53 protein-coding genes, 1 pseudogene, 1 riboswitch and 1 other annotated feature (2 of these 56 running past the window's edge) are annotated in these 57671 nt (G+C 44.6%); of the genes and pseudogenes, 23 read left to right on the top strand and 31 right to left on the bottom strand.

Annotated features, from left to right (window positions below; genetic code table 11):
* The 5 genes from ITG10_RS14035 to pspA all read right to left on the bottom strand — a co-directional run.
* Positions 1–963, bottom strand: partial view of an efflux RND transporter periplasmic adaptor subunit gene (locus ITG10_RS14035; RefSeq protein WP_017630450.1) — the 5' portion only. It extends 123 nt beyond the left edge of the window; the window shows 963 of its 1086 coding nt (coding positions 1–963); it begins with the start codon at positions 961–963; its stop codon lies off the left edge, out of view.
* Position 964: 1 nt separating this feature from the next.
* Positions 965–1999 (bottom strand): efflux RND transporter periplasmic adaptor subunit, encoded by a 1035-nt coding sequence (locus tag ITG10_RS14030; RefSeq protein WP_026084202.1) that lies wholly within the window; start codon positions 1997–1999, stop codon positions 965–967.
* A 158-nt stretch (positions 2000–2157) separates the two neighbouring features.
* A complete protein-coding gene (gene pspC / locus ITG10_RS14025; RefSeq protein ID WP_026084203.1) occupies positions 2158–2544 on the bottom strand; it encodes an envelope stress response membrane protein PspC in 387 nt (128 codons plus the stop codon).
* Positions 2537–2770 carry an envelope stress response membrane protein PspB gene (gene pspB / locus ITG10_RS14020; RefSeq protein ID WP_004734605.1) on the bottom strand — a complete coding sequence of 78 codons (234 nt, stop codon included), beginning with the start codon at positions 2768–2770 and terminating at the stop codon, positions 2537–2539. The genes pspC and pspB overlap by 8 nt, the downstream gene beginning before the upstream one ends.
* 14 nt (positions 2771–2784) lie before the next feature.
* The gene (gene pspA, locus ITG10_RS14015) at positions 2785–3456 is read right to left on the bottom strand and encodes a phage shock protein PspA (protein ID WP_017630453.1); all 672 of its coding nucleotides are present in this window, start codon (positions 3454–3456) and stop codon (positions 2785–2787) included.
* A 272-nt stretch (positions 3457–3728) separates the two neighbouring features.
* Between pspA and pspF the strand changes: the two genes are divergently transcribed.
* The 7 genes from pspF to ITG10_RS13980 all read left to right on the top strand — a co-directional run bounded on the left by pspF (position 3729) and on the right by ITG10_RS13980 (position 10912).
* A complete protein-coding gene (gene pspF / locus ITG10_RS14010) occupies positions 3729–4751 on the top strand; it encodes a phage shock protein operon transcriptional activator (protein WP_017630454.1) in 1023 nt (340 codons plus the stop codon).
* A 102-nt stretch (positions 4752–4853) separates the two neighbouring features.
* Positions 4854–6476, top strand: coding sequence for an ABC transporter substrate-binding protein SapA (gene sapA / locus ITG10_RS14005; RefSeq protein WP_017630455.1), 1623 nt, complete (start codon positions 4854–4856; stop codon positions 6474–6476).
* On the top strand, positions 6476–7438 hold the full coding sequence (locus tag ITG10_RS14000) for an ABC transporter permease subunit (RefSeq protein WP_017630456.1): 963 nt from the start codon (positions 6476–6478) through the stop codon (positions 7436–7438). Before sapA ends, ITG10_RS14000 begins: the two co-directional genes overlap by 1 nt.
* Complete coding sequence (locus ITG10_RS13995; RefSeq protein ID WP_017630457.1) at positions 7425–8312, top strand: ABC transporter permease subunit; 888 nt, start codon at positions 7425–7427, stop codon at positions 8310–8312. Before ITG10_RS14000 ends, ITG10_RS13995 begins: the two co-directional genes overlap by 14 nt.
* Positions 8312–9313, top strand: coding sequence for an oligopeptide/dipeptide ABC transporter ATP-binding protein (locus ITG10_RS13990; RefSeq protein WP_017630458.1), 1002 nt, complete (start codon positions 8312–8314; stop codon positions 9311–9313). The genes ITG10_RS13995 and ITG10_RS13990 overlap by 1 nt, the downstream gene beginning before the upstream one ends.
* Positions 9310–10092 carry an ATP-binding cassette domain-containing protein gene (locus tag ITG10_RS13985; RefSeq protein WP_017060304.1) on the top strand — a complete coding sequence of 261 codons (783 nt, stop codon included), beginning with the start codon at positions 9310–9312 and terminating at the stop codon, positions 10090–10092. Before ITG10_RS13990 ends, ITG10_RS13985 begins: the two co-directional genes overlap by 4 nt.
* Positions 10093–10132: 40 nt before the next feature.
* Positions 10133–10912 carry a DUF2927 domain-containing protein gene (locus ITG10_RS13980; RefSeq protein ID WP_017630459.1) on the top strand — a complete coding sequence of 260 codons (780 nt, stop codon included), beginning with the start codon at positions 10133–10135 and terminating at the stop codon, positions 10910–10912.
* A 127-nt stretch (positions 10913–11039) separates the two neighbouring features.
* Here the strand turns inward: ITG10_RS13980 and ITG10_RS13975 are convergent, their stop codons facing one another.
* Together ITG10_RS13975 and ITG10_RS13970 are read right to left on the bottom strand one after the other, a co-directional pair.
* On the bottom strand, positions 11040–11429 hold the full coding sequence (locus ITG10_RS13975; RefSeq protein WP_017630460.1) for a DUF2750 domain-containing protein: 390 nt from the start codon (positions 11427–11429) through the stop codon (positions 11040–11042).
* 141 nt (positions 11430–11570) lie between these two features.
* Positions 11571–12476, bottom strand: coding sequence for a manganese-dependent inorganic pyrophosphatase (locus ITG10_RS13970; RefSeq protein WP_017630461.1), 906 nt, complete (start codon positions 12474–12476; stop codon positions 11571–11573).
* A gap of 201 nt (positions 12477–12677) precedes the next feature.
* Between ITG10_RS13970 and ITG10_RS13965 the strand changes: the two genes are divergently transcribed.
* Positions 12678–13898 (top strand): putative manganese transporter, encoded by a 1221-nt coding sequence (locus ITG10_RS13965; RefSeq protein ID WP_017630462.1) that lies wholly within the window; start codon positions 12678–12680, stop codon positions 13896–13898.
* 346 nt (positions 13899–14244) lie between these two features.
* On the opposite strand, the gene torA is transcribed toward ITG10_RS13965, so the two are convergent.
* Genes torA through torE form a run of 3 tightly spaced genes read right to left on the bottom strand, consistent with a single transcriptional unit; the run spans position 14245 to position 18146 of the window.
* Positions 14245–16707, bottom strand: coding sequence for a trimethylamine-N-oxide reductase TorA (gene torA / locus ITG10_RS13960; protein ID WP_017630463.1), 2463 nt, complete (start codon positions 16705–16707; stop codon positions 14245–14247).
* Positions 16708–16731: 24 nt separating this feature from the next.
* Positions 16732–17913, bottom strand: a complete 1182-nt coding sequence (gene torC / locus ITG10_RS13955; RefSeq protein WP_017060299.1) for a pentaheme c-type cytochrome TorC — start codon at positions 17911–17913, stop codon at positions 16732–16734.
* 50 nt (positions 17914–17963) lie between these two features.
* Positions 17964–18146 carry a trimethylamine N-oxide reductase system protein TorE gene (gene torE / locus ITG10_RS13950; protein ID WP_017630464.1) on the bottom strand — a complete coding sequence of 61 codons (183 nt, stop codon included), beginning with the start codon at positions 18144–18146 and terminating at the stop codon, positions 17964–17966.
* A 437-nt stretch (positions 18147–18583) separates the two neighbouring features.
* Between torE and ITG10_RS13945 the strand changes: the two genes are divergently transcribed.
* Complete coding sequence (locus ITG10_RS13945) at positions 18584–19378, top strand: ABC transporter permease (RefSeq protein ID WP_017630465.1); 795 nt, start codon at positions 18584–18586, stop codon at positions 19376–19378.
* 354 nt (positions 19379–19732) lie between these two features.
* Here ITG10_RS13945 and focA read toward each other — a convergent pair whose 3' ends face one another.
* Together focA and ITG10_RS13935 are read right to left on the bottom strand one after the other, a co-directional pair.
* Positions 19733–20575 (bottom strand): formate transporter FocA, encoded by an 843-nt coding sequence (gene focA / locus ITG10_RS13940; protein ID WP_017630466.1) that lies wholly within the window; start codon positions 20573–20575, stop codon positions 19733–19735.
* A 362-nt stretch (positions 20576–20937) separates the two neighbouring features.
* Positions 20938–22242 (bottom strand): hypothetical protein, encoded by a 1305-nt coding sequence (locus ITG10_RS13935; protein WP_017630467.1) that lies wholly within the window; start codon positions 22240–22242, stop codon positions 20938–20940.
* A 260-nt stretch (positions 22243–22502) separates the two neighbouring features.
* Here ITG10_RS13935 and ITG10_RS13930 point away from each other — a divergent pair, with 260 nt between their 5' ends.
* The 3 genes from ITG10_RS13930 (at position 22503) to ITG10_RS13920 (ending at position 24360) form a co-directional block, all read left to right on the top strand.
* Positions 22503–22733: a TIGR02647 family protein gene (locus ITG10_RS13930; RefSeq protein ID WP_017630468.1), complete on the top strand. Its 231-nt coding sequence runs from the start codon at positions 22503–22505 to the stop codon at positions 22731–22733.
* 114 nt (positions 22734–22847) lie between these two features.
* On the top strand, positions 22848–23702 hold the full coding sequence (locus ITG10_RS13925) for an NAD-dependent epimerase/dehydratase family protein (protein WP_017630469.1): 855 nt from the start codon (positions 22848–22850) through the stop codon (positions 23700–23702).
* Positions 23695–24360 carry a YdcF family protein gene (locus ITG10_RS13920; RefSeq protein WP_017630470.1) on the top strand — a complete coding sequence of 222 codons (666 nt, stop codon included), beginning with the start codon at positions 23695–23697 and terminating at the stop codon, positions 24358–24360. Before ITG10_RS13925 ends, ITG10_RS13920 begins: the two co-directional genes overlap by 8 nt.
* A 100-nt stretch (positions 24361–24460) precedes the next feature.
* On the opposite strand, the gene ITG10_RS13915 is transcribed toward ITG10_RS13920, so the two are convergent.
* Positions 24461–25039: a thymidine kinase gene (locus ITG10_RS13915; RefSeq protein WP_048658319.1), complete on the bottom strand. Its 579-nt coding sequence runs from the start codon at positions 25037–25039 to the stop codon at positions 24461–24463.
* A gap of 96 nt (positions 25040–25135) precedes the next feature.
* Positions 25136–26521 carry a cysteine--tRNA ligase gene (gene cysS / locus ITG10_RS13910; protein ID WP_017630688.1) on the bottom strand — a complete coding sequence of 462 codons (1386 nt, stop codon included), beginning with the start codon at positions 26519–26521 and terminating at the stop codon, positions 25136–25138.
* A 190-nt stretch (positions 26522–26711) separates the two neighbouring features.
* Between cysS and ITG10_RS13905 the strand changes: the two genes are divergently transcribed.
* From ITG10_RS13905 to ITG10_RS13890, 4 genes are all read left to right on the top strand, one after another.
* The gene (locus tag ITG10_RS13905; protein ID WP_017060275.1) at positions 26712–27206 is read left to right on the top strand and encodes a peptidylprolyl isomerase; all 495 of its coding nucleotides are present in this window, start codon (positions 26712–26714) and stop codon (positions 27204–27206) included.
* A gap of 350 nt (positions 27207–27556) precedes the next feature.
* Positions 27557–28303, top strand: a complete 747-nt coding sequence (gene lpxH / locus ITG10_RS13900; RefSeq protein ID WP_017630687.1) for a UDP-2,3-diacylglucosamine diphosphatase — start codon at positions 27557–27559, stop codon at positions 28301–28303.
* A gap of 111 nt (positions 28304–28414) precedes the next feature.
* Entirely contained in the window at positions 28415–29632 is a 1218-nt protein-coding gene (locus tag ITG10_RS13895; RefSeq protein WP_026084228.1) for an EAL domain-containing protein, read from the top strand.
* A gap of 118 nt (positions 29633–29750) precedes the next feature.
* Positions 29751–30275 carry a YchJ family protein gene (locus tag ITG10_RS13890; RefSeq protein ID WP_017630685.1) on the top strand — a complete coding sequence of 175 codons (525 nt, stop codon included), beginning with the start codon at positions 29751–29753 and terminating at the stop codon, positions 30273–30275.
* A gap of 225 nt (positions 30276–30500) precedes the next feature.
* Here ITG10_RS13890 and hisIE read toward each other — a convergent pair whose 3' ends face one another.
* From hisIE to ITG10_RS13830, 10 genes and pseudogenes are all read right to left on the bottom strand, one after another.
* Entirely contained in the window at positions 30501–31151 is a 651-nt protein-coding gene (gene hisIE / locus ITG10_RS13885; RefSeq protein WP_017630684.1) for a bifunctional phosphoribosyl-AMP cyclohydrolase/phosphoribosyl-ATP diphosphatase HisIE, read from the bottom strand.
* A complete protein-coding gene (gene hisF / locus ITG10_RS13880) occupies positions 31148–31921 on the bottom strand; it encodes an imidazole glycerol phosphate synthase subunit HisF (protein ID WP_017630683.1) in 774 nt (257 codons plus the stop codon). The genes hisIE and hisF overlap by 4 nt, the downstream gene beginning before the upstream one ends.
* Entirely contained in the window at positions 31903–32640 is a 738-nt protein-coding gene (gene hisA, locus ITG10_RS13875) for a 1-(5-phosphoribosyl)-5-[(5-phosphoribosylamino)methylideneamino]imidazole-4-carboxamide isomerase (protein WP_017630682.1), read from the bottom strand. Before hisA ends, hisF begins: the two co-directional genes overlap by 19 nt.
* 43 nt (positions 32641–32683) lie before the next feature.
* Positions 32684–33298 (bottom strand): imidazole glycerol phosphate synthase subunit HisH, encoded by a 615-nt coding sequence (hisH, locus tag ITG10_RS13870; protein ID WP_017630681.1) that lies wholly within the window; start codon positions 33296–33298, stop codon positions 32684–32686.
* 24 nt (positions 33299–33322) lie between these two features.
* Entirely contained in the window at positions 33323–34411 is a 1089-nt protein-coding gene (gene hisB, locus ITG10_RS13865; protein ID WP_017630680.1) for a bifunctional histidinol-phosphatase/imidazoleglycerol-phosphate dehydratase HisB, read from the bottom strand.
* A 132-nt stretch (positions 34412–34543) separates the two neighbouring features.
* Positions 34544–35584, bottom strand: coding sequence for a histidinol-phosphate transaminase (gene hisC, locus ITG10_RS13860; protein ID WP_017630679.1), 1041 nt, complete (start codon positions 35582–35584; stop codon positions 34544–34546).
* 9 nt (positions 35585–35593) lie between these two features.
* Positions 35594–36895 (bottom strand): histidinol dehydrogenase, encoded by a 1302-nt coding sequence (gene hisD, locus ITG10_RS13855; RefSeq protein ID WP_026084226.1) that lies wholly within the window; start codon positions 36893–36895, stop codon positions 35594–35596.
* Positions 36895–37791: an ATP phosphoribosyltransferase gene (hisG, locus tag ITG10_RS13850; RefSeq protein ID WP_017060264.1), complete on the bottom strand. Its 897-nt coding sequence runs from the start codon at positions 37789–37791 to the stop codon at positions 36895–36897. The genes hisD and hisG overlap by 1 nt, the downstream gene beginning before the upstream one ends.
* 53 nt (positions 37792–37844) lie before the next feature.
* Positions 37845–37980 (bottom strand) — a sequence feature (His leader region).
* A 208-nt stretch (positions 37981–38188) separates the two neighbouring features.
* A pseudogene (ltrA, locus tag ITG10_RS26490) lies at positions 38189–39470 on the bottom strand (group II intron reverse transcriptase/maturase).
* A gap of 786 nt (positions 39471–40256) precedes the next feature.
* Positions 40257–41849 carry a Na+/H+ antiporter NhaC family protein gene (locus ITG10_RS13830; protein WP_026084180.1) on the bottom strand — a complete coding sequence of 531 codons (1593 nt, stop codon included), beginning with the start codon at positions 41847–41849 and terminating at the stop codon, positions 40257–40259.
* A 112-nt stretch (positions 41850–41961) separates the two neighbouring features.
* Positions 41962–42139, bottom strand: a riboswitch (Lysine riboswitch).
* 364 nt (positions 42140–42503) lie between these two features.
* Here ITG10_RS13830 and ITG10_RS13825 point away from each other — a divergent pair.
* The gene (locus ITG10_RS13825) at positions 42504–42914 is read left to right on the top strand and encodes an H-NS family nucleoid-associated regulatory protein (protein ID WP_017060262.1); all 411 of its coding nucleotides are present in this window, start codon (positions 42504–42506) and stop codon (positions 42912–42914) included.
* 215 nt (positions 42915–43129) lie between these two features.
* Here ITG10_RS13825 and ITG10_RS13820 read toward each other — a convergent pair whose 3' ends face one another.
* Together ITG10_RS13820 and ITG10_RS13815 are read right to left on the bottom strand one after the other, a co-directional pair.
* Positions 43130–44434 carry an inosine/guanosine kinase gene (locus tag ITG10_RS13820; protein ID WP_017631378.1) on the bottom strand — a complete coding sequence of 435 codons (1305 nt, stop codon included), beginning with the start codon at positions 44432–44434 and terminating at the stop codon, positions 43130–43132.
* A gap of 102 nt (positions 44435–44536) precedes the next feature.
* Positions 44537–44806, bottom strand: coding sequence for a hypothetical protein (locus ITG10_RS13815; RefSeq protein ID WP_010439986.1), 270 nt, complete (start codon positions 44804–44806; stop codon positions 44537–44539).
* Positions 44807–45010: 204 nt separating this feature from the next.
* Here ITG10_RS13815 and mnmA point away from each other — a divergent pair, with 204 nt between their 5' ends.
* The 3 genes from mnmA to purB all read left to right on the top strand — a co-directional run bounded on the left by mnmA (position 45011) and on the right by purB (position 48322).
* The gene (gene mnmA, locus ITG10_RS13810; RefSeq protein ID WP_017631376.1) at positions 45011–46147 is read left to right on the top strand and encodes a tRNA 2-thiouridine(34) synthase MnmA; all 1137 of its coding nucleotides are present in this window, start codon (positions 45011–45013) and stop codon (positions 46145–46147) included.
* 43 nt (positions 46148–46190) lie between these two features.
* A complete protein-coding gene (gene hflD / locus ITG10_RS13805; RefSeq protein WP_017631375.1) occupies positions 46191–46808 on the top strand; it encodes a high frequency lysogenization protein HflD in 618 nt (205 codons plus the stop codon).
* A 143-nt stretch (positions 46809–46951) separates the two neighbouring features.
* Complete coding sequence (purB, locus tag ITG10_RS13800) at positions 46952–48322, top strand: adenylosuccinate lyase (RefSeq protein ID WP_017631374.1); 1371 nt, start codon at positions 46952–46954, stop codon at positions 48320–48322.
* 293 nt (positions 48323–48615) lie between these two features.
* On the opposite strand, the gene htpX is transcribed toward purB, so the two are convergent.
* A complete protein-coding gene (htpX, locus tag ITG10_RS13795; RefSeq protein ID WP_026084305.1) occupies positions 48616–49479 on the bottom strand; it encodes a protease HtpX in 864 nt (287 codons plus the stop codon).
* A 275-nt stretch (positions 49480–49754) separates the two neighbouring features.
* Here htpX and ITG10_RS13790 point away from each other — a divergent pair, with 275 nt between their 5' ends.
* On the top strand, positions 49755–49922 hold the full coding sequence (locus ITG10_RS13790) for a hypothetical protein (protein WP_017057057.1): 168 nt from the start codon (positions 49755–49757) through the stop codon (positions 49920–49922).
* 84 nt (positions 49923–50006) lie between these two features.
* Here the strand turns inward: ITG10_RS13790 and bioD are convergent, their stop codons facing one another.
* Genes bioD through bioB form a run of 4 tightly spaced genes read right to left on the bottom strand, consistent with a single transcriptional unit; the run spans position 50007 to position 53741 of the window.
* Complete coding sequence (gene bioD, locus ITG10_RS13785) at positions 50007–50690, bottom strand: dethiobiotin synthase (RefSeq protein ID WP_017631372.1); 684 nt, start codon at positions 50688–50690, stop codon at positions 50007–50009.
* The gene (gene bioC, locus ITG10_RS13780) at positions 50687–51490 is read right to left on the bottom strand and encodes a malonyl-ACP O-methyltransferase BioC (protein WP_017631371.1); all 804 of its coding nucleotides are present in this window, start codon (positions 51488–51490) and stop codon (positions 50687–50689) included. The genes bioD and bioC overlap by 4 nt, the downstream gene beginning before the upstream one ends.
* Positions 51491–52702 carry an 8-amino-7-oxononanoate synthase gene (gene bioF, locus ITG10_RS13775; RefSeq protein WP_017631370.1) on the bottom strand — a complete coding sequence of 404 codons (1212 nt, stop codon included), beginning with the start codon at positions 52700–52702 and terminating at the stop codon, positions 51491–51493.
* Positions 52689–53741 carry a biotin synthase BioB gene (bioB, locus tag ITG10_RS13770; protein WP_017631369.1) on the bottom strand — a complete coding sequence of 351 codons (1053 nt, stop codon included), beginning with the start codon at positions 53739–53741 and terminating at the stop codon, positions 52689–52691. Before bioB ends, bioF begins: the two co-directional genes overlap by 14 nt.
* Before the next feature lie 160 nt (positions 53742–53901).
* Here bioB and bioA point away from each other — a divergent pair, with 160 nt between their 5' ends.
* Complete coding sequence (gene bioA / locus ITG10_RS13765; protein WP_017631368.1) at positions 53902–55185, top strand: adenosylmethionine--8-amino-7-oxononanoate transaminase; 1284 nt, start codon at positions 53902–53904, stop codon at positions 55183–55185.
* Positions 55186–55409: 224 nt separating this feature from the next.
* On the top strand, positions 55410–57671 hold the 5' portion of the coding sequence (locus tag ITG10_RS13760; RefSeq protein ID WP_248386449.1) for a transporter substrate-binding domain-containing protein. The gene runs 1323 nt beyond the window's last position; only the first 2262 of its 3585 coding nucleotides appear in the window; the start codon lies at positions 55410–55412; the stop codon falls past the right edge of the window.

Raw genomic sequence — 57671 nt, 5'->3', positions numbered from 1 at the left:
GTTTGCTTTTCCTAACACGACTTGTTGCTTCGAGACTGTCTTGTCGTCATTAAGAACCCACACATAAGAGTTTTTACGATCCAGTTCATCACCGTCGGCATTGAATACCGCTTCGATCGGGATAAGTACGCCAGCTTTTAGCTCCAAGCCGATATCTCGTCCGTTTGAAGTCACATCAACGGCCATACCATCAAGAATCAAATCGTCTTCTGGCATCGGCAAAGCTAGTGTCACCGTAAAAGTACCCGTAGTTGGATCCGGCTCAGTGGTGAACTCCTTGATACCAGCGGTGTATTCATTGCCGCTTGGCACTCTCACCACAGCTTCAACATTCGACAGCAGCGTCTCATTAGGTTGATTTACATAGATTTGGTCAGGGAGTTGAATGACAACTTCGACATCCTCGACACTGTGAATGTTCACAATCTGTTGGCCTACCTGAATATTTTCATATTGGTCGACACTCACACGAGAAATAATCCCGTCAACTGGTGCTCGAAGATTAGTGAAAGACAAACGCAGTTTCGCTAGCTCTAATTCGGCATAAGCGATCTGACGTTGAGCGGCGATTTCATCAAACTGCGATTTCGCCAATAACCCTTTCTTCACCAACGGACTTGAACGTCTGTATTGGCTGTTGATTACCGTGTAACGCGCCTGAGCGTTGTCCACATCCAATTGATAATCGGTTGGGTCAAGCTCAGCAATGACGTCTCCTTTAGAAACACGTTCACCTTCCTTCACATCCAACTTGAAGATTTCTCCAGCGACTCGAAAACTGAGGTGAGCTTTCTCAGCCGCATTTGCGACCGCTGGGAAATAGAGCTTGTCGCTAAAATCGATGACTGAAATCTCGACGGCTTTAACTAAGGGCGTGTTGTCCACTTCTGCCACTTGCTTATCTTCACAAGCTGTAAGTAGGGCTAAACACGACAGCCCTGCGGCCACTTTTAGTGTTTTCATGTTATAGCCCCCTTTCCTTGATCCACTCTCGGACTTTCACGCCCGGCTCAAGACCATTAACGCCAGAAGTGACAATGCGGTCTCCATCATTCAGCCCAGATACGATATGGCGTTTTTCATCAATAACGATTGCCACATTCTCGACAATTCCGTCGTTGTTTACACGCCATACCGACACATCATCGCCATCAGTTATCATGGCTGACGTAGGGATTTTGGTCGCAGCAGCTTGCGCAGAAACAAGTCTTACCGTGCCTGACATTCCCGGTAAAATACCGATATCGGTTGGCCTTTCCATAACCATGGTTACCTTGTATGAACCCGTTTTTGGATCCGCTTCGGTATCAACTTCTTGGAAAGTCAAAATGTAAGGGTTCTCAGGAAACGCATCAAATACCATGGTTGCATCGGTTTCAAACCCTGAAGAAAAGCGCGTGATAAGTTGGTCGGGTAATAGGAAAACGACTTTAAGAATCTGATTGGTTTGAATATTCATCACACCTTGTTTTGCCGCGATGTATTCATGGTTTTCAGCAGGAATGATGGAAATCGTTCCATCGTAAGGCGCAACCAGAGTGGTGTAACGCAGGTTAGCTTTAGCTTGGTTCAAGACAGCTTTAGCCGAGTTGTGATTAGCTTTCGCTTGGTCGAAATCTTGCTCTGAGACTACTCGATCTTTACGCAGCTTAATCGAACGTTGGTATTGAACATCGGCAAGTTTAAAGTTGGCTCTCGCTTGCTTTTCTAACAGCTGGTATTCATCAGGGTTAAGCGTGGCAAGTTTGTCACCTTTGGTAACCTGTTGACCCGATGTGACATCGATAGTCTGAAGTAACCCAGGAACACGGAACGCAAGAACAGCTTTATCGCCAGCTTCTGTGGTGGCGGGGAAACTTCGTTCAAAGGCATTATTACCGACGGAAACGGTGAAGAGTTTGGCGGGTCTAGATTCAGGTTCAGGTACGGGAGGAAGCTCCTTACCACACCCAGACAACCCAGCTATGGCTGTCAATAGGACAAGGGAGGCTCTATACATTGGTGATCATCCATATCTATAAATATTTTTATAACATAGATTAATCGCATGTAACTTACCAGTCAGCGTAAGATTTATTTAGAGAAAATTATTAAAAAAAATAACGGCTTGGAATAAATTTTCCTAAACCGTTATCTAATCTTTTTTAGGTTTTAGCGCTACATGTTCTTAAATTCACGATTCACTTTAAATGTGTCTGAGGTGACATAAGCTTCCATGTTGCGGACACTGGTCTCTAACTTCTGGAAATCACCCTCTAAAGTGCCCAGTAAAGACTCCGCAGTTTGCCCCTTTTCCCAAGGCTTCTGCTTCAGCGTATGCTCTTGTTTGGCTTTCATCTCATCCACATACTGAGGTGGTTGTTTTTCAAGCATAAATGTCAAAGCTAAATACGCTAACAAGACCAGAAAACTACCACCGAGCAGTGCTGCAGAGATAACTAAGATTCGAACCAACCAAACTTCAAGCCCAAAGTAGTTCGCTAAGCCCGCACACACACCAGACAATTTGCCATTAATAGGATCGCGATACAGTTCTCTACTCATAGTTTCGTCTCCAGTTAGGCGACTCCGCATCCAGTATTTTTTCTAGTGTTTTCACACGATCTTGCATCGATTCTGCTTGCGCTGAAAGCTTGTGCAGGCGCTGAAGATCCGTTTCTGAAAGACCGTTACTGGATTTCTTCTTGCTGCGGTAATGTAAGAATAACCATAGCGGCGCCACGAAGATCAAGAAAACAATCAGTGGACCTGCAATTAGAAATGTTGACATAGAAAACTCCTAAATTATTTATCGCGGTTTTCAACTTGTTGCTTCAGTTTCGCTAGCTCTTTTTCAATTTCGTCTTGAGCTTGTAGCTCGGCAAACTCTTGATCTAAAGATTTTGCGTTGCCTGTTTTTGCATAAACGTCAGCTTCAGCTTCTAATTCATCCACTTTACGCGAGAATTGCTCAAACTTCGCCATCGCTTCGTTGGTTTTGCTTGAATGCAGATGTTTTTGAACATCACGACGGTTACTCGCAGCATTATTGCGAATCATCAATGCTTGCTGCTTTGCACGAGTTTCTGCAATTTTAGTTTCTAGCTTACCAATCTCACTGGTTAGCTTCTCGATGGTTTCATGAACCAAAGTTTGCTCTGTGTGCAAGCTCTTGATGATGTCTTCAAGTTTTTGCTTTTCAATCAGAGCTGCTCTCGCCAGATCTTCGCGTTGTTTAATTAGCGCTAGTGTCGCTTTATTTTGCCAATCTAGAATCTGAGTTTCGATAGCTTCAACTTTGCGTGCTAGCTCTTTCTTGTCTGCGATGGCTTTTGCTGAGTTAGTGCGAACCTCAACCAGCGTATCTTCCATTTCTTGGATAATCAGGCGAATCATCTTTTCAGGATCTTCAGCCTTATCTAATAGTGCACTGATGTTTGAATTTACAATGTCTGCAAAGCGAGAAAAAATACCCATGAGGAACTCCTTAATTACAATGATGGCAAATGCGTTTTAAATCGTCATTAGACTCTCAATCCACTTGCTCACAAATTTACGTTTGTTGTTAAACCTACCATAACTAATCCAAGTAGCGTGCCAACTTTTAAGCCATTTATTATCAGACACTTACAATAAAATGGTGATTAACTCGATACATGCTATGATGAATTTAGCCAAGTATTGGTATTTTTCACCACTACAGCCCTTAAATGACCTCCACCAGCACTCAGCTCACACAAGGACCCGCTATGCAGCAGAATCTTATTGGTGAATCACCTAGCTTTCTCTCTGTTTTAGATAAAGTTTCTCAACTCGCACCAATCGAAAGACCCATTCTGATCATTGGTGAGCGTGGTACAGGTAAAGAGTTGATTGCTCAAAGGCTGCATTACCTTTCAAGACGCTGGGATCAACCTTTGATTTCGCTGAACTGTTCAACACTCAGTGAAGGCTTGATTGATTCTGAGTTGTTTGGTCATGAATCGGGTTCCTTTACTGGTTCGAAAGGTCGTCATCAAGGTCGCTTTGAGCGAGCCGAAGGCGGAACACTGTTTCTCGATGAATTAGCGACCACTCCCCTTGCCGTTCAAGAGAAGCTATTACGCGTTATCGAATACGGACAATATGAACGTGTCGGTGGCCAAAAGGCTTTGAGTGCCAATGTAAGACTGGTATGTGCAACCAATGCTGACTTACCGGAGATGGCATTAAAAGGCGAGTTCAGAGCCGATTTACTCGATAGATTGGCGTTTGATGTGATTACTATCCCGCCGCTTCGTGAACGTAAAGAAGACATCACGTTATTGGCAGAATACTACGCGATTAAGATGTGTCGTGAATTGGAATTGGAGTTGTTTGTCGGCTTTGCTCCATCAGCCGTTAAATCGCTATTGGAGTACTCTTGGCCAGGGAATGTGCGAGAGCTGAAAAACGTCATTGAGCGCGCAATCTATCAGCATGGTAAGAATCCATATCCTATTGAATCTTTGGTGTTTAACCCATTCAAACCAGCATGGAAAACAGATCAAGATTCGACGCCAGAAACTGGCAATGCTCAGTCCAACAGCCATACTTCATTTGATAGCGCTTTTTCTTTGCCGTTGGATTACAAAGCATGGCAGGAGCAGCAAGACATCAAGCTACTCAATCAAGCCTTAAAACAGAGCAAGTACAATCAGAAGCAAGCCGCTGAATTACTCGGGTTAACCTACAACCAATTACGAGGAATGGTGAGGAAGTACGCGATTGTCGGACAAGCTAACGATAAATAGCTGCCCACACTAGATTATTATTTGGAGCCGAATAAATAAAATGTTAAATTGTCCGGATCTTGAGGCTCCTCTAACGCCTCGTTTCGAAAAGTATTTCTTTTTATGAAAGCACTAATAAGACTATCACTGAGCATCTGCACGCTGAGCTTTTTAGCCGGATGTGGTGAAAGTGTGGATCACGAACAGATCCGTGAAAAAGGCTTCATTTATTGCGGCCAAGGTAACCCTAGTACCTTCAACCCACAATTGATTGATAGTGGCATTACCGCAGAGTCGCTGAGCCCTCAAATCTTCGATACCTTGCTAACGCTTGACCCAATGACTTATCGACCACAACAGAACTTGGCAACAAGCTGGGCTGTCGATAAATCAGGTACTGAGTACACTTTCACATTGCGTCCTAATGTTGAGTTTCAAACCACAGATTGGTTTACTCCAACTCGTAGCATGAATGCGCAAGATGTGGTCTTTAGTTTCGAACGCATCATCGATAGCTCGAACCCATTTCACTATGTGGGTGGTGGCCTATACCCATGGTTTGCAGGCATCGACTTCAAAAACCTGATTGTCGACATCACAGCAGTCGATGACCTGACGGTTAAGTTCCAACTAAGTCGCCCTGATAATTCATTCCTCAACAACATCGCCACCAGCTACGCGGTCATTCACTCCAAAGAATACGCCAATAAGCTCGTTGCTGCGGATGAGAAAAACCAAATTGATTCTAAGCCAGTAGGCACTGGGCCTTTTTACTTAGATGAATACCAGATCAACGATCTAGTGCGCTTGAAAAAGAACAAGCATTACTGGAAAGGTGACGTTCAAATGGACCAAGTTGTGTTCGACACCTCACAACGTGGAACAGGCACACTTGCCAAGCTTCTTCGTAACGAATGTGACGTGCTGAACTCGCCGATTTCAAGTCAGATCCCGATTATTCAAGCTCATGAAGAGTTGCAAATATCCGCAACGCCTGCGGTTAATGTCTCTTTTATTGCGCTTAATACAGAGCACCCAGCCTTGCGTGATTCGCGAGTCCGTAAAGCGCTGAACTTGGCGATCAACCGCCAGAACATTCTCGATTCTGTTTATTACGGTACGGGCACGAAAGCTTATACCTTACTGCCTCCAACTTCTTGGGCTCACCAAAAAGACAGCGTTCAAGTTCGCTACGATCGAAACTATGCTGTGGCGCTGCTAAAAGAAGCAGGCGTTGAACCGGGATTAGAACTTTCAATGTGGGTTCCTTTAGAGCCTCGCGCCTACAACCCAAGCCCACGAAAAACAGCAGAATTAATTCAAGCAAACTTGGCCGACATTGGTATTGAACTGAAACTCTATACCGACGACCGATTCGACCGCACACAGCTGTCATCCATTGCCTCAACAGACTTGCTTCTTACCGGTTGGATTGGCAACACGGGCGATCCTGACAATTTCTTACGTCCCCTGCTCTCTTGCAGTTCTGAACGCGCAGGGTTAAACGTCTCTATGTGGTGTAATTCAGACTTTGATTTCCTTCTGGATTTAGCTTTAGAGATCAATCAACAAAGGCACCGTGTGAACTTGTATAGACAAGCGCAAAACATTCTCAATGAAGAAGTTCCTGTGATTCCTCTGGCACATGGCGTGCAATTCCGCGTTCACGACCGTTCGCTAACCGGCTTTAAACAGAGCCCATTCAATGCCCAACCTTTTGATCAAGTCAGAAGAGAGGTGCGCTGATGTTTTGGTATACATTAAGACGTATAAACTTATTCGTTATTACCCTAGCGATTCTGACTCTGGTTGGTTTTTCATTGCTTCGACTCGACCAAACGTCTCCTTGGGCTATCCAAGATTTCTGGCCCGGTTGGATTAGCTATATCACTGAACTATCAACGCTGAACTTCGGTTTGAGTAAACACGGTGTGCCCATCATTGATGAGCTAGTCGTGGTGTTCCCTGCGACTCTAGAACTGTGCTTCTTCGCTTTTGTACTAGCGCTTTTCATCGGTATCCCTTTTGGCACCATCGCGGGTATGAGACAAGGTAAATTTGTCGATACGACTATCTCGTTCACCTCAATGGCAGGCTACTCGGCACCTATATTTTGGGTCGCACTATTGATGATCATGGTGTTCTCACTGCACTTTGAGATGTTCCCTGTTGGCGGTCGGTACGATCTACTTTACGAGATTGAACACGTGACTGGCTTCGCGATGATTGATGCCTTTTTTGCTGAAGGACGCTACCGAGCACATGCGCTGCAAAGTGTTATCGAACACATGGCACTGCCTTGTCTCGTTCTAGCACTTGCGCCAACCACTCAGGTTATCCGACTCATGCGCGCATCGGTTGCAGAGGTGATGACTCAAAACTACATCCGCGCGGCACGAATAAAAGGTCTTTCAACACGAGAGATCATCACTCAGCACGTTTTGAGAAATGCGATTCCGCCGATTATTCCTAAGGTCGGAGTTCAGCTATCGAGTATGTTAACGCTCGCGATCATTACCGAATCAATCTTTAACTGGCCGGGCATTGGCCGCTGGTTATTAGATGCCCTGTCTAATCAAGACTATGTATCAATTCAAGCGGGCGTAATTGTAGTGGCAACACTGGTTTTGACTGCGAACATTCTGTCCGATCTCTTGGGCGCAATGGTCAATCCACTGGTAAGGAAGGAATGGTATGCTAACAAATAACGTCTACCAAGAAGAACAGATTCCAACCCAGTTCGAGCGTTTCTGGCGAAGCTTCCGTGCCAACAACCTAGCGATGTTTGGCCTGTGGTGTTTGGTGCTTATCATTCTGGTTACGGTCACTTCACCGTGGCTCGCACCACATGACTCACAAGAACAAACGGGTCATCTATTAACGCCGCCTTCTTGGGATCCGGCAGGCACCGTTGAATACTTCCTAGGTACTGATGATTTAGGTCGAGACATTCTTTCTCGTCTGATTATTGGCTCTCAGCTGACTTTCGGTGCTGCAGTTGTTATCACCTTTATCGCGGCTGTGATTGGCTGTCTGATTGGCGTACTTGCTGGTATGACTCGCGGACTGCTATCGAGCACGCTCAACCACCTGCTTGATACGGTTATGTCGATTCCATCGTTGCTACTGGCGATTATCTTTGTCACCTTTCTGGGATTTGGTGAATTTAATATCCTACTTGCCATTTGCTTAGCACTGATACCGAGGTTTATACGCTCGGTATACATTGCCGTGCATGCCGAAGTAGAGAAAGACTACATTCTCGCTTCTCGCCTTGATGGCGCGAACGACTTTTACCTGTTATGGAACTCGATTGTTCCCAATATTCTGACCGTGGTTGCATTAGAAGTGACGCTGGCACTGTCAGTGGCGATTCTTGATATCACCGCCTTGGGCTTTCTTGGTCTTGGCGCTCAAGCACCAAGTACAGAATGGGGCTCAATCTTGGGTGATTCAGTAGAACTGATTTACCTTGCACCATGGACTGTAACCCTACCCGGCTTAGCTATTATGTTTACAGTGATCGTGATTAACCTTGTCGGTGAAGGTGTTCGCCAAGCGCTAAATGCAGGAATCGAATAATGCCGTTACTTGATATTCGACATCTAACCATCGAGATTGAGACTCCTCAAGGGATGGTTAAAGCGGTAGATCGAATGAGTATTACCCTCAATGAAGGGGAAATTCGTGGCCTAGTAGGCGAATCAGGCTCTGGTAAGAGTTTGGTTGCGAAAGCGATCGTTGGTGTTTGTAAGGAAAACTGGAAGGTCTCAGCTGACCGAATGCGACTGGGGAACGTTGACTTGCTTCAACTAACGCCTAAAGAGCGCCGACGCGTTATTGCTCGAGATATCGCAATGATCTTCCAAGAACCATCAACGTGTCTGGATCCTTCCGAAAAAGTGGGACACCAGCTAATCGAAGCGATACCTTCACACGCCTTTGAAGGTCGTTGGTGGCAACGATTTAAGTGGCGTAAGAAGCAAGCGATAGCGCTACTGCACAAAGTCGGTATCAAAGATCACTCACGTCTAATGGACAGCTACTCATATGAGCTGACCGATGGTGAGTGTCAAAAAGTGATGATTGCCATGGCGATCGCTGCCAAGCCAAAAGTCTTGATTGCCGATGAACCAACCAACGATTTAGACCCAATTACACAGTCTCAAATACTGCGTTTATTGAGTCGAATGAATCAGCTCAATAACACGACTATTGTTCTGATCGGTCATGACTTAACGACGATTACCCAGTGGGCGACTCGCATTACCGTGATGTATTGTGGTCAGTCTGTTGAATCCGCTGACACGCAAAAACTATTGGATGCGCCTAAACACCCTTATACGGTTGCGCTGTTGAAAGCGATGCCAGACTTTAACGACTGGATCCCTCACAAAGAGAAGCTTCAGTCGCTGCCGGGGTCGATTCCTCCGCTACAGCACCTTCCTATTGGTTGTCGATTAGGGCCACGTTGCCCATACGCGCAAAGACAATGTGTCGAGATCCCACACACCAAGCGTATCAAAAACCATAAGTTTAACTGTCACTTCCCTCTGAATATGGAGAAGAAAAAGAAATCATGAGTGCATTATTAGAAGTCAGTGATCTATCTAAAGACTTTACGACTCGCTCTGGTCTTTTCCGTAAGAAGATTCATCAAGCCGTAAAGCCAGTGAGCTTTAGTTTAGAAGCCGGACAGACGATTGGTTTTATCGGCCAGAATGGTTCAGGAAAGTCGACATTAGCGAGAATGCTAGCAGGTATGGTAGAGCCAACTGCGGGTGAGATTCGTGTGAATGGTGAAAAACTAGAACATAAAGACTACTCGACTCGTTGTAAGCTGATTCGCATGATCTTCCAAGATCCGAACACATCGCTTAACCCACGTATTCAGATTGGTCGCATTCTTGAAGGCCCATTGAAGCGAAACACCAACATGCCACCAGAAGCCCGTATGCGTCGTGTGAAAGACACATTATTACGTGTGGGTCTTCTTCCGGAACATGCTTACTTCTACCCTCAGATGCTTGCTGCGGGCCAGAAACAGAGGGTTTGTTTGGCTCGTGCCTTGATACTTCAACCATCGATCATCGTTGCGGATGAAGCATTGAATGGTTTGGACATGGCAATGCGCTCGCAAATCATCAACTTGTTCCTAGAGCTACAAGAAGAGATGGGTGTGTCGTTCGTTTATGTATCTCAACACCTCGGTATTGTTAAACACATCACCGACAAGATAATAGTAATGCACGAAGGCAATGTGGTTGAGAGTGGTGAAACGGATCAAGTGCTGACCAACCCAACTCACCAAATCACCCAAAGATTGGTTGAGAGCCATTTCTCCAAAGCACCAAACCACTAGACTGGTTTCACTTTTTCACACGCCACTAGAGGGGTAACGCATGCTAACAAAAGCTTCAATGCTTCCCCTCTTGCTTGCGGTTGTTTCCTTCCATGCCGTCAGTACACCACTCACTTGGTTAGATAAGTCGTTTGTAGAGACGGCCTTCTACAACGTGGCACTGCAACACGAATATTCCCAAGGCAATAAACCACTCGCTAAATGGAAGCAACCGATCAAGATATGGGTTGATCACCGAGTCGATGACAAAGAACTCCATCAAGAGCTCACAGAACTTCATATCCAGCACTTGTCCGAAGTGACGCAACACCCTATCAAAATCGTCAGCAAAGAGTCCGAAGCCAATGTTAAATGGATATACACGAGGCAGAGTAAGTGGATAGCGGAATCTAAAACCATCCTCAAGCTTAAGTCGACAAAGCATCTAAATAGCGCTATCTGTACTGCTGGTTATCGAACTAACTCCAAAGGCGAGGTTATCTATGCTGGGATAGTTATCCCCGTTGATCAGGCAAGACAGCGAGGCAAGCTTGTCGCCTGTATCGTAGAGGAGATAACGCAGGTGTTAGGGCTCCCAAACGATTCCGATAAAGCCTACCCTTCTATCTTCAATGATCACACGCCAGAAGACCTGCTATCGCCATTAGATGTAGTGCTACTACAGCTGTTGTATGAACCAGAATTGAAAGCGGGAATGACCAAAGCACAAGCTAAGCCTGTGGTAAGACAGATTTTAAAGAGATACAGTGAGACAGGCGTACTTCAACGAGCAGCAAAAGACGCGCAACAAGCACCTCTGTATCAGTTGATTGGATACTAATTAGAACGTGAGATAGTGATTTTGTTGTTTGGGGAGAGCTGAAACGATAAAACAGAGCTGAAGAAGTAAACAGAACTAAAGCGCTGCCTAGCGGAAGGCAACGCTGACTTATGATGTTACGAGAAGATTAGCGCTTAGCAGCTTGCTTCTTCAGTTCGAAGTCGAACTCATCAGGGAACAGGATAACGCCTTCTTCCTGCTCGTTCGGGAATACAACCACAGCAAGTTCATCGTCTTCTAGACCGTTAGTCCAACGACTGTGCCATTTGTTTAATGAGATAGACTCAGCTTTACACTCAGACCACTCGCCCGTTGCCCACGACTCCGCGAACTCTTGGTTTGGCCATACTGGAACACAGTCTTCGTCTTCTGTGTTCAGCATTACACAACCGTGTTCATCGGTTAAGATCCATACTTCACGGTTTGCTACGATTTCTTTCACACAGTATTTAAGGCGTTGCTCACCCGTATACTTATTAATTTCAGCGATTTTTTTATCGTCTAGCTGTGTAGTCATCTTAATTTCCTACGTTAGTCAGTAACTTTGTTCATTTTATGCTGAGTAGTATTAACTTCAAATATTTCTATTGAGAAGAAAGGCTACTTCAAAGAAAAACGCCTGCTAAATAAGCAGGCGTTTATTATTTAAGTGACTTGATTAAACAAGCTCACCTTGTAACCAAGGCCAGCCTTGCTTCTTACGGCTTAGTGTATTTTCCATCATCAATACGCCGTCTTTCTCGTGCTTAACCAATTTCTCAGCCCACTCACCTTTGTAAAGAAGGCGAGTTTGCGCAGTAGTGATGTCAGTTAGCATTACCGCAGCAAATGCTAGACCGTCTTTCTCACAACGCTCTTCAAGATCAGCTTCTAGAGCTTCGATCATACCGTCTACTTGCTCAAGAGTCGCAAGCTCAACTTGACCAACAACAACATCGCGACCGTTGAATGGGTAGCCTTTAAGGTCTTTTTCTACTAGCTGTGCAGCAGATAGGCCTTCGATGTTTGTTTTAGCGATTAGAAGTGCTTTGATGAATGCATCAACGTCTTCTACACCTGCGATTTCAGCAAGTTCAGCAACCGCGTCTTTGTCTTTTTGAGTACATGTTGGAGATGCGAAGCCAACTGTGTCTGAAAGAATTGCAGACATCATTAGCTTAGCGATTTGTTGAGAGATAGCGTGACCTTCAATCTTGAACATGTTGAAAAGTACAGTGTTTGTACAACCAACAGGCCAGATCCAAGCTTCCATTGGGTTTACTGTCATCACGTCGCCTAGACGGTGGTGATCGACAATACCTACGATCTCTGCATCAGCAACATCGTCTGGTGCTTGTGCTAGATCTGAGTAGTCAACTAGCCAGATTTTCTCACCAGCAACAGAAGTACGAAGCTCTGGCTTTTCAGCACCAGCGACTTCTAGAATGTGTTGAGTTTCGCGGTTGATCTCGCCTTGGCGAATTGGTGTCGCTTCCTCGCCACGAGCTTTAAGAAGCTCTGTTGCAACTAACGCACTACAAATACTGTCACTATCAGGGTTTTTGTGACCAACAACTAAAATCATGTTTCTTCCTATTACACTAACAATTATGACTCTACCTTTAGAGCCTCTCTTTATTAGCCATACTTTACCTCATTTTTTTAGATTGGTCATGTTTCCTAGGTTTAGCCAATAGTAACAATAGATAAAAAAACAACAAATGCAATTGATAATTATTATCATTCGTATATATTTATCTTAAGCCACTAATTTTGAGTAACACCTATGGATCGTCTAATCTCTTTTTTGCCAAGCAGTCGTGCTTCGAAAACAACTCAGTTTTCATTGTCATTTAAGCGACTGCTATTACCTATCTCACTTGCCGCTCTTGTGGCAGCTCCCGCTACACGTGAATTGACGGTGACCACTCTGTCAGACGCGTTCTGGGCAGTGTCTTGCTACGTTGCTTTAACCTTGGCGATTTACCACTGGTTAAGCCTTTACATCAACAAAGACAACGTCTTCAACAAGCTTGTACATCAGTCTCGTTCAAACCAAGTAGTATTTGCTGCACTCATGGGCGCATTACCCGGTTGTGGTGGTGCAATTGTGGTTACTACGCAATTTATATCCGGCAAACTCGGGTTTGGTGCGGTTGTGGCCGTGCTGGTCTCCACCATGGGCGATGCTGCCTTCTTGTTGATAGCAAGTGAACCCAAAACCGGTCTAGCTATGATGGCGATGGGTGTAATTGTGGGCACGGCGTCAGGTCGAATCATTAACCTATTCCATGCGGATGACTTTTTACGTCCAAAACAGGCTGAGCAAAATGAAGCCGTTCGCAGTTGCTCATCTCAATCTCAATCTCAAGACAAAGAATCCGTCTCTAAAAAAGCGATCAACCTGCAAGGCTACCTATGGTCTGTGCTGATTATTCCCGGCGCTGCGGTGGCTCTACTTGGCTCTTTTCAAGTGGATGTAAATGAGTTACTCGCGTTGCCTGAAATGTCGATGGAATGGGCGGGAACAATTTTATTGATTAGCTCGATGTTTCTATGGGGCCTCACTCGCGAAATTGAAGATTACAAATCTGCCGTAAGTGAAGATGAGAAATGTTTAGGCTCTCATCCACTGCAAAAAACCGCTCAAGACACCAACTTTGTGACAGCGTGGGTTGTGGTTGCCTTTCTTTTCTTCGAATTTGGTTCTGTGCTAGCAAATGTGGATTTTGCGACGTTATTCTCAAGTTGGGGGATCATGCTCCCCCTGGCGGGCGTGTTGATGGGTTTGCTACCTGGTTGTGGTCCACAATTATTGGTCACTAGCTTGTACCTGTCGGGTGCGCTTCCACTTTCAGCTCAGGTTGGTAATGCAATTTCAAATGATGGTGATGCGTTATTCCCTGCAATTGCCATGGCACCTAAAGCAGCGCTCGTCGCCACCTTGTATTCGAGTGTGCCCGCTTTGATTTGTGCATACGGTTATTGGTTTATGTTCGAACTGTAGACTTAAGTTTCTATTCAAGGCTCAAGTTTTTATTCAAGATTTAGGCTTCACTCCATAGGTTTCTAATCGGCCGGTACTTTGTATCGGCCTTTTTGCTTTCGACGACCTAGTTCTTAAGAGAGCCCCTTCAAAACACCCTCTTCCTTTGCTCCATAGCTGTTACCACGTTACTTGTGCAATTTGTCTCAATCCATACGTTATAGCTCCCCGGTAGAAAGCTCTCATAAACGCGACTACATGACTTAATTAGAAATCTCTGCACAGATATCAGAAATACAAAAGCCCCTGTAAGAACGCTTACAGGGGCTTTAATTTAAGCTTTAATCTCAGCTCTTGAGCGAGAGGCTTAAGCTACTTCGATTGGACCACCGAATGAAGTTACTGGAGGCAGTTTGCCTTGGAACTTCTCGAAGTTAACCAAACATGTGTTTGCTGACGTTGCTTGAGCAAGTTCAGACGTACCGATATCTTGAGTCAGTGTGTTTGGATCGCCGTATGTATCTAGCGCGCCCACTTTCTCGTTGATCGGGCCGTACCAAGCACCTTCTTCGATACGAACAACACCAGGAGCGTAGCTATCCATCAGAACAGCACCTGCTAGTAGTTGACCACGGTCGTTGAACACGCGTACTACATCGCCATCTTTGATGCCTTTCTTCTTAGCATCTGTTGGGTTGATGTAGATTGGCTCACGGCCTTGTACCGCGTAAGTCGCACGCCACTCTTCAGATTCACACATCTGTGAGTGAAGACGCTTGTCTGGGTGACAAGATTGTAGCCAGTACGGGTGTTTGTCAGAACCTGGACCACCGTGTGAACGTTCAGATTTCTCGAACCACATTGGGTGTTCTTGACAGTGCTCGTAACCCATGTTGCCAACAGTACGGCTTGTGATTTCGATGAAACCAGAAGGTGTACCTAGTGCGTTGATCTCTGGATCTTCACGGAATGAAGCGTGACGAGTCCATGGCTTACCTTTACCGAAGTCTAGGAAACCTTTTTCCCAGAACTCAGCGAACTCAGGCATTTCAAAGCTGCCTTCGTTTGAAGCGCGACACTCGTCGTACAGAGATTTAACCCACTGCATTTCGTCCATACCACGCGTGTAATCGTCGTAACGACCCCAGCGCTTAGTCAGGCTAGACATGATCTCGAAGTCAGTCTTAGACTGGAACAGAGGATCCACTAGCTTGTGCATTGCGATCAAACCACGGCCAGAGTATGCACCGTAACCATCGATATCGTTACGTTCCCACTGAGTACATGCAGGAAGCACGATGTCAGAGTGACGACAAGTTGCAGTCCAAGCGAAATCAACAGCCACTACAGTTTGCAGGCTCTTGAATGCTTTACGCATCTTGTTGCGATCTTGGTGGTGGTGCCACGGGTTGTTACCACTGAATACCATCATCTTGATGTCAGGCAGTGTCACCGTTGCGCCGTTTGCTTTGATCTTCTTACCAGGCTCTAGCAAGCTATCTACCCAACGCGCAACAGGGATTACGCGGCTGTAACCGTTGTAATCAGTGTTAGTGTGCTTAGGCGATTGACCTTGGTCGATGTTCAGCGGGAATGAACCCGGAGCAGCGAAGCCAGTTGAAGATACACCGATACCAGAGTAGTGGTGACCGTAAGAGATACCACCACCTGGAAGACCAATTTGGCCAACCATTGCTGCGATAACCGCACACATCCAGTAAGGCTGTTCACCGTGCTCTTGACGCTGGATACTCCAACCAACAAGAATCTGTGTACGACCGTTAACCAGCATCTTAGCGAATTCACGGATTGAGTCAGCGCTTGCACCACAGATTTCTGCAGCCCATTCTGGTGTCTTCTCAACTTTATCTTTCGTTTCACCTTGAACGTACTTGATGAAGTCTTCAAAACCTAGACAGTAAGTTTCGATGAACTTCTTGTCGTATAGGTCTTCGTTGTAAAGAACGTGAGCAACACCAAGCATGAACGCCACATCAGTTTGTGGGTTGATGTACATTTGCTCGTTTTCTAGGTAACGACCTGTTTTGTTTTTAACAGGGTCAACAGAAACAACGTTGATCTCTTTCTTAGCAACTTTTTCTTTCAGCTGTTCTAGGTATGCGAACGACTCGTGAGTCTCACATGTCCAACCTACTTGAAGGTTTTTCACTGGATCGTTACCCCAAAGAACAATGTTGTCACTGTTTTCTAGGATAAGTTCCCAAGATGTACCTTGTGCGTAAACTTCAGTAGAACCTAGCACGTAAGGCATGATCGTTTGACCAGCACCTGTTGAGTAGTCACCGATTTTCTTCACAGAGTAACCGTGAAGTGCCATTGCACGTTGCATGTGGTTCGTACAGCTGTGGAACTGACCTGTTTGTCTCCAACCAGTTTGACCTGTGTGGAGCGCCCATGGACCGTAATCTTTCTGTACGCGTTCTAGTTCGCGGTAAACAAGGTCTAGTGCCTCGTCCCAAGTCACACGAATAAAGCGGTTGTTACCACGCGTGTCTGCGCTGTATTTATGCTTCTTCAACCAATCTAGGCGAACCATTGGGTAACGCACACGTGATGGGCTGTAGATAATGCCTTTAATACCTTTCAACATCTCAGTTGGGTGTTGATCGATTTCTAGAGGTTTAATTTCTTGTACTTTACCCGCGTAAACACGAGCTCGGAATGCACCCCAGTGAGAACCAGAGACTTTCCACGCGCCGTCTGTTTCTGCAGCAGACGCTGATGCCGACGCCAATAAGCTTGGACCGATAACCGATGCCGCACTTGTAGTAGCGACACCTTTCAGAAAACTTCTTCTTGTAATTGCCATTGTGTTACTCCAATTGACGTCTTATTAGTGATGGCCTTCAGAAAAATCTGATGAGTGCTTCTGTAGATACTTAAGAACTAATGCTTCTGTATCTGTATCGAAGTTAACGAATGCAATCATACCATCTAGCATACCTACCCAGCCGTTAGCGCTGAAGTGAGCTTCATCTGGCTGTGAGTGACACGTTGAACAGTTAGATTGGTACGCTTGACCAGCTGCGTTCCAGATTGGATCGAAGTTATCAACCATAGACTCTTTCTTCATCCAAAGTGCTAGGTTAACTTCTTCCCAAGGAAGGCCAGTTAGCTCATCTTCTTTCTTCTCACCAACAGTGATTACGTCACTTTGAGATACTTCTTTCGTCAATATTGCAGTCGAGATGTTCATACCGAAGTCTTCTTGGATTACACGTCCGAAGCCTTTCGCTTTACGCCAACCGTCGATTTGAATCTTGATCATGTCGCCTTTTTCGTCGATCACAGCAACTTTACTTGCAGGGCTTAATAGACCCGCTTCAACTTCAGCTGTTTCATCTGTGTACATTGGTAGGTGACGAATAGAGATCACGTCTGAACCATTTGCGTAAGATGTGCTGCTTGCTACGTTTTCTAGCTCGCCAACAATACCGCTCGCTGATGCCATATCTAATGGAAGGTTGTGAGCAATACCTTTGTGACAGTCAACACAGCTTTGATCACGCTCTGCCGCGTTCTTCATCTGGATACGCGCTGTTGGGCGCATGTTTTCGAAATCCATTGAATCGTAGTTGTGGCAGTTTTTACACTCTAGAGATTTGTTCGAAGAGAAACGATCCCATTCGTGTTTAGCCAGTTCGATACGACGAGCTTCGAATTTCTCAGGTGTATCTAAGTCACCAAATACTTGAGCGAATACTTCTTTAGATGCTTGCATCTTACGAGCAATTTTTGCTGTCCATTCATGTGGAACGTGACAGTCAGGACAAGTAGCACGTACACCAGAAGTGTTTTTCCAGTGAACCGTTTCTTGTAGTTCTACGTATACGTTGTCACGCATGGTGTGACAGCTTACACAGAATTCTTCTGTATTTGTGTGCTCTAGAGCTGTGTTAAAACCGCCCCAGAAAATAACACCGGCGATAAAGCCACCCATAGTTAGTACACCAAGACTGATGTGTACCGCTGGGCGAGTCATTGTGCGCCATAATTTAACTAAAAATGATTTCATGTTTAGCTCTCTTAAATATTGATTTTAAAAAATGTTGTTACTAGAGGGCATTACATGCCGCCGTGAGCACCAGGAGGCCCGAATACAAACACTTGCAGTGCCCAAACTAGGAAGCCGTAACCACCTACAAAAGCCACACTTAATATTGGAAAGAGAACCACCGCAATGAAGAGGAATGACTTCCACTCCAACGAGCGTTTTTCGCCAGTTTCAATTTTTTTAACATCACTCATACATTTTGCCTATTTTGTATTTAGTAATTTCGAGTAACCCATTCTATGGGGCTAAAGTTCTTGAGTATCTAACAACAAATTTTAGACCATACTCAAAGTAGGGTTCAATCAAATCTCCCCTTATAACCCTTGCTAATCAATACTTTTTTGAGCTCATCCAAACTTGTTTTTAGTTAAACAAAGTTATTAAAAAGTATTAACAAATGTGAAGAATTAAGTATATTTCACAAATGTTAAAAGCCAACAATTATGCAACCGCATTGTAACTAATTTTAACGTTTTACCTACTAAGTAGTAGCCAAAAAAGCCTCAAACAACCAATATTTTGTACTTTGGTTGTTAAATAATTGAGCACATTTTGAATCGACGGGTTTGAAGCTGAAATGCATCATTTGGCACTTTCAGATATGATGGAGGCCTACTTAAAAGGAAGTACTATGCAAGACGTTATTGATATATCTTGGTGGCAGTTGTTGTTCTTCAGTTCACTTCTCTTTCTGCCCATTGCCATCAACCACAAGCTGAAACTCGGTCTTGGAAAAGAAGCCTCTATCAGCATCATTCGCATGGTTATTCAGCTATTTCTTGTGGGTCTTTACCTAGAGTATTTGTTTACTTTGAATAGTTTGTGGGTCAATTTGTTGTGGCTGTTTGCCATGATAATTGTCGGTGCGAGCTCGATTGTTGAGAAGTCTAGGTTACCAAGGCAGCTATTATTAGCGCCTGTTGCCATTAGCCTTGCCGTAACCTGTGTACCCATTGTCTTGTTTATCTGCTTTTTCATCATTAAACCAACACCGGTTTTCAATGCGCAATACCTTATCCCTATTGCAGGTATGTTATTGGGGAATAGCTTAAGCAGTAATATAGTGGCATTGCAGAACTTGTTTGGTGCTTTTGAAACGCAGAAATCAGAATATGAAGCGGCAATCGCGCTAGGTGCGTCTCCAACCTACGCTGCTACACCTTTTGTACGTAACGCGATACAGAAAGCGATGTCTCCAATTATGGCTTCTATGGCGACCACAGGCTTAGTGACACTGCCTGGAATGATGACTGGTCAGATTTTAGGAGGCGCTTCACCCATGATCGCCATTAAATATCAACTGATGATCATGTTGGCTATTTTCGTGATGATGAGCTGCTCTTTGGCGCTGGCTCTTCACCTCTCATTGAAGACTTCTCTGACAAAAGAAGGTCGAGTTCTCGCTCAAATAAAACCGGCAAAATAGCCCCTCCACTCCCCTTAGATCTGGTTACTCACTGAATTTGAGACAGGTTATCCACAGAAACTGTGGATAACCAAATCAATATAGATCCTTTTTTGTCCATTTCGACCATTCGAAAGATCATTACTATTGATCCTTGGGTAATTTCAAAGACATATGCACACATGTTGATCAACGCTGTTGCGCCTTCAAATGACAAATAGAGCAACAAAAGGAATGGTTTTCCACAAATAAAAAACGGCCTGCAATGCAGACCGTCTTGTAAGTGTCATATGTCAATTCGATTGTTTCGCTGAGCTTTAACTACTCTCGTCGACTGAACTTGTCACGCAATCACTGTTGATCGCGTACTCTTTATTAGTCACGTAGGTAGATTAACCAGTACCACATACCAACAAAGATACCGCCACCAATGATGTTACCGATAGTAACAGGCAGCAAGTTGTTCATCAGAAAGTCCATCATGTTCAGGTCAACGTAATCCGCAGGGTTAGCGCCCGTCATTTTCCAGAACTCAGCAGGGGCAAACGTCTTGATGCCGATTGCTAATGGAACTTGGAACATGTTGGCAATACAGTGCTCAAAACCTGCTGATACAAACATCGCAACAGGCAGAATCATTACCGCGATTTTGTCGGTCAATGTGCGTCCACTGAATGTCATCCATACTGCGATACAAACCAATACATTACACATGATACCTAGTGCGATAGCTTGGATGAAATCATGGTGCATCTTATGTTGGGAAATCGCCATCGCGTTTAAGCCCACTTGGCCGTGGTCAAACATGTATTGTTTGGTCAGAAGCATACAGGCCACCAGCAACAAAGCACCGATCAAGTTGCCCACATAAACTGTCGCCCAGTTCTTAACGAGTGTACGCCAAGTGATCTTGCCACTTGCGCGCGCCACCAGAGTTAACACCGAACTTGTAAACAGCTCACCGCCAGTAACAACAACGAGGATCAAGCCTAAGCTAAATGCCAAGCCACCTAATAAACGTGTAATGCCCCATGGCAAATCACCAGCACCGGTGGTAACGATGGTGTAGAACACAAACGCAATACCGATATGGATACCAGCTGAAATCGCTAGGAGAAAAGATTTGATTGGATCTTTGGTTGCTTTACCTACGCCAATATCTGCAGCGCGCTCAGCCATTTGTGGCGGTAATAATGAGTCAAATTGGTTTAGATTCATGATGATTTACATTTTGAAACATGTCGTCGGGAGCGCGATAATCCTCTCTTTCATTTCTTAATTCAAGAGCTATTTTATGCTCGAATTTCCTTCAACAACCAAGAAAACGCCAAACCTCCAATGATATTGAAATTTCTTACGACTTTAGTAGTAAAAAGAAAAGTTTGATGAATGAAAACTTACCAACGATAAAAACAACACATCTATAAATATCAACAAGTTACGTTAAAACCAAAAGAATGACGTACACTATAGACGTGTTTTGAGGGCTTTTATTTTCAGATTTTGACATAGATCAACAGAACGTAAAAAAGCGCCCTGAGGCGCTTTTAAGTCAGTCACAAATAAAGACATTGGTTATGCTAAACCGAAGGTTCAATCACTTCTTCTGATGATTGATCTAAAGCCGCATCTTCGAGGTTAGATTCAACGTTAGTTGGCGTAAGGTCGGAATCGCTTTCATTCGCTACCTTACCACCTAAGCTTTTCAAGCTATCCACCAACTCTTCCAAGCTTTTTATATGAGCATCACTCTTAGTCACCTGCTCATCCAATAGCTGATTGTGTTTGGTCGCTTCAGACAATTGCTGTGCTTGTTGCTGGTTTTCACTTTCAAGCTTAGCTAATTGCTCAGTCAACGTTTCGATCTCTGACTTTAATAAAGAGGTCATGTCTGAGCTTTTTAACGCTTTGACACTCTCTACAATCTTTTGAGACTGAATGCGCAGCACAACGTCACGGTAATCTTCATCATTCACCACTTGTGAAATGCTCAGCAACTGGTTCTCAGCGTTCAATACCGACTGCTCAAACTTGTCCCCTTTCACGCTCGCCAGCACTTTCACTTCATGAGCGACGCTGCGCACGTGGTTCAATTCAAACTCGGCCGCTTGAACCGCACCTTGAATGATCGACTTTTCACGTGGGCTTGCTTTCACTTGGTTTTCTGCCAGCGCGATTTGAGCAGCGGCCTTAGCAAACGTTAATGGAACAACGTCATCAAAGTCTTCATCTTCTAAGAACTCTAATTCATCCTTCAAAGGCTCAATGTATTTCTTGTGTGCCACTTTCACTTCTAGCAAACGAGCGTTATTGAGGAATTCAACTTGAGCTTCTTGTGCATCTTCCAGTTCGTCGACTAACACGTACTCGAATAGCTCGCTGTATTCTGAATACAACCTTTTATAGCTCGACGTAAACATGGTGTCTGCGCCAAGAAACTTAAGGTAATCCATTTGTACAATCGAATCGGCTAATACTCGGTCAGCCTTTTTCTTAAGCGCTAAAATCGAATCATAGTTCGATTTGATCAAGGCGATTTTTTCATCAAAAGCTTCAGCGTAAGTTAGGCTGGAAAAAATCGAGTAGCTCTTAGTCAGGCGAGATTCGTCTTTCAGTAAGTCCGCATAAATGCTTTCAGCATCGTCCCATGCGTCTAACAATTCATTGTAATTCTCTGGTGCATAGAGAGACAATTGAGCATGGTCTTCAAGCTTAACTTCCCATTCGGAGTAAACGCTTTGGACAGACTGGAAAGAACGGACCTCTACGGTTGATTCATTGTTGTTCGTGGTTTGGTTCGCGTCTGTCTGCTCTGAGGGTGTGCTTTGACAACCTGAGATAGCAAATAGCATACTAATAACTAATGCTACTTTGTTCGCTCTCACTGATGCATTTCCTTTTTTATTCAATATTAGCTGAATGCAATATATTTCCAGTCCCACAATATATTACAACCACTTAGCAATAAACATCATTCGCAATTTAAGTGGCTGCAAATCACCCAATCTAACCAAAATAAACCCATCATACGTCGATTAATCATTCAATTTGGTATCACTTATCAATTCTATTTATTTGCTATTGCCTGAGTTGTGAATGCGCACTAAGGTGAAGGTAGAGAACGTTATGAATATATAGGTTAATTATGAAGTACAACGCTGAACATATTGCTGATTTAAACCTCCTTCTTCAATTTGATGTAAGTAGCGCAGCTACGGGCATTAAAGTTCATCAAGAGGCTGCTCAAGAAACTCAAGACGCTGTTAAGCGCCTATTCGAAAAGAACCTTTGTACTCAGCCAGACGGCGGTTACCTAACAGATGAAGGTATCGAAATGGCAGAGCGCGCAGACAAACTACTTCGCGTACTTAAATAAAGCTTCATTGTTCTAGTAAAAACTCCACTCGCTTCGGCCGTGGAGTTTTTTCATTTTTGGCCAAAGGTTTGTTAGGCTTATTGTAAATTCGTCCTTTGCAGTTGGGAGGTACAGATGGCTTCTATATTTATTGTCGGTGCAGGATGGGTAGGCGCGCCTTTATCTGAGCATCTAGAGAGACATGGTAACCGAGTGGTCGTCACCAAGACGACCCAAGCGGGTGCAAACACTATCGGTAATGAGCGTATTCCCTGTGAGGTATTCAGCTTTAACGCATCACAGGCTGACCAAACTATCGGACAACTCTATTCGCTATTACTCGAAAACAATGCCGAGATTGTAATAGGCAGTTTCCCACCAGGTTTTCGAAAAGGTGCAGGTCAAGAGTATGCCGATTACTGGCAGCAACTAACCAGTGCTTGTCAGAAGGCGAACGTTAGGAAGCTCATTATGGTTAGTTCGACCACGGTTTATCCGACTAAACCCGGTGTATTAAATGAGCAAGACGCCTCACTTCTCCTCTCCACCTCAGATAAAGAGCACGCATCTTCATTTTCCGATAACGCACGCGTCATGCTGCAAGGTGAACAATTGGTGATAGATTCAGGTATCGATTACACCATTCTGCGCTTTAGTGGCTTGATTGGCCCAAGTCGTCACCCTTCACGGTTTGCAAGTAAATTGAAGCAAGTGAGCACTCAAGCTCCGGCTAACATGCTTCACCTTGATGATGCCATTGGCGCCGTCGACTTCGCTATTAACCAGCTTCACAATGAAGTGGTTAATGTGACTACCCCAAACACCGTGAGCAAGGCGGAGTTTTATGCCGCGGCACTAAAAAGTGCTAATAGCAGCGAGCCTCTACCACCAGTTGTTGATACTCCAGACAAGCTGATCTCGTCGAAAAAGATTCTCGACTTAGGTTATTCGTTTAAATTCGAATCCACATTGGACGCACTGCATGACTGAACAATCTTTAGCTAACAAAGAGCCCAACATTAAACTGCACCGCGCGATCGACACCCTTTGGAACTTCATGTCTATGGGTCACAAGGTTGCACCCTCAGACTGTATTTTTGTGTTGTGCAGCAACGATACTCGTGTTGCTGAATACGCAGCCGAGCTCTATCACCAAAAGATTGCGCCATACATCGTTTTTTCTGGTGGTGTCGGACGCTTTACCGAAGGCAGCTTTGAACGCTCAGAAGCGGAAACCTTCGCTGCTATTGCCCGCGACTGTGGCGTGCCAGATTCAGACATTATCATAGAGAAACACGCAACCAATACTGGAGAGAATGTCCGCTTCACACACGAGTTGCTGACGGAGCGAGGGTTATCTCCCAAAAGGCTAACCCTAGTGCAGAAGCCTTTTATGGAGAAACGTACTTACGCGACCTTCAGTAAACAGTGGCCTGAAGCGGCGACAGAAATCACCGTGACATCAAAGTGGCAAGATTGGGTCGATTACTTTAATGAAGAGTTGCCGTTGGATATGGTTCTAGGCGCGTTGGTTGCCGATTTTGAGCGCATCAAGTCCTACCCTGCTCAAGGCTTCCAGATCGAAATGCCGATTTCCGAGGACGTTGATCACGCCTATTTAACGATTAAGAAGCTCGGCTTCGAATAAATAGCGATGAATGATAAGAAAACAAAAACGGTGGCACTTGGCCACCGTTTCTTATTCTTTTGCTTTGCATTTCAGCTATTGCCGAAGTATTAAGAAGCCTTTATTTACCAAGCGCTTCTTTATAGTGTAAGCGGCAAACAGACACATATTTGTCGTTACCACCAATGGCAACTTGGTCACCTTCAGCAATCGCAACACCGTGCTCATCAGTACGAATCACCATGTTCGCTTTGCGACCGCAGTGACAAATCGTTTTGAGCTCAACTAGTTTATCGGCCCAAGACAACAAGTAACGGCTGCCTTCAAACAGTTCACCCAAGAAGTCAGTACGTAAACCGTAACACAGTACAGGGATATGCAGCTTATCCACTACTTCTGTTAGTTGGTAAACTTGCTCTTTCGATAAGAACTGACACTCATCAATCAAAACACAATGACGCTTCTCTTCGTCGTTTAGCTTTTTGATCGCATCAAACATGTTGGTGTCATTTTTAAATAGTTGCGCTTCAGATTGCAGACCAATTCGAGAGCTTACTTTACCGATACCATAGCGATCATCCAATGCAGCCGTGAAGATCACTGGCGTCATACCGCGTTCTTGGTAGTTGAATGACGATTGAAGAAGCGTTGTTGATTTACCCGCATTCATTGCCGAGTAGTAAAAATACATCTGAGCCACAGAAATATTCCTGTTAAATAAAATTGAATATGAAAAGGTGAAATTAGAGAATTTTTGCTAGAAAAAAGGGCTGAAAATCAGCCCTTTTTATAAGATTTACTTACGACGCCAAGTCGTGCCTTCTGGGCCATCTTCTAGAACGATGCCCAACTCGTTGAGCTTGTCACGTGCAAGGTCGGCATTTGCCCAATCCTTAGAAGCACGAGAATCGTTACGCAGTTTGATCAACGCTTCGATTTCAGCCACTTCGTCATCGTTACCAGCCGCATCGCCTTGTAGGAAGGCTTCTGGTTCTTGGTGAAGAATACCGATGATGTCTGCTAGTTCACGCATCAATGCACCCAGTCCGCTTGCTTTTTCAATGCTCTCAGGCTTGATACGGTTGATTTCACGCGCCATTTCAAACAGTACAGAGTAAGCTTCAGGCGTATTGAAGTCGTCGTTCATCGCAGTAGAGAAGCGAGTTACGTACTCTTCGCCACCGGCAGGAGCTGCAGTAAGGTCTAGGCCACGAAGTGACGTGTATAGACGCTCTAGCGATGCGCGAGCTTGGTTTAGGTTATCTTCACTGTAGTTCAGTTGGCTACGGTAGTGACCAGACATCAAGAAGTAACGCACGGTTTCAGCATCGTAGTGTGCTAGCACATCACGGATGGTGAAAAAGTTACCTAGTGACTTAGACATTTTTTCTCTGTCTACCATCACCATGCCACTGTGCATCCATGTGTTTACATAGTCAGTACCATGCGCACAGCAAGATTGCGCGATTTCGTTCTCGTGGTGTGGGAATTGTAGATCTGAGCCGCCACCGTGGATATCGAAGTGGTTACCTAGAATAGACGAGTTCATTGCTGAACATTCAATGTGCCAGCCTGGACGACCTGGACCCCATGGTGATTCCCATGTTGGTTCACCTGGCTTAGACATCTTCCAAACAACGAAATCTAGCGGGCTACGTTTTGCAGACTCTACGTCAACACGAGCGCCAGCTTGAAGCTGATCAAGGTCTTGCTTAGAAAGCTTACCGTATTCTTCGAACTTCTTAACTTCGAACATTACGTCGCCGTTACTTGCAACATATGCGTAGCCGCGTTCAATCAGCTTTTCAACAAGTTCGATGATTTCAGTGATGAATTCGGTTGCACGAGGTTCTACGTCTGGACGCTTCATGTTCAAAGCATCGAAATCAGCGTGCATTTCGCCGATTAGACGCTCAGTCAGAGAGTCACAAGACTCGCCGTTTTCGTTAGCACGCTTGATGATTTTGTCATCGATATCTGTGATGTTACGAACGAAGTTCAAATCGTAACCAAGGTAACGAAGGTAGCGAGTTACTACGTCGAAAGAAACGAACGTACGACCATGACCAATGTGACAGAGATCGTATATGGTTACCCCACAGACATACATGCCGACTTTGCCAGCTGTAATTGGTTTGAATTCCTCTTTCTGTCTTGTGAGCGTGTTATATATCTTCAGCATGATCTCTATCTATTTTATGGATTAATCAAAAATAAGCTCGCAGTATAACAAGTCATACCTTAATAGGTAATCCCCAAAAGCAGGAATTACTTTAAACATCTGAGTTAAGTGAATGATTTGATGATTTGAAAGTCCGCTAACATGCGCTAGAATTCGAACTTCATATTAAAAAGACAGTAAGGTAACAATCATGATCATCCTTCACACAAATTTTGGTGACATCAAAGTTCAACTAAACGAAGAAAAAGCACCAGAAACAAGCGCAAACTTCCTACAGTATTGCCGTGACGGTTTCTACGACAACACACTATTCCACCGTGTTATCGATGGTTTCATGATTCAAGGCGGCGGCATGACTTCTGGCCTTAAAGAAAAGGCAACTCGTGCAACTATCAAGAACGAAGCAAACAACGGTCTTGCGAACAAAGTTGGTACGCTAGCAATGGCTCGTACTATGGAACCGCATTCAGCGAGCTCTCAGTTCTTCATCAACGTTAACGACAACTCTTTCCTAAACTTCCGTAGCGAAAGCCTAGACGGTTGGGGCTACTGTGTATTCGCAGAAGTTGTTGAAGGCATGGACATCGTCAACAAGATCAAAGGTGTTAGCACTGGTTCTATGGGTATGCACCAAGATGTACCTCTAGAAGAAGTGATCATCACTGGTACTACAATCGAAGCTTAATTACTTGCTTTCGATTAGGGCGTATTGACCTTTTGAGCTGATTTTTGCAGCGAGTTGCTGGGGATTTATACAAGGCAGAGGCTTTGATGTGTAGCTAGCCTACATAAGAAGCCGATAACGCAGTAGAAATAACCAGCAAACGCTGCCCAAAGGGTTCGGCTAAAAGCGTTTTACTCTTTGTTGAGGGAAATTTGCTTAGAATGACTAGGCTTCCTATCCCTCGCCTCGATTAAAACGCTTTTATCTCGAACAAAATTTAACCGCCAAAGGTCAACACGCCCTAGTATTAATAATTGATGAGCCGATAAAATCAGGATATAGGGAGCGAATCGCTCCCTTTTTTTAGACCTATGAAAACATATTTTATATCAGACCTTCACCTTGCTCCGTCGCGACAAGATATCACTGACTGCTTCCTGACCTTCATGAAGAATGAAGCCGTAGAAGCGGATGCACTTTATGTGTTAGGCGACCTTTTCGAATTCTGGATTGGTGACGACGATAAGAGTGAGTTCGCGACCTCTATTCGCCAAGCGTTTATTGATTTGGTGAAAACAGGCGTACCTTGCTACTTCACTCAAGGTAACCGTGATTTCCTTGTCGGCAAGAAATTTGCCAAGCAAACGGGCGTGAAGCTCCTAGACGAAGTATCGACCATCGATATCTACGGCCAAAAAGCGGTTGTGTTGCATGGTGATACCCTATGCACCGAAGATGTAAAGTATCTCGCCTTCCGAGAAAAAGTGCATCAACCATGGCTGCAATGGGTCTTCAACAGAATTCCATTTTTCATCAAGAAGAAGATCGTCTCGAAGGTTCAATCTGATATCAAAGATGACAAGCAGACTAAGTCTCTCGACATCATGGATGTGACACAACAAGAAGTCGAAGATATGATGGAACGAAACAACGTTGATCTAATGATCCACGGCCATACTCACCGTCCTGACATTCACACTTTTGATGCTAACAATTGCACTAAAACCCGTGTCGTACTTGGCGATTGGTATACGCAAGGCTCAGTGCTGGTGTTCACTCCGCAAAGTTTTGAACTACAGAATCGAGAGTTTAGCAATAGCTTTCAACATCAGTCTTAAACTTTCACTTTGATTATTATTGTCGGTCAGACTTTCTTAGATTGTGTATGGTAATTTCCACTGAATTAGCTATTATCTCTCTATCAGAAATAAACCGAACACAGTACCAAGTTGAAATATTCATACGTAGCGCGTCAACCAATACTCGATACAGATAAGAAAACCATAGGTTACGAGTTGCTATTCAGGGATGGTCCTAAGAACACTTTCCCTGAAGTAGAACCGGAGCTCGCTACTAGCCGTTTGCTTTCCGACCACTTTTTATCAACCCACTATAATACGCTGGGTGATAAGCTGGGGTTCGTGAACTTTCCTTATGCAAGCCTGATTAACTTGGTCCCTACCCTATTTCCAAAAGAAAGCCTCGTAGTCGAGGTTCTTGAAGACTGCGAACCAACAGACGAGCTACTTGAAGCCATTAAAGCTATCTACGATGCGGGTTATACCATCGCATTGGATGACTTTGTGCCAAGCAAAGCCTGGAAACGTTTCTTACCTTACGTATCAATTATCAAGTTTGATATCCGTTTGATCTCTATTGCGAAAGCTTCGATGTTCATGAACTCGCTCAAAGGGTTAAATATCAAGTTCCTTGCAGAAAAGGTGGAGACTTACGACGAGTATCAAGAAGCGAACCAAGCTGGCTTCTCCTACTTCCAAGGCTACTTCTTTAGTAAGCCGGAAATGATTCAAACTCGTGCGCTCAACCCTGCGTTTTTGACCATTGTTCAACTGTTGAAAGAGATCGCTAACGATCCTATCGACTTTAGTGAAGTAGAGCGTTTGATCACTCTTGATGTAACCTTGTCTTATAAGTTACTCGCTTACGTGAACTCGGCAGGCGGGTCAGCAACGACCATTCGTTCATTCCGCCAAGCTCTGATTTACCTTGGCGAACAGAAACTGCGTAAGTTTGTTTCACTTGTAGCGATCGCATCGGCGAAAGAAGATAAGCCAGATTCACTCTACGGTTTAGCGGTATTACGCGCACGTCAATGCGAGCTCTTAGTCGAGAAAATGAATGTGAAGGTTGAGCCCGGACAAGCCTTTTTGACCGGTATGTTCTCACTACTGGATTCGCTGTTTGACCAACCGTTGAAGCAAGTGCTGGACTCAGTGCCAATCGACGACGAGATTAAACAGGCCCTTATCCAACGCAAGGGCGTGTTAGGTGCAATTTTGGCTATGGTTATTGCTTATGAGCAAGCTCGATGGGATGAAGCAACGCGCATTCGTAAACTTCTCAAGCTCAGCGAGGCGCAACTAGGCCAAGCTTACGATGAAGCAACAACTTGGGCACAAGAGCTGCTGTCACCTGCATTGAGATAATTCACTTCTCATAACCGCTTCAATAGAAACTAAGCTTTGGTGAGCGATCGTTTCTTGGTAAACTCCTACGCATTCATTTATGGCCTCTTAATAGAGGCCATTTTTACAGGATTTGACTATGTCTTTATGCCCGTGCGGTAGCAAAAATACTTACCAACAATGCTGCGAATCAGCGCACCTTAATCACAGTTCAGCTGAAACACCTGAGCAATTGATGCGCTCACGTTATTCAGCGCACGTGTTGGGGTTAGTTGATTATGTTATTGCAACTTACCACCCTAGCTGTAATGCAGAGGCTCAAAGAGACGGTATTGCCGAATCTATCGATAGTGATTGGGCTGGCTTAGAAGTCATTGATACCGCCGCTGGCTCACACGAGAACGAAGGTTTTGTCGAGTTTAAAGCCTACTTCAATGAAGACGGCGCACAATACTGCATGCAAGAGCGCTCGCGTTTCGTTCGTGAAGATGGCCTTTGGTTCTATATCGATGGTGAGTTCCCAGATCAAGAAAACGAACATGAAGAGCTAACAGAGCCCGAGATTGACCCTCGCCTAAACGAAACCGTAGAGAGCTTCAAGATAGGCCGCAATGATCCTTGTATTTGTGGTAGCGGTAAGAAGTATAAAAAGTGCTGCGGGTAAGTCAAAAAATTAGAATGTTTGATTAAGTAAAGAGATTCCTGATGTCGCTTAGGCTCCTCGGAATGACGTAAAGTCAGAGGTTAGAAAAGTGACGCAGGGCTTAGAAATCTTGAAAACTTGAAAACTTGAAAACTTGAAAACTTGAAAATTAAAAAGCCCCGTAAACATGTTTGTTTACGAGGCTTTTGTTTGTCTTTTGCGTGGTTCTATTAATCTAAAGAGAACTTACTTATGGCGCTCTTTAAGTTTATTCACTACGTCGTTCATCGATAGGCCTTGGTCTTGAAGAAGAACCATTAGGTGGTAAATCAAATCTGCTGATTCACACACTAACTCCGCCTTATCGCCCGACGTCGCCGCAAGCGCGACTTCAACGCCTTCTTCGCCCACTTTTTGCGAAATACGCTTGGTGCCACGGGCATATAGACTGGCAGTATAAGAAGACTCAGGATCTGCGTCCTTGCGGGCAGCCAGTAGCTGCTCAAGTTGATGAAGCCACACCATCTGGGTCTCTTCTTGCGGATCGACATCCCAACATGTGGTGTTACCCAAATGGCACGTTGGACCAATTGGATTCACTTTTACCAACAAGGTGTCATTGTCGCAATCAAGTGACATGTTCACCAGTTGCAGAACATTGCCCGAAGTCTCACCTTTCGTCCACAAACGCTCTTTAGTACGCGAGAAAAAAGTCACTTGACCCGTTTCACCGGTTTTCTCAAGTGCCGCTGGGTTCATGTATCCCATCATCAACACTTGGCTCGATTGGTAATCTTGAACAATAGCTGGCACTAAGCCATCTACTTTTTCCCAGTTAATACGCTCTGATAATGCGCCTACTGCTGCTTTTGATAAGCTTGCGGTTTCAAAACTCATAGTCGCACCTCTACATCTTGTTGTTTTAAATACTGTTTAAGTTCACCAATATTGATGACTTGTTTGTGGAATACCGAAGCCGCTAATGCTCCGTCCACGTTAGTCTTTTTGTAGGCTTCAGCAAAGTGCTCCATCGCGCCTGCACCACCAGAGGCAATCAAAGGCACGTTACACACTTCGCGAACCATGTTGAGTTGCTCGATATCGTAACCGTTGCGAACGCCATCTTGGTTCATCATGTTCAACACGATCTCACCTGCGCCACGCTTCTGTACTTCCTGCACCCAATCTTTGGTTTCCCATTTGGTTGCTTTGGTACGCGCTTCATCACCAGTGAATTGATAAACCTGATACTTACCGGTCTCTTTATCGAAGTATGAGTCGATACCAACAACGATACACTGCACACCGAACTTATCAGCAAGGTCAGTGATCAGTTGAGGGTTAGCCAATGCAGGCGAGTTGATCGATACTTTATCCGCACCAAACTCTAGAATGCGCGCGGCATCTTCTGCTGATTTAATACCACCAGCCACACAGAAAGGAATATCAATCACTTCTGCGACACGTTTCACCCAGCTCTTGTCGACAACACGACCATCGCTTGATGCAGTGATATCGTAAAATACTAATTCATCAGCGCCCTCTTCTGCGTAGCGTTGTGCTAACGGAACGATGTCGCCAATGATTTCGTGATTACGGAACTGAACGCCCTTAACCACTTGTCCGTCACGGACATCCAAACAAGGGATTATTCGCTTTGCCAACATGCAAATGCCTCCTCTGCGGTAAACTTGCCATCAAGTAACGCGCGACCAACAATCACACCAGCAACACCGCTGCCTTTTAGAGCTTCGATATCCGCTAGGCTGCCGATGCCGCCCGATGATTGGAATTGAACTTGTGGGTACTGTTTACAAAGGTCAACGTAAAGCTCTACGTTTGATCCTTCTAGCGTGCCATCACGTGAAATGTCGGTACACAGGACATGTTTAAGACCCACTGTTAGGTAGTCATCAATCAGCGCTTCAATCGTCACGCCTGAATCTTCTTGCCAACCTGAAATCGCCACTTTACGTGTACCGCTTTCGTCGATGTTGATATCCAGAGCCAGTACGATTTTCTCAGCGCCGTATTTTTCCATCCAACCTTTTACAAGTTCAGGTTGCTTAACCGCTGTTGAGCCTACAACAACGCGCTGCGCGCCAGCTTCAAGTAGGTCGACCACGTCTTGCTCATTACGAACACCACCACCAATTTGGATATTGGCAGGTGTGCTAGCAAGTAGCTTTGCGATCAGGTCAAGTTGACGAGCGGTTGTGTCTTTTGCACCCGTTAAGTCAACGAGGTGAAGCCAACCTGCGCCAGCTTGGTGATACAGGTTAAACTGCTCTGCAGGGTCTACTTTGTATTCTGTTACTTGCCCGTAATCACCTTGGAATAAGCGAACTACTTGGCCTTCAATTAAATCTAATGCGGGAATAATCATTTACATTCCTTATATGGCAACGTTAGCCGCTGCCTAATCCTTATTACAATTCCAAGAAGTTCTGAATCAGCTTAGAGCCTGCTTTAGAAGAACGCTCTGGGTGGAACTGGACACCATAATAGTTGCCACTTTGCACCGCCGCTGTGAACGGGTTACCGTAATCACATTGTGCGATGGTGTAGTCACCCACTGGCATTGCGAAGCTGTGAACGAAGTAGAAATACTCGCCTTCTTCAATGTCTTTAAACAAAGGGTGATTAGGTGTCGAAGTTACTGTGTTCCAACCCATGTGTGGTAGTGGTAAATCGCCCGTTTCAAGTAAACGTACTTCACCATCACACAAGCCTAGACATTCAACTAACTCGTCAGCCTTTTGGCCTTTCTCTTGAGACAGTTTGCCTAACAGTTGCATACCTAAACAAATACCCAGCAGAGGCTTCTCTACTTTCTTCACAAGAGAGACCAGGTCGCGCTCTTGTAGGTTCTTCATTGCCTCACTTGCTGTTCCTACACCTGGCAGGAAAAGTTTGTCGGCGGCAAGGACGACTTCTGGTTCTTTTGAAATCTCAACTGCGTAACCCAAACGTTCAATAGCAAATTTGACCGAAGAAACGTTGGCACACCCAGTATCAATAATGACGACTTTTTGATCTTTCATTGTTTTTCCTTGCTAACGTTAGCCTTACAAGACGCCTTTGCTGCTTGGTAACTCATTACCTTCAACTTTGATTGCTTGGCGAAGAGTACGACCAAACGCTTTAAACAGGCTCTCAATGATGTGGTGATCATTATTGCCATCAGAAGAAAGGTGTAGCGTACAAGCCAGTGTGTCGGTTAGAGAGCGGAAGAAGTGAACCACCATCTCAGTTGAAAGGTCACCCACTTGCTCACGGCTAAATTTAGCATCGAACTTCAGGTATGGGCGGCCAGAAAGGTCTAACGCACACTGAGCCAAACACTCGTCCATTGGCAGGCTAAAACCAAAACGGCCAATACCACGTTTGTCGCCTAGCGCATCTTTCAGAGCTTGGCCTAACGCAAGTGCTGTGTCTTCTACTGTGTGGTGATCATCAATGTGTAGGTCGCCTTTCACAGTCAGGTTCATTTGGAAACCACCGTGTGTCGCGATTTGATCCAGCATGTGGTCGAAGAAACCCATACCTGTATCAATCTTATTACCACCGGTTTCATCAAGGTTTACTGCTACCTTAATATCGGTTTCTTTTGTCGTACGAATTACTTCAGCAACGCGAGCGTTAACCGTCAGATCTTTAACGATTTGTGGCCAGTTAAGCGTGCCTTCCGTTTCTGCGTCCGGGCCATATTGAATACCGCGGATTGCCATGTTCTCTGCAAGTTGAAGATCCGTTACTCGATCGCCAATCACAACAGAGTGTTGGAAGTCGACTTTACCCCCCTGCAGGTATTCTTTAACCAAACCTAGCTTAGGCTTACGGCAAGAGCAGTTGTCTTCGTCAAAGTGAGGACAAATAAGCACGTCATCAAACTTAACGCCTTGAGATTCGAAGAATTCCATCATCATGTTGTGTGGCGCATCGAAATCTTCTTGTGGGTAGCTATCGGTACCTAAGCCGTCTTGGTTAGTCACCATCACTAGACGGTAACCAGCATCTTGCAGTGCAAGCAGGCTAGGAATCACTAGCGGTTCAAATTTTAACTTGTCTAAACGGTCTACTTGAAAGTCGACTGGCGGCTCAACAATTAAGGTGCCATCGCGGTCTATAAAAAGTATTTTCTGTTGTTTACTCACTTGAACTTCCTTTTAATTTTAAATCTGGTGGCCTAGCTAAAATCAAACGCTAACCCAAAATATTGGTTTCATTTGTCAGTCGGCAATTAATAAATCTAAGACTGACAAATGTTATTACTGGTAAACCTTTCGTTACTGAAAAAAGTTACGAATGAATCCAAGTGTCTTTTCGCACTCTTCGCGGTTACCAATACTAATGCGAACACAGTCTTCGATTGGCGAGTTACGTAAAATAATGCCACTGTCCCATGCCGCTTTAAATAATTCGTCGCCGTTAGGGAATTTAACCAATAGGTAGTTACCCCAACCATCAAATACCGTCACTTGAGGTAAGCCCAATAAACCGGCTTGTAAATAAGCACGGTTCGCACTTAAATCCAGAACCTGAAACTTCGCTCTTGCAAGGCCTTGTTCTGAAAGTGCTTGAACGGCGATATCAGCAACAGGAATTGGCACTGGGTATGGTGCAATCACTTTCAACAATACATCGATAAGCTCTTGGTTCGCTAGCGTAAAGCCACAGCGTAAACCAGCTAATGCAAAAGCTTTAGACAAGGTACGAAGAATCGCTAGATTCGGGTACTGTGCAAGCAAATCAACGGTTGATGCCTCAGGGCAGAAGTCGATGTACGCTTCATCCATCACCACAATCGCTTTGTCTTGAGTCATTTCAAGCAGCTTGATGATGTCTTTACGATTAACCAAATTACCAGTTGGGTTATTTGGGCTACAAACAAACACCACTTTCACGTTGTCTAGTTGTGCTTCAATCGCAGGAAGATCCAGTTGCCATTCCGCAGTTAGAGGCACAACTTTACGCTCAACACCGATCGTCTCTGCACTGATTGCGTACATACCGTAAGTGGGTGGGCAGTAAAGAATAGCGTCTTCGTTCGGCTCACAGAAAGCACGAATCAGTAACTCGATACCTTCATCAGCACCACGAGTCGTCAGTGTTTGCTCTGGTTTCACACCTGCATATTGTGCGTAAGCGTCAATCAACTCTTTAGGCTGACATTCGCTGTAGCGATTAAGACGAGACAGGTTTAGGTTGTACTCGTTATCAAACGGAGATTCGTTGGCGTTTAGCCATACATCACCCGTGCCGCCAATGCGTCTTGCAGACAAGTAAGGTGTTAGAGCCTGAACTTGTTTTCTTGCTAACTTTTCCATGCCCTACCCTTAATTCGCTTTATTTAACTTTTCAACTCGGATAGTCACAGCGCGTTTGTGTGCATCCAAGCCTTCGGCTTCCGCCATTGTTACTACAGTTGGCGCTAGGCCTTTCAAACCATCAGCTGTTAGCTCTTGTACCGTCATGCGCTTAGAGAAGTCAGCCAAACCTAGGCTTGAATATGTCTTCGTGTAACCGTAAGTCGGTAATACGTGGTTTGTACCAGACGCATAATCACCTGCAGATTCTGGAGACCAATCGCCAAGGAAGATTGAACCAGCATTGTCTAACAATGGCAGCAGTTCACGTGGGTTCTTGGTTTGAACAATCAAGTGCTCAGGGCCGTAGAAGTTTGAAATCGCAATCGCTTGAGTGATGGATTCAGCAATGATAATTAAGCTTGAAGCCAATGCTTGCTGAGCAATGTTCGCACGAGACAACTCTTTCAGTTGTTTCTGAACCGCTTCTGTAACTTGATCAGCAATCACTGGAGATGGCGTTACCAATACTACTTGAGAGTCAGGACCGTGTTCCGCTTGGCTCAACAAATCCGCTGCGATGAAATCGGCATCAGCTGTTTCATCAGCAATCACCAACACTTCAGATGGGCCAGCAGGCATATCGATCGCCGCACCGCGGAAGTCATTGCTCACTTGGCGTTTCGCTTCCGTTACGTAAGCATTACCTGGGCCGAAGATCTTATCGACTTTAGCAACACTCTCGGTACCGTAAGCCATTGCAGCAACCGCTTGACCACCACCAACGTTGTAAACTTCATCGATTTTACAAAGCTTAGCGACATACAAGATTTCATCAGCGATTGGCGGAGGTGAACAAAGCACAACCTTACGACAACCTGCAATTTGAGCTGGTACACCTAACATAAGAACCGTTGACGGAAGTGGCGCGCTGCCACCTGGAATATAAAGGCCAACAGTATTAATCGCGCGAGTCACTTGCTCACACACAACGCCCGGTTGTGTCTCAACCTTGATAGGTTGAGGCTTTTGAGCTTCGTGGAACTTAGCAATGTTGCTATAAGCTTGCTCAAGCGCTTGCTTCATTTCTGGTGTTAGACGAGCACACGCCTCTTCGATCTCATTTGAACTGACTCGAATAGATTCTGGAGTTACACCATCAAACTTTGCAGTCAGCTCTTTAAGCGCGGCATCGCCTTCATTTCGTACTTTTGCAATAACATCAGAAACAGTCGCTGTGATGTTTGCACCTTCAGTAATAGCTGGACGCTCTAATACCGAGTCTTGCTGTGATTCACTTAAAGATTGCCAAACAACGGTTCTCATCGTCACTACCCCATCATTTTTTCGATTGGTAATACTAGAATCGAGCTTGCACCCAACTCTTTAAGCTGTTCCATTGTTTCCCAGAACAAGTTCTCTGTACTTACTAGGTGAACGGCAACTTTGTCTTTGTCTGTTGATAGAGGAAGAACCGTTGGATCTTCAGCGCCAGGCAGTAGTGCTTTGATTTGCTCTAGCTGAGAGGTTGGAGCGTGAAGCATGATGTACTTCGACTCTTTCGCTTGTTGAACACCCTGCATACGAGTCAGTAGTTTTTCAATCAGTGCGGTTTTGTCTGCGTCGAAGTCACCAACACGTTGAATCAGTGTTGCTTTCGATTGGAAGATAGCTTCTGCTTCTTTTAGACCGTTCGCTTCTAGCGTTGCACCTGTAGAAACTAAATCTGCGATAGCGTCTGCAAGGCCAGCACGAGGAGCGACTTCAACCGAGCCTGTTAGCATACAAGTGCTGAACTCAACACCCTGCTCGTCCATGTAGGCTTTAAGTAGTTGTGGGTAGGTTGTCGCAATACGTTTGCCCGCTAAGTCTTGTGGGCCGTTGTATTCTTCGTCTTTGTTGATAGCGATTGAAAGGCGGCAGCCACCGAAGTCTAAACGACGTAGTGTGCGGAACTCTGAAGGCTCTTTAAGAGCAACACGATCTAGACGAACTTCTTCTAGCTCATTTTCACCGATGAAACCAAGGTCAACCACACCATCCATGATAAGACCTGGGATGTCGTCATCACGAACGAGTAACAAATCGATTGGCATATTTAGTGAGTGAACCACTAGGCGCTCACCCATGATGTTAAATTTAACACCACATTTTTTAAGTAGGTCTTGGCACTCTTTACTTAAGCGACCTTTCTTTTGAATTGCGATTCTTAGGCGTTGTGTCTGCATTGCTGTATCCCTGTGCAAATATTTGAATTTATTGATTATTTAAAAGCGCTAAAACTAAAAAACCCTCGGGGACTTTGTCATCCCGAGGGTTTAAATCTAAATTCTTTTGACTTAACCTCCGGGAGTAATCTTGCTCCCGGGTATACGTAAATCTCCCCGAAAGACTAGATAGGGTGATGATGGTGATGAATGTTCATTACTAATTTACGCATACTTATCAGCTCTTAGGTTGTTTGCTGTCTTGTCTCCACACTAACTAAGCTGACATCCTTTTTCAACCATTTATTCGAACTTTTTTCACGAAACTTAAAATTAAATTAACAGGCACATCGAGTAGGGTGAGGCGTTACCGCCTCATCCCTCTCACAGAACCGTACGTACGGACCTCGTATACGGCTCATGCACACTTCCATTCAGCATATTGGCTGAACACATGCCCTGTCCTTATTGTTCCAAGATTTACCAACCCTTGGTCATTAAACCATTGATTTGGCATCGCATAGCTTGATAGGGGACTCGCTGCACTGACCCAACTTGTCATTGAGATATGTTGGAACGGCGGCTTATACCCTAACTGTTTTAACCTTCGGTGTAACCGTTGAGGCTTCTTCCAAAGTTTCAACTGGATACTACGAAGTCTTCTTCGTAGCCACCCTGCTAACCTTGAGAACTCTCTGCTGCTATTGGTGATCCTGAAGTATTGACTGAACCCTCTTAACACTGGGTTTAAAGCTTTTATGACTTGCTCAAGTGGCTTACCGCACCCTCGCTTTGTCAGTCGCTTTAACTTACTTTTGAACCCTTTCAGTTTCTTAGTTTGAATGCGGGTAAATTGACTCCCGATTTCTACACCTAAGAACTTCACGCCATCACGGCTGTGCGCTATATGTGATTTCGTCTGATTCACTGTGAGTTTAAGCTCTCCTTCTAGGATCTTCGTCGCTTGTGCAAGGGCATTCTCTGCTCCTGCCTTGCTACGACAAAAGATGAGTATGTCATCCGCATAACGAACGAGCCTATGGTCACGCTTTCGCATTTCCTGATCGAACGCATCAAGGTAGATATTGGCAATCAAAGGACTGATAACACCACCTTGTGGACTTCTAGCTCTGTCTCCTGCCAACTACCGTCTATCATCACGCCACTTTTCAGAAACTGTTTTATCAGCTCTAACACGCTGCTATCTGTGACTCGCCTTCTGATGCTCTTGAGGATCAACTCATGGTCGAGTTTGTCAAAGCACTTCGACAAGTCCATATCTACGACGTGCTGTAATCCGTATCGGCGGATAAACATCGTGGATTTGTTGATTGCATCGTGACAACTTCGATTCGGTCTATACCCAAAACTTGATGGGTGAAATTGCTCTTCGAAGATGGGGGTGAGGATATCATTGAGTGCTTGTTGGACAACTCTGTCCCTAACGGTTGGGATCCCAAGCAATCGTACCCCTCCGTCTTCTTTGGGTATCTCTACTCGTTTGACTGGCTGAGGTTTGTATTGCTTGGTTTTGAGTTCAGAGAGAGTTGATCGAGGTTATCACTCAGATTTTCAGCGTAGTCGCTCAGGCTCTGCTCATCTATTCCAGCCGCGCCTTTCGCTTTCTTTACCTTTTTAAACCCTTTATACAGCCTCTCTTTGTTGAGCAGATGACCATATAAACTGTAATAAACTCGCACTTTCTCTCCTTGGGTTGTGTGCTGTGTGGGGACAAGTGTTTCATGTCCAGTGTGGGTGTTATTTCTCTCTGCTATTCAGCCTTCTAGCTCAATGGCAATTTACTGAAGTGTGTCAGAGTTACTCCCCTATACGGTTTCTTAGCTCAGTATCTTGCTTCCACAATCAACCAAACTAGGAATACCCCGATAGCGATTCGGTTTGGGTATCACTGAAAAAAACATCTGTTCATCACAGACTTAAAGTGTACTTCCTCCCTTCGCAGCACTGAGTGCTTTTGGCATTTCAGTGCTCCATCAGACTTGATGCTGATGGTCAGCTAAGTTTTCTCCTCCACACCATTACTGGGCTTCTCGGGCTTAGCCTTACTCACTACTACGGATTCATCTGCCACCTCGCACCAACACAGCTCTTAGCTTTCGCTTCGAGTTTGTGCTTCCAGACTTTGGATGTGGTGTCAGGCTTCCCCAGTTACTGCACTGGCTCCCTGTTAACAATGCCACCCTCAAGCACAGCATAGGTCTGACTGAGTATAGGGCTTCGCGCTATTTCGGACGCTTACCCACCTATACTGCCGAAGCAGGTTTACTTGCGTTGTGTACTGTTAACTTCCTATCGCTTCCTTCAGACCCTGCCGTTAGCCAGCAACGCCCTTGCGATTCGGATTATCTTCCCCTCAGTCGGGGTGATTCAGGTTTCTTTCAACCTAACGGGTTTGCCAGCTTCGCTGGGCAAACAAAAAAGGGAGGCAAACGCCTCCCTGATAGTTTACTGATTAACTTTCAGTTTTAGCTTTTGCACGTCGCCATCTTGCAGCGAGAGAAGTAAGCCAATGCAAAGCATACAGCAACAAACGTTAGAGACGCTGCGCCAAATGCGATGCCAATTGAAGATGTCATACCTAGAGTGATGAAACCAATGCACGATACGAACGCTACAGACAACGCGTATGGAAGCTGAGTCGATACGTGGTCGATATGGTTACAACGAGCACCAGTAGAAGACAGAATCGTCGTATCTGAGATTGGAGAACAGTGGTCACCAAATACTGCACCCGCTAGAACCGCACTTAGCATAGGAAGAATCAGTGCGATATCCGATGCTGCTGCCATATCACCCGCGATTGGTAACATGATGCCGAATGTACCCCAAGATGTACCTGTAGAGAACGCCATAACGCCCGCTAGAAGGAACAACATAACCGGTAGCCAGTGGTAATCAATGCTGCCTGTTACTAGAGATGATAGGTAAGAACCCGTTTTCATGTCTCCGATTACAGAACCGATAGTCCATGCAAACACAAGAATCAGAATCGCGCCAAACATAGAGCTAGCACCGATCCACATTGTTCTTGCGATATCAGCCATAGATAGCTTTTGCTTGAATACAGTCGCTAGTGCCACTAGTAAGCCGATAACACCACCGTAAACAAGAGACTTACCAACATCCGTGTTTTCGAATGCACCTAGAAGGTTAAATGCTTGGCCATCAGCAGCCAGCGCTTGACCACCTGTGTAAAGCATTGCAGCAACTGTCGCTACAATCAGCGATACGATTGGCATAACAAGATCAGAAACTGAACCGTTTTCGCTTTCTTCGATATCTAGCTCTTCGTTTAGATCGTGAGCTTGCTTTTGATCGTTGTCACCTTCAAAACCACGGCCTTGAGATGCTTCGATTTCATGCTCACGCATCTTACCAACATCTAGACCGAACCAAGCCACTGCGAACACCATTAATAGTGCAAACACAGCGTAGAAGTTCATTGGAATAAGACGAACGTAAGCGCCCAGTGCAGAATATTCAGTCACACCGTGTGTTACTAAGATGCCACCAATAATAGTAATGATGTAAGCACCCCAGCTAGAAGCCGGCATGATCACACACATTGGAGCAGCAGTAGAATCGAGAATATAAGCAAGCTTAGCGCGAGATACGTAGAAACGGTCTGTTACAGGGCGAGAGATTGCACCTACCGCTAAGCTGTTGAAGTAATCATCAACAAAGATGAATACACCTAGGAAAGCAGCAAGTAGTTTTGAACCACGTTTGCTTTTAACGCGAGACTGAGCCCACTCAGCGAATGCACGAGTACCACCAGACAGTGTTAATAGTGCAGTTGTCATTCCAAGAATGATTAGGAATGCGATGATGCTCATGTTCCAAGTGTTGATGCCACCATCTTCGATGAAAACACCAGATGCTTTAGTAAACACGTAGCTCGCTGCATTACCTACTGAATAGTCAGCAAGTAAGATAGCACCCATGATGATACCGACACCCAAAGAAACCAATACACGGCGGGTAACAATAGCAAGACTTAAAGCCACAAGGGGCGGAAGCAAAGATAAAGGCGATGTTGCAAAATCTATTAAATTCATGATCTTCAAAAACCAGTTTTTTATTTGGCTAGAGATCTACTGCAGACAAACTTGATACGGCTTATCAAGTTCATGTTGAACTAAGCGAAAGGGAAGTGAACACTTCACCCAACCCTACAGTAGCGCTCCATAGTTTAAAATTAAGACTATGGCAGTGTTGTACCTATTGAGCACAACCCCAGCAAATTGCTTAGATATACAATTTACTTCGGCAATTACACCTTTCATTCCCGTTCATTGGCATCACCCCAACGGAAGTTACTTTTTATAATTGCACCTCTACGTGCGATAACATTATTAACCGTGTAAACCAGAGTTTAACAACAAATTAACCAAGGCATCGCATCAGGTAGCCGCAATTGTACTCATCAAGAGCAACAATGCAACATATCATTCCGAGAAAAATAGCTTTTTGTTAATGAACTAATCAATAGAAGAATAGTCTACACAAGTTAATTACTCCACCTGTCACATATCAGTTTTTAAGATAATCTTAATAATTATTATAAATTCGATAGAAATGTGCCTTTGAAATTTCAACTATTCATCTCATTTTTATATTTAAATATGTAATAGAAGAAATACTATTTGTTTTATTCCTAAGCTCTGTTTATTATTAGGATGATTATTTAGTTTACCTTGATGGAAAATATCATGTCTGAATTAACAAAAACTCTATTAAATATCCGTAGCCTTCGCGCATTCTCACGTGAATTAACTCTTGAGCAACTAGAAGAAGCGCTAGACAAGCTAACTATTGTTGTACAAGAGCGTCAAGAGTCTGAAGCTGAAGAACGTGCAGCTAAAGCAGAACAAGAAGCTAAGCTTTCTGCTATCGCTGAACAAATTGCAAAAGACGGAATTGATGTTGCAGATCTTATTGCAGCTCTTTCTGGCGAAGCAAAATCTAAAACAACTAAAGCTAAACGCGCTCCTCGCCCAGCGAAATACAAATATGTAGACGCAAACGGCGACGAGAAAACTTGGACTGGTCAAGGTCGTACGCCTTCAGCTATCCAAGAACAGCTAGATGCTGGTAAATCTCTAGAAGAGTTTGCTATCTAAGTTAAGCGTTCAGTTTAATGAGTGGGTAATCAATTACACACTTAGCAATAGAATTAATATTTAAGTCGACCAAAGTATTATTTACGGCTTCAATATATTCAGAAACAAAAAAGGCTCCTTTCGGAGCCTTTTTTATATTTTGTTACCCTTTAATGTTCTTTATAAACATAGATGCGCATTTGATAAACTCGTACGCATCGGATAAACAAAGTCTCTTATCTTTCCCAGTACGCTTCTTCTAGGCTATCTTCTCTTTCAGGAAGACCACGAGATAAACGTGGAGAGTGTTGAACTAACACTTCATAGCTAGCACGGTTTGAATATTTACAAACTTGTGAGAAAGAAGAATAGGTCAAAAATGAATGTTGGTGCTTACTTGAGTTTGGCACGTTTTCTTTGTGGTACTTATTCGCAGCCATATCATGTAATAAAGCCGATAAAGCAGCATCACCTGCACCATTCGTATTTTTGATTTTTTCTGGGCCACCCATGTATGGCGCAATATGCGAATACACTTTAGTTGGGTTTTCACATAACTCTTTATGTGCAGGACGGCTAAATTCAAAACGGTTAAATTCAGCAATTGAACCTGGAAGTAGAGGCAGTGATGTTTCACGCTTCGCTGCGTCTTCCGTGTAACCCGCCATGAATAGGCCAACAGGGCCTGCAGTACATAGAACAAGGTCTACCCACTCTAACGCTTTATCTGATGCAGCTAGCGGATCGCTTTCACCGGTTAGGGCTTCCGCTTCGTCTTCGTTCATTGCAACAACCGTTACGTGCTGCTCTAAGAAGTCTTTCCAGAATTCTGGATCATCTTGAATAACGAACTTAGTACCTAGTGTTAAAACAACAGGCACATCGTATTTCTTCGCGTATTCGATCGCTTTCATTGTTGCTTCAGGCATAGGGTCACCTGGCTTACAACGAACTAAATAAGCAGTTAATACTAAAGCAGAAGCACTTTTGAAGATCTTTTCAGGAATGCTTTCTGGTTTTAGTTGGTTCATTTGCCCTTCGCTAATTGCGAAAGTACGTTCACCATCTTCTGTAATTAATGCAAAGCAGCGACCAATTGCGCCATCTACCCCTTGTAAATGGTTCAGATCCATTCTGCTTGATGTATTACATAAATAACGGTAACCATAGCTACCAATCTTAATATCTTGGCTCATTACACCTAATAGTGTTGAACGGTCGTCCGCCAATACTGAATAGTTGTGTAGTGTATTACCAATTGTGCCACCAGCGTATTCATTGGTAATCAGGCACTGTTCTTTTAATTCTTGATATAAAGATTCAGCGGCTTCATCACCAATAACCAGTGAATGTCCCTTACTTAAACCATACTTCTCAATAAGTTCAGAACTCACTTTTGCTTCAATATCCACCAAAGTTTGGTCAATACCGATAATATGAGTACGTGACATTCTTTTACTGCTTTGAGCTTGGCTCACTAGAGGATCACGTGCGTGAACCGGAAAATAGTGCTTTGATTTACGTTGTCCAGGGAATTTCATAGGGCTAGTCTAAGTCAAGGGGAAATAGGTGGCGGATTCTACCGCGCTATATTTAACGCGGCAATCTTTCAAACTATAGCAAACGTTTGCTAGGGTATTTTTTTATTCGCCTTCCATAAAGCTTAAATCAGGCAGCATGCCCAAATGCTCGGCGTAACGCTTTTGATTAAACTCAGCGCCGTTTTTCATAACGTCAAAGACTTCGATAGCCAATGCACATGCCATTGCAGCAATAGCCTCTTCACGAGGAGTGCCTGTCATCATTAAACGCATTAGCGTCTCTTTTACTTTTACAGGTTCGCCATCTTCAAGCTGATTTTCAATAATCTCAATCAGCTCTTCTTCTTGCATAAATTCATTTTGTTCAGACATTTTTTTATCTCAGGTCTTGGATTTCGAGCGACTATGCCACATATACTTCTGACATCCTAGCGACTCACCTCGCTCTCATGCGATTCTCTAACAAAGTCAGCGCACTATTTGTGCAAATGAAACTGTGATTCCGGTCTCGGATCTGTCACGGCGTTTCTCTTTCTGTTAGAATCTGCGACCAAGTAATAGTAACGGTGTTTAGACATGTCAGATATCAGCTCTGGAAACAGCGAAAAGAAAGTAATTGTCGGTATGTCCGGCGGTGTAGATTCGTCAGTATCGGCGTATCTTCTTCAGCAACAAGGCTATCAGGTAGAAGGCCTTTTCATGAAAAACTGGGAAGAAGACGATAACGAAGAATACTGCACGGCAGCTGAAGATCTTGCTGATGCTCAAGCGGTATGTGACAAACTAGGTATCCACCTTCACACCATTAACTTTGCTGCAGAATACTGGGACAACGTATTCGAATACTTCCTTGAAGAATACAAAGCAGGCCGTACGCCTAACCCAGATATCCTTTGTAACAAAGAAATCAAATTCAAAGCATTCTTAGAGTTTGCTGATGAAGTACTAGACGCGGACTACATCGCGATGGGTCACTACGTTCGTCGTACTTTCCCTACTCAAGAAGAGCTCGATGCTGGCGTTAAACCAGAAATGCTACGTGGCCTAGACAGTAATAAAGACCAGAGCTACTTCCTATACACGCTAAGCTCAGATCAAGTAGCACGCAGCCTATTCCCTGTTGGTGAACTAGAGAAGCCTGAAGTGCGACGCATTGCTGAAGAGCAAGACTTGATCACAGCGAAGAAAAAAGACTCTACAGGTATCTGCTTTATCGGTGAGCGTAAATTCACTGAATTCCTAGGCAAATACCTACCAGCACAACCGGGTAACATCGAGACGCCAGAAGGCCAAGTGATTGGTCAACACCAAGGCTTGATGTACCACACACTAGGTCAACGTAAAGGCCTACATATCGGTGGCACTAAAGGTGGCGGCGGTAATGAAGAACCATGGTTTGTTGGTGAAAAAGACCTTAAGCGTAATGTACTTATCGCAGTACAAGGTAAAGACCACCCTCTTCTAAAGTCAGAAGGCTTGATCGCATCTCAACTTCATTGGGTAAATCGCACACCAATTACTGAAGTTATGACATGCACGGTAAAAACACGTTACCGTCAAACAGATATTCCTTGTACAATCATCCCAATTGATGATGAGAACATTAAGGTTATTTTTGATGACCCGCAAATCGCTGTGACCCCAGGTCAATCTGCAGTGTTCTACCAAGGCGAAGTATGTCTTGGTGGTGGTATCATCGAAAAGCGCATCTAATCAATCAAACGATAAACGATAGAAGACAACTAGGAGTTACTACGTGGCTAATACACTTTATGACCGTACTATTGCTTTCGCCGGAATTTGCCAAGCTGTGGCTTTGGTTCAACAAGTAGCGAAAGACGGCCATTGTGATAAAGATGCCTTCGAAGCTTCACTCAGTGCCATTTTAAATACCAACCCAGCGAATACCGTTGGTGTATTTGGACGTGAAGCGAACCTAAAGCTTGGCCTTGAGTGCTTAGTAAAAGATATCGATAGTACTCCAGCAGGTAGCGATATCACGCGTTACATCATCAGCTTGATGGCGCTTGAGCGTAAGCTATCTTCTCGCAACGACTCTATGTCTCAGCTTGGTGACCGCATTCAAACTGCAGAGCGCCAAACTGAACACTTTGATCTGTTTGACGAGCAAATGATCAGCAACCTTGCGAGCATCTACCTTGATGTTGTCAGCCCTATCGGCCCACGCATTCAGGTTTCTGGTACACCGTCAGTACTGCAACAGACATCGAGCCAACATAAGGTTCGCGCACTGCTTCTATCAGGAATTCGAAGCGCTGTGTTATGGCGTCAAGTTGGTGGCAAGCGTCGCCACCTTATCTTCGGTCGCAAGAAGATGATCGAGCAGGCTCAAATCTTACTAGCTCGAATGTAATTTATTAGCTCGCGCCTCGTCGCGAGCTTGTTTTTTGTATCAACACAACTCTCACGCAAACGATTGCGCAATGTGCGTGACAATTGAGATTGTTACTGGTATAAACCTCTCAAAATTTAGAAAACTCAATTCAGGAGAACACCATGGAACTGTCAGCATTGACTGCTGTTTCACCAGTAGACGGCCGTTACGGAAGTAAGACTATTGCATTACGCAGCATCTTTAGTGAGTTTGGACTACTAAAGTACCGCTCTATCGTTGAAATTCGTTGGTTACAAAAGCTTGCAGCTACTGATGCAATCAAAGAAGTACCAACGTTCAGTGCAGAAGCTAACCAGTTTCTTGATGAACTAGCCGCTAACTTCAGCGAAGAAGACGCTCTGCGTATCAAAGAGATCGAGCGTACAACAAACCACGACGTAAAAGCGGTTGAGTACTTCTTGAAAGAGAAAGTTGCGGGCGTTCCTGAGCTTCACGCAGTTAACGAATTCATTCACTTTGCATGTACTTCTGAAGACATCAACAACACATCTTACGCGCTTATGCTTAAAGAAGCTCGTGACACAGTGATTCTTCCAGAAATTCGTAACGTAATCGATGCTATCAAAGCACTTGCGAACGAGTACCGTGATATTCCTCTACTGTCTCGTACACACGGTCAGCCAGCTTCTCCTTCTACTATGGGTAAAGAGATGGCTAACGTTGCGTACCGTATGGAACGTCAATACAAGCAAATCGAAAGCGTTGAGATCCTAGCGAAAATCAACGGCGCGGTAGGTAACTACAACGCACACCTTTCTGCATACCCAGAAGTTGAATGGCACCAGTTCTCTGAAGAGTTCATCACTGAATCTCTTGGCGTAACTTGGAACCCGTACACAACTCAAATCGAACCTCACGATTACATCGCTGAGCTATTCGACGCTGTTGCTCGTTTCAACACGATTCTTCTAGACTTCGACCGTGACGTTTGGGGCTACATCGCTCTTGGTCACTTCAAGCAGAAAACTATCGCTGGCGAAATCGGTTCTTCTACAATGCCGCATAAAGTTAACCCAATTGACTTCGAAAACTCTGAAGGCAACCTTGGTCTAGCTAACGCTGTATTCGGCCACCTAGCACAGAAACTTCCAGTTTCTCGCTGGCAACGTGACCTAACTGACTCTACAGTTCTTCGTAACCTAGGTGTTGGTGTTGGCTACGCAATCATTGCATACACTTCAACGCTGAAAGGCATTAGCAAGCTAGAAGTTAACCGTGAAGCACTACTTGCTGAACTGGACAAGAACTGGGAAGTTCTTGCTGAACCAGTACAGACTGTAATGCGTCGTTACGGCATCGAGAAGCCATACGAGAAGCTTAAAGAGCTAACTCGCGGTAAGCGTGTAGACGGCGAAGGCATGCGTGCATTCATCGATGGTCTAGAAATCCCTGCAGACGAGAAAGTTCGTCTGAAAGAGATGACTCCAGCGAACTACATCGGTCAAGCAATCGAGCTAACTGACAAGCTGTAAGATTCGATTTTCGAATTGTAGAATAGACTAAGGCTTCCCATGTGGAAGCCTTTTTGTTGCGCGAAATTAAATCTATCGACACAAAAATCGTAAACATAAGAACACCAAGCCTTCTCCAGTTGATCTACTCGTCCCCTACTCATTCAATTTAATCACCTAGCGACAACTACACCTCGTATCTCATACTTCATGTCTCAACACTTGTTATCTTAAACGCCAAGATCAAAAAAGGCCTCCCGAAGGAAGCCTTTAGATTATTCTTATCGACTAGCGATGACTAATCGTATTCGACATTACATATTACGTAGAGACGCAATACGCTTATCTAGCGGTGGGTGGCTCATTAGTAGCTCAGTTAGAGACTTCTTACCGTTGATGCCAAACGCCATCATAGAACCTTCTAGTTGTGGCTCATGGCTCACTTTTAGACGCTCTAGCGCTGCAATCATCTTCTCTTTACCTACTAAGTGCGTAGCACCTGCGTCGGCATGAAACTCTCGATGACGGCTGTACCACATCGTAATGAAGCTTGCCAAGAAACCAAATACCAATTCCAGCACCATAGACACACCGAAGTACACCATCATGTTACTGCCACCCTCTTCTTCGTTGTCATTCGACGCAACAATGTTCGCGATAAAACGAGAAAGGAAGATAACGAACGTGTTCACGACACCTTGCATTAGGGTCATTGTTACCATGTCGCCGTTTGCGATGTGGCTAACTTCGTGCGCTAATACCGCTTCAGCTTCGTCACGTGTCATGTTGTGCAGCAGGCCTGTCGATACCGCTACCAATGAATCGTCACGCTTAGCGCCGGTTGCGAATGCGTTGATGTCTGGCGAATCGTAGATCGCCACTGTTGGCATACCAATACCAACTTGTTGAGCTTGACGGCTTACCGTCTCCATCAACCAATGTTCTGTTTCATTACGTGGGCTTTCAATGACCATGCCGCCAACTGAGCGTAGCGCCATTTTCTTTGACATCATTAATGAGATGAATGAACCGCCAAAACCAAATACCGCAGCCATTAACAGCAAGCCTGAGAGGCTTCCTGGTTGCATACCTGTAACAGCGTATACAATATTAAGAACAACACTTAGTACCAATACAACCGCAAGGTTGGTTGCAAGGAACAACATTACTCGCTTCATTACTTATCTCCGCATGAAAGCTGTTTTTATAAAACTTATTGTTATAGACAAGGCAGACAGCAATTTATTCCAACCTTGAGACTTATACTTACTTATACATATAGTCTTAGATTAAGAAAACAAGGTTAAGCATTAAATTGCAACATTTGATTACGGGAGTGGTGCATTTCTCAATTGTCCATTAGACCTAAGTAGTATGGTTAACCACCAGCGATCCGTTTAGAGTGTCAGTCAATTACTGTATTGGCTAGTTCATGGAACAAAAGGAAAGGATCATGGTTGAAGGTACTAACACTCAAATGGCTATCGATTTACTGTGCTGTCACCTAGGGATTACTGAAGAAGAAGCAAAGAAACAGATCGGTATTCTTACGCCACAAGCAGCGCAAACCAATATAACAGAGACACAGCAAGCACTAATGGGACTTACAAAAGAACATTAACCCCAAGCTTAACTCTACACAGGCTTAAAATAGCAAAAGGGCTGCAATCGCAGCCCTTTTCTTGTTTCACGTATAGCTTGAGAATTAAAGCTCAAGCAGTGGCTGTACATTAATGTACTTACCAATATTCTTAGACTTCGCTTTTGGTACGTAAGGGATCTCACCTAACTTTGGCGCACCTAGCTTATCTTCAAGCATCGCAATAATATCAGCGTAATGTTCAGTGCCTGGATTAATGCGGTTTGCTACCCAACCGACTAGGTTTAAGCCATCTGCACGAATCGCTTCTGCGGTTAACAAAGCATGGCTCAAACAACCCAGCTTAATACCAACGGTCAATACAACTGGAAGCTGCTCTTTCTTGACCCAGCTAGACAAGTATTCGTCATCTGAAACCGGTACACGCCAGCCACCCGCACCTTCAACCAGAACGATGTCAGAGTTTTGCTTATGCTCGTCTAGTTTCGCTGATAACACCGCTTCATCAATCACGACACCGTCATGCTTGGCTGCGATGTGAGGTGATGATGGTAGTAGCAACGCGTACGGGTTAACGTCTTCGTAAGCAATATCTTGCGTCGCCGCTTCTTGAAGATGCAGCGCATCACTGTTACGTAACCCTTCAGGGTATTGTTCACACCCTGCAGCAACTGGCTTGTAGCCAATTGTTGATAAATCTTGTGCGGCCAAAGCTTGAAGAATCGCTTTTGAAACCACAGTTTTTCCCACTTCGGTATCCGTACCTGCAATGAATAATGCATCAATCATAATTGAATAACCCCTAAACAAACTTGATATGTTGCTGGTAAGAAACCTTGATGGTTTTTGAACTCTCGATATTCCCGTTCAACAAGCTGCAACATACTGCGACTTGTTAAACCTTGTGATCGACCACTTACGTGATTAGCGCCGATGCCTTTAAGGTCGCGCATCAGTTCAAACGCAGTGTCGTACCAAACGGTGATGGTGGGCAAGTCTAGTTGATGAGCAGTACAGCTAGATTGCGCTAACGCAATTTTTACCTGATTGATTGTAATAAAATGGTTAACGTGTTGATGTGCGTCAATTTTGGACCATGACTTTTCCAGTTCAAACAGTGACCCATCAAGCAAAGTTGAGAAAATCACACGTCCACCAGCCGCTGTAACACGCTTCATCTCTTTCAAAGGCGACGATAAATCATCACACCATTGCAACGCTAAGCTCGAAAAAACGATGTCAAAACATCCATCTTCAAACGGCAATTGTTCAGCGTCAGCTTGTTGATATAAAGCCACCGATACACCGCAGCGTTGTTCTGCCGCTTTTAACATTCCAACAGATAGGTCAGCACACACTACCTCTGCACCACGCTTCGCTATCTGTTCGGAAAAATAACCCGTACCACAACCTAAATCGAGTACCTTTAAACCTGAGAGGTCGGCTGGTAACTTATCCAGTAGTCGGTGGCCAACATCGCGCTGAAACTCAGCGTGTTTATCATAGGTTGTTGCTGCTTTGCCGAAAGCTTCGGCAATCGCATTCTTGTCTTGGCCTACGTAATTATGCACGACTGCTTCTTGTGACATTTACTGAGCCTCATTATTTATTTCGGTGTTAATTTCGCTATTGGATTCAAAGCTTGATTCAAGATTTCTATCCACAGCTTGACGTAACGAGCCAGTTAATTGAAGAATCTGCTTTTGAGTGTGATTGGCAGTTAACGTAATACGCAGACGCGCTGTCCCAGTCGGAACCGTTGGTGGCCTAATTGCAGTGACCCAAACTTGGTTGCGCTTTAATTCTTCCGCAACGGAGAGCGCAGCCTGAGCTTCACCTATTACAAACGGCTTAATCGGAGTCTGAGTATCAATAAGACCTTGTACGCCATTCATCTGCTCTGCATAGAGAGCCCCTAGCTCGGTTAGCTTCTCGCGACGCCACTCTTGCGTTTGAATCATCTGACACGCATGAGACAAAGCCACCGCTTGTGAAGGTGGCATTGCCGTCGAATACACATGATGACGAGCAAATTGAGTTAAGTAGTCACCCACTTCTGATGAACACAAAATCGCAGCACCAGATAGGCCAAATGCTTTACCAAAGGTCACCACCAAGATATCAGGCGTTATTTGCGAAGCGTTGCAGCTCCCTGCCCCTTTATTACCCAATACGCCAATACCGTGGGCATCATCAACCGCTAGCCAACTGTCGTATTGATTGGTCAGGTTAGATATTTGATTGAGAGGAGCCTGGTCGCCATCCATGCTGAACACGCCTTCCGTCACAACCAAGGATTGCGGAGAACGGCTTAATAGCGACTCTAGATGTTGCGTGTCGTTATGCTTAAAGCGTTTCATTGTTGCAGGAGAAAGCATCCCCGCTTCCATCAAAGAGGCGTGGTTAAGTTTATCTTGCAGTAATGAGTCGTCTTTTTCGAGCAGAGAAAACAGCAAGGCTTGATTAGCACTGAAACCAGAGCTAAACAGAATGGCACGTTCAAAGCCGAGCCATTCACACAGCTGAGTCTCTAGGTTTTGATGAGCAGGACTAAAGCCAGTAACCAATGGCGATGCCGCACTTCCAGCACCATATTGGGAAAGACCCGTTTGCCATGCATCGACCAGTTCAGGATCGTTCGCCAGACCTAAATAATCATTACTCGAAAAATTGATGAAACTAGAACCTTCACTATTCAGCAAAGGTCCATTGCTGTTTTCGAGCACCTTGAGTTGGCGAGTCAGCCCTTGCTCATGGCGATGAACAAGGGCTTCTTTAATGCGAGCTTTAAACCGTGGCATCGTAGAACATGTCATCTTTAGTTGGACGAGCCGCAACGCGCTCCACCACTTGATCTAACAGTTCGTTTTCTTGAATTTCGTCTGGTTTTTGAGCCACTTCTTGGCTGTTGATACCCAGCTTCTTAAACAACTGCATATCCGTGTCTTCATCTGGGTTTGCCGTAGTCAGTAGCTTACAACCGTAGAAGATAGAGTTCGCACCCGCCATGAAACACATCGCTTGCATCTGTTCGTTCATGTTCTCACGGCCTGCAGATAAGCGAACCGCAGACATAGGCATCATGATACGAGCAATCGCAATCAGCTTGATGAAGTCGAAAGACTCAACATCATCGACGTTTTCCATCGGTGTGCCTTTCACTTTTACTAGCATGTTGATTGGTACACTTTCAGGGTGCACTGGAAGGTTCGCCAGCTCTACAAGAAGACCTGCTCGGTCATTGGTGCTTTCGCCCATACCGATGATGCCACCAGAACAGATCTTCATTCCGGCATCACGCACGTGAGACAACGTGTCTAAACGATCTTGGTAAGTACGAGTGGTAATAATGCTGCCGTAGAATTCTGGAGACGTATCAAGGTTATGGTTGTAGTAGTCCAAACCTGCGTCGGCTAGCTCGCCTGCTTGATCCGGCGTTAACATGCCCAGTGTCATACAGGTTTCTAGCCCCATGCCTTTCACACCTTTGATCATGTCAGTTAGGTGCGGCATATCGCGTTCTTTCGGGTTTTTCCATGCCGCGCCCATACAGAAGCGAGTTGAGCCTGCATTCTTAGCTTTTTGCGCCGCATCCAAAACACGCTCAACTTCCATTAAGCGTTCTTTGTCGACATCCGTTCGGTAGTGAGCACTTTGAGGGCAGTACTTACAATCTTCAGGGCAAGCACCTGTCTTTATCGATAAAAGCGTACTCACCTGCACGTGGTTGTGCTCTTGGTACTGTCTATGAACGACTTGAGCTTCAAACATTAAATCCATAAACGGTTTTTCAAGCAGCGCTGTTACTTCAGCAACTGTCCAGTCATGACGAACTTCCACGTGTCGATCCTTTTTTATTTTTTTGATGTTACAACTCTGTGTCTAGAGTTTGCATTTATGCTTGGCTAGTCTACCGACAAGCTTTAGACTGTCAACACATTGATAATATCAAAAGTTTACATCTGGTTATTTTTTAATCACACCAAGAATGGGAGTTACTATGGATCTCGCCTTTGATCGCCAGCATATCTGGCATCCCTACACATCAACGTTAACACCTCTGACCTGCTACCCAGTCACCAATGCAGACGGTGTTTACTTAGAATTAGAAGGCGGAAAACGAATTATTGATGGCATGTCGTCTTGGTGGTCAACCATTCACGGCTACAATCATCCAGATCTGAATGCCGCTGCTCATAGCCAAATAGATAAGGTTTCACACGTTATGTTTGGTGGTATCACCCACCAGCCTGCCATCGATTTATGTAAGAAGCTTCTCAACCTAGCACCAAGTAATCTTGAACATGTATTCTTGGCTGATTCAGGCTCAGTAGCCGTAGAAGTGAGTCTTAAAATGGCGCTTCAATACTGGCATGCCAAAGGACAACCTCGTTCGAAGTTCCTCACACTCAGAGATGGCTACCACGGTGATACCTTTGCAGCGATGTCAGTGACCGACCCTGACAACTCGATGCACAGCCTCTACAAAGGCTTTTTGCCTGAACACATTTTTGCAGATTCGCCGAAAACAGGTTTTTGGGAACAATGGGACGCTAACGACATAAACAGCTTCCGTGAAAAGCTAGCAACACATCATCAAGAAGTCGCAGCCGTGATCTTGGAGCCGATCGTTCAAGGCGCTGGCGGTATGCGTATCTACCACCCTGAATTTCTGAAACAAGTGCGCCTGCTGTGTGATGAATTCAACGTATTGTTGATTTTGGATGAGATTGCGACCGGGTTTGGCCGCACTGGGAAACTGTTCGCGTGTGAGCATGCCGATATTCAACCGGATATTCTATGCTTGGGTAAAGCGCTGACTGGCGGCTACATGACCCTTTCAGCAACACTAGCGAGCAAAGAGGTCACAGACACCGTATGTGGCGGTGAAGCAGGCTGCTTTATGCACGGGCCAACCTTTATGGGTAACCCATTAGCTTGCGCGGTCGGTGCGGCGAGTTTATCGATCATAGAGCAAGGACATTGGCAGAGTCAGACTCAGCAGATTGAACAGCTGTTCTCTGAATTGCTGCCACCTTTGCGAGAGCATGCACTGGTTAAAGACGTTCGCTGGTTGGGCGCGATTGGCGTTGTTGAAACTCATACGCCTGTCGATATGGAAACCATCCAAGCTCACTTTGTTGAACAAGGCATTTGGATACGCCCATTTGGCAAATTGATCTATATGATGCCTCCTTTCATTAGCAAACCTGCACATATTGAGCAGCTTATTTCAGCCATTGATAAGGCTCTTAATCGTCCTGATTGTTTCCAAGAGACCTAGTTTTTCTAAATAAACCTTAATGTGTTCAATATAAAAATTACCGATTCAGCCTGTGAAAAACAGGCTGAATTATCAAAATTAAGCCTCTGTTTAAGAAGGGGTTTATTAAAAAGATAATCACAATTCTTATTTACCCTCTCGACAAAAATAAATTCAAAAATTGTATTAGCGGCTGAATAAAATGTCGTCATAGAATGCGGGACTTTTCATCGCTCGCTAACTTTATGAAGACTCTGTTTCTCTTATTAATCGCTCTAACTTCACTCTCTTTTTCCAGCACAGCTGAAGAAACCACATTAAGTGCAGCCCAGCATAGCTATATCCAAAATAAACAGAAGCTAGTCATTGCGAAACCTATGTACCTGTTTAATCAAGTTTGGGAAGACTTTGTCGTCAATCGTAATCAAGATACGTGCGATAGCGTCCAAGGTATGCTTAGGGATTACTTGAATATAGAAGTGGAAGTAAAAGAGTACTTCTCTTCCAGAGCCTTATTATCTGCGATTGCTAGCGGTGAAGCTGACTTAACCATTGGCTTTGCGGAAACACGCAGAAGAGCTGAACAATTTGAGTTTTCAGACAGCTTATATGACATTCAAAATGTGTATTGGTACAGAGATGACGTCGCCAAGAATACGCCGCACGACCAACTAAAATGGGTATGCATTAAAAGTTCACTGTTCTGCCAACTGCTCAATCAGCAGGGAGTGTCTGACCCTATGGTTGTGAATAGCACTTCTGAACTGTTACCTGCGATAGCGAATGGTTTTGCCGATGCGACAATTTTAGATCTGACATCAGTACAAAGTTATTACTCCGTCATGACCCCGGGCGAATGGCAAGGTGCACTCTCGTTCAGCCAAGATCTGCCCAAATTTCCCGTTCAGATCATGATGAACCAGAATGACAGCGTAATGCACAGCATCATCGAAAGATTCATTCACGACAAAGAAAACGACATTGCCAATTTGTCTTCAGAACAGTTCTATCATTTTTACGATGATCTCGTGAACCAGATAATCCAAAGCCAATATGGCAAACGCCCTATTCGCTTTACTGTGACGGAAGGAATCTACCCGTATTCATATTTTGATCCTACTACTCAAGAGGCTGTGGGGTTTATTCATGATGCAATAAAGCTAATTTCGAGAAAACTCGGATTGAAATTTGAATATGTTCCGCCAGAAGGCAAAAACATCATCGATATGCTCAAGAATGGTGAGGTTGAGTTTTTGCCAGGCTTCGATGTAGAGAACGTAGATTCCTCTCAGTTTATCGCCAGCAAACCCTTCATGACATTCGAATGGGCGTTGATTGAAACTAACCGCGAGTCTTTAAATAAAAAGACCGCTATTTTGGATCGAACGGGCTACTTCATTCCAAAGTCGAGTTTAGAAGATCACTTAGCTGATGCTGTGATTTACAAAGACATGGACTCAATCATTACCGCGATGAGCAACGGTCAGATTACGCATGCCTATATTCCAAAGAGTATCGCTAACCTATACATTTTTAATGGTTACGATGCGCTGTTTAACATCGTTCCACAAACAGCTGAAGTTTCACTGCAACGTAAAATGGGCGTCATTTTAAATCCGAGTTCATCGTTCTTACAAAGCGTGATCGACTCAGCTATTTCAGTCACAACGCAAAATGAAATTGATCTTCTAACACTGAAGCATCACAACATCATCGCTCAATACGGATTCAGTGAAGAGCGAATCGTGGCGTATACCTTAGCAATATCCGGGGTGATATTCGCTTTGATTACGTTTGGCTTAATGAAGACTCGTCGACTGTCTCTATCCCTGTCACGAGCTCAACAGTCTGAACAACGCAGTTATGATCAGATCCAATGGCTAACGACCTTGCTAGATAACTTACCTAGCCTGATTGCGATTCACGATAAAAGCGGCCAGTTAGTTCTTTCCAACAGTGCTTTTGATAAGCAAATGGCCCACTGTTTTACACAGCAACACGATGAAAACCCAGAGTTTTGTTGGCTTAGAGATAACGATGAAAAAACAGGGAACAAATTAGGCGTTTGGAGCACCATCAAGTGTGACTGCAGTGGCGGCGAGCAGCACTTTCGTGTGATTCGTCAGTGTTTGGCCAACGCATCAGAGAAAGATCCTTACGTAATTACGGTACTTGATGATCTGACAAAGTGGGAAAAACAGCAGCGTGAGCTTGAGGTATCTAACAAGAAAGCGCAAGAAGCGATCAAAGCTCGAGATCTATTCTTGGCCATCGTCAGCCACGAATTGCGCACGCCTATCGCGGCCATGATTGGCCTGATGGAGCTGCTCAGTACCAAGATAGAAAACAAAGATGACATGGAGCTCCTTAGCAATGCTCAGTTGTCAGCTGAACGTTTGAAATTGCTGGTCAGTGACATTCTCGACATCTCCAAAATGGAGGCTAATCAACTTCATTTGGAGTCGAAGACAAGCAATATCTACGACGAGTTGTGCCCGATATTCAGG

Source organism: Vibrio sp. ED004, from assembly GCF_023206395.1.
Classification (GTDB): Bacteria; Pseudomonadota; Gammaproteobacteria; order Enterobacterales; family Vibrionaceae; genus Vibrio.
The sequence above is the reverse complement of the archived record's forward strand: the minus strand, read 5'-3'. Positions and strand labels throughout refer to the sequence as shown.

Coding starts and splice junctions, on each gene's coding strand:
- ITG10_RS13980 (WP_017630459.1), top strand. CDS start 10,133: ATGCTAACAAAAGCTTCAATGCTTCCCCTCTTGCTTGCGGTTGTTTCC.
- ITG10_RS13930 (WP_017630468.1), top strand. CDS start 22,503: ATGAAGTACAACGCTGAACATATTGCTGATTTAAACCTCCTTCTTCAA.
- ITG10_RS13975 (WP_017630460.1), bottom strand. CDS start 11,429: ATGACTACACAGCTAGACGATAAAAAAATCGCTGAAATTAATAAGTAT.
- ITG10_RS13830 (WP_026084180.1), bottom strand. CDS start 41,849: ATGAATTTAATAGATTTTGCAACATCGCCTTTATCTTTGCTTCCGCCC.
- torE (WP_017630464.1), bottom strand. CDS start 18,146: ATGAGTGATGTTAAAAAAATTGAAACTGGCGAAAAACGCTCGTTGGAG.
- focA (WP_017630466.1), bottom strand. CDS start 20,575: ATGAATCTAAACCAATTTGACTCATTATTACCGCCACAAATGGCTGAG.
- hisC (WP_017630679.1), bottom strand. CDS start 35,584: ATGGAAAAGTTAGCAAGAAAACAAGTTCAGGCTCTAACACCTTACTTG.
- sapA (WP_017630455.1), top strand. CDS start 4,854: ATGAAAGCACTAATAAGACTATCACTGAGCATCTGCACGCTGAGCTTT.
- bioF (WP_017631370.1), bottom strand. CDS start 52,702: ATGCCACGGTTTAAAGCTCGCATTAAAGAAGCCCTTGTTCATCGCCAT.
- ITG10_RS13790 (WP_017057057.1), top strand. CDS start 49,755: ATGGTTGAAGGTACTAACACTCAAATGGCTATCGATTTACTGTGCTGT.
- mnmA (WP_017631376.1), top strand. CDS start 45,011: ATGTCAGATATCAGCTCTGGAAACAGCGAAAAGAAAGTAATTGTCGGT.
- lpxH (WP_017630687.1), top strand. CDS start 27,557: ATGAAAACATATTTTATATCAGACCTTCACCTTGCTCCGTCGCGACAA.
- pspC (WP_026084203.1), bottom strand. CDS start 2,544: ATGAGTAGAGAACTGTATCGCGATCCTATTAATGGCAAATTGTCTGGT.
- ITG10_RS13890 (WP_017630685.1), top strand. CDS start 29,751: ATGTCTTTATGCCCGTGCGGTAGCAAAAATACTTACCAACAATGCTGC.
- ITG10_RS14030 (WP_026084202.1), bottom strand. CDS start 1,999: ATGTATAGAGCCTCCCTTGTCCTATTGACAGCCATAGCTGGGTTGTCT.
- ITG10_RS13815 (WP_010439986.1), bottom strand. CDS start 44,806: ATGTCTGAACAAAATGAATTTATGCAAGAAGAAGAGCTGATTGAGATT.
- ITG10_RS13965 (WP_017630462.1), top strand. CDS start 12,678: ATGGATCGTCTAATCTCTTTTTTGCCAAGCAGTCGTGCTTCGAAAACA.
- hisA (WP_017630682.1), bottom strand. CDS start 32,640: ATGATTATTCCCGCATTAGATTTAATTGAAGGCCAAGTAGTTCGCTTA.
- htpX (WP_026084305.1), bottom strand. CDS start 49,479: ATGAAGCGAGTAATGTTGTTCCTTGCAACCAACCTTGCGGTTGTATTG.
- torA (WP_017630463.1), bottom strand. CDS start 16,707: ATGGCAATTACAAGAAGAAGTTTTCTGAAAGGTGTCGCTACTACAAGT.
- pspA (WP_017630453.1), bottom strand. CDS start 3,456: ATGGGTATTTTTTCTCGCTTTGCAGACATTGTAAATTCAAACATCAGT.
- ITG10_RS13970 (WP_017630461.1), bottom strand. CDS start 12,476: ATGATTTTAGTTGTTGGTCACAAAAACCCTGATAGTGACAGTATTTGT.
- ITG10_RS13920 (WP_017630470.1), top strand. CDS start 23,695: ATGACTGAACAATCTTTAGCTAACAAAGAGCCCAACATTAAACTGCAC.
- pspB (WP_004734605.1), bottom strand. CDS start 2,770: ATGTCAACATTTCTAATTGCAGGTCCACTGATTGTTTTCTTGATCTTC.
- purB (WP_017631374.1), top strand. CDS start 46,952: ATGGAACTGTCAGCATTGACTGCTGTTTCACCAGTAGACGGCCGTTAC.
- torC (WP_017060299.1), bottom strand. CDS start 17,913: ATGAAATCATTTTTAGTTAAATTATGGCGCACAATGACTCGCCCAGCG.
- ITG10_RS13905 (WP_017060275.1), top strand. CDS start 26,712: ATGATCATCCTTCACACAAATTTTGGTGACATCAAAGTTCAACTAAAC.
- hisIE (WP_017630684.1), bottom strand. CDS start 31,151: ATGAGTTTTGAAACCGCAAGCTTATCAAAAGCAGCAGTAGGCGCATTA.
- ITG10_RS14000 (WP_017630456.1), top strand. CDS start 6,476: ATGTTTTGGTATACATTAAGACGTATAAACTTATTCGTTATTACCCTA.
- hisF (WP_017630683.1), bottom strand. CDS start 31,921: ATGTTGGCAAAGCGAATAATCCCTTGTTTGGATGTCCGTGACGGACAA.
- pspF (WP_017630454.1), top strand. CDS start 3,729: ATGCAGCAGAATCTTATTGGTGAATCACCTAGCTTTCTCTCTGTTTTA.
- bioC (WP_017631371.1), bottom strand. CDS start 51,490: ATGTCACAAGAAGCAGTCGTGCATAATTACGTAGGCCAAGACAAGAAT.
- ITG10_RS13925 (WP_017630469.1), top strand. CDS start 22,848: ATGGCTTCTATATTTATTGTCGGTGCAGGATGGGTAGGCGCGCCTTTA.
- ITG10_RS13825 (WP_017060262.1), top strand. CDS start 42,504: ATGTCTGAATTAACAAAAACTCTATTAAATATCCGTAGCCTTCGCGCA.
- hisG (WP_017060264.1), bottom strand. CDS start 37,791: ATGCAGACACAACGCCTAAGAATCGCAATTCAAAAGAAAGGTCGCTTA.
- bioA (WP_017631368.1), top strand. CDS start 53,902: ATGGATCTCGCCTTTGATCGCCAGCATATCTGGCATCCCTACACATCA.
- bioD (WP_017631372.1), bottom strand. CDS start 50,690: ATGATTGATGCATTATTCATTGCAGGTACGGATACCGAAGTGGGAAAA.
- ITG10_RS13820 (WP_017631378.1), bottom strand. CDS start 44,434: ATGAAATTCCCTGGACAACGTAAATCAAAGCACTATTTTCCGGTTCAC.
- ITG10_RS13990 (WP_017630458.1), top strand. CDS start 8,312: ATGCCGTTACTTGATATTCGACATCTAACCATCGAGATTGAGACTCCT.
- cysS (WP_017630688.1), bottom strand. CDS start 26,521: ATGCTGAAGATATATAACACGCTCACAAGACAGAAAGAGGAATTCAAA.
- hisH (WP_017630681.1), bottom strand. CDS start 33,298: ATGAAAGATCAAAAAGTCGTCATTATTGATACTGGGTGTGCCAACGTT.
- ITG10_RS13945 (WP_017630465.1), top strand. CDS start 18,584: ATGCAAGACGTTATTGATATATCTTGGTGGCAGTTGTTGTTCTTCAGT.
- ITG10_RS13995 (WP_017630457.1), top strand. CDS start 7,425: ATGCTAACAAATAACGTCTACCAAGAAGAACAGATTCCAACCCAGTTC.
- ITG10_RS13985 (WP_017060304.1), top strand. CDS start 9,310: ATGAGTGCATTATTAGAAGTCAGTGATCTATCTAAAGACTTTACGACT.